52 protein-coding genes and 1 pseudogene (1 of these 53 only partly in view) are annotated in these 56223 nt (G+C 60.6%); 25 read left to right on the top strand and 28 right to left on the bottom strand.

Going from position 1 to position 56223, the window contains the following annotated elements; all coding sequences use genetic code 11:
* On the bottom strand, window positions 1–1153 hold the 5' portion of the coding sequence (gene pap / locus ACNA0J_RS21555) for a polyphosphate:AMP phosphotransferase (protein WP_415820928.1). 317 nt of this gene lie to the left of the window's left edge; 1153 of the gene's 1470 nt are visible here — the first part of the coding sequence; its start codon is at window positions 1151–1153; its stop codon lies off the left edge, out of view.
* A 237-nt stretch (window positions 1154–1390) separates the two neighbouring features.
* On the opposite strand from pap, the gene ACNA0J_RS21550 reads away from it, so the two are divergent.
* Window positions 1391–2146: a hypothetical protein gene (locus ACNA0J_RS21550; protein ID WP_415820927.1), complete on the top strand. Its 756-nt coding sequence runs from the start codon at window positions 1391–1393 to the stop codon at window positions 2144–2146.
* Between the two features lie 164 nt (window positions 2147–2310).
* Here the strand turns inward: ACNA0J_RS21550 and ACNA0J_RS21545 are convergent, their stop codons facing one another.
* From ACNA0J_RS21545 to ACNA0J_RS21515, 7 genes are all read right to left on the bottom strand, one after another.
* Window positions 2311–3576, bottom strand: coding sequence for a phenylacetate--CoA ligase family protein (locus tag ACNA0J_RS21545; protein ID WP_415820926.1), 1266 nt, complete (start codon window positions 3574–3576; stop codon window positions 2311–2313).
* Window positions 3577–3626: 50 nt separating this feature from the next.
* Window positions 3627–4472: an ABC transporter ATP-binding protein gene (locus tag ACNA0J_RS21540; protein ID WP_415820945.1), complete on the bottom strand. Its 846-nt coding sequence runs from the start codon at window positions 4470–4472 to the stop codon at window positions 3627–3629.
* A gap of 102 nt (window positions 4473–4574) precedes the next feature.
* Window positions 4575–5909 carry an ABC transporter substrate-binding protein gene (locus ACNA0J_RS21535; RefSeq protein WP_415820925.1) on the bottom strand — a complete coding sequence of 445 codons (1335 nt, stop codon included), beginning with the start codon at window positions 5907–5909 and terminating at the stop codon, window positions 4575–4577.
* A gap of 112 nt (window positions 5910–6021) precedes the next feature.
* Window positions 6022–7086, bottom strand: coding sequence for a branched-chain amino acid ABC transporter permease (locus ACNA0J_RS21530; RefSeq protein ID WP_415820924.1), 1065 nt, complete (start codon window positions 7084–7086; stop codon window positions 6022–6024).
* Window positions 7087–7096: 10 nt separating this feature from the next.
* Window positions 7097–8026 (bottom strand): branched-chain amino acid ABC transporter permease, encoded by a 930-nt coding sequence (locus tag ACNA0J_RS21525; RefSeq protein WP_094824202.1) that lies wholly within the window; start codon window positions 8024–8026, stop codon window positions 7097–7099.
* Between the two features lie 21 nt (window positions 8027–8047).
* Window positions 8048–8845 carry an ABC transporter ATP-binding protein gene (locus ACNA0J_RS21520; protein ID WP_415820923.1) on the bottom strand — a complete coding sequence of 266 codons (798 nt, stop codon included), beginning with the start codon at window positions 8843–8845 and terminating at the stop codon, window positions 8048–8050.
* A 3-nt stretch (window positions 8846–8848) separates the two neighbouring features.
* Window positions 8849–10825 carry an AMP-dependent synthetase/ligase gene (locus ACNA0J_RS21515; protein ID WP_415820944.1) on the bottom strand — a complete coding sequence of 659 codons (1977 nt, stop codon included), beginning with the start codon at window positions 10823–10825 and terminating at the stop codon, window positions 8849–8851.
* 174 nt (window positions 10826–10999) lie between these two features.
* Here ACNA0J_RS21515 and ACNA0J_RS21510 point away from each other — a divergent pair, with 174 nt between their 5' ends.
* Window positions 11000–11701 carry a Crp/Fnr family transcriptional regulator gene (locus tag ACNA0J_RS21510; protein ID WP_415808153.1) on the top strand — a complete coding sequence of 234 codons (702 nt, stop codon included), beginning with the start codon at window positions 11000–11002 and terminating at the stop codon, window positions 11699–11701.
* A 127-nt stretch (window positions 11702–11828) separates the two neighbouring features.
* Here ACNA0J_RS21510 and ACNA0J_RS21505 read toward each other — a convergent pair whose 3' ends face one another.
* On the bottom strand, window positions 11829–12464 hold the full coding sequence (locus tag ACNA0J_RS21505; protein WP_415820922.1) for a LysE/ArgO family amino acid transporter: 636 nt from the start codon (window positions 12462–12464) through the stop codon (window positions 11829–11831).
* 148 nt (window positions 12465–12612) lie between these two features.
* On the opposite strand from ACNA0J_RS21505, the gene ACNA0J_RS21500 reads away from it, so the two are divergent.
* The gene (locus tag ACNA0J_RS21500; RefSeq protein ID WP_415820921.1) at window positions 12613–13518 is read left to right on the top strand and encodes a LysR family transcriptional regulator ArgP; all 906 of its coding nucleotides are present in this window, start codon (window positions 12613–12615) and stop codon (window positions 13516–13518) included.
* A 40-nt stretch (window positions 13519–13558) separates the two neighbouring features.
* A complete protein-coding gene (locus tag ACNA0J_RS21495) occupies window positions 13559–14056 on the top strand; it encodes a copper chaperone PCu(A)C (RefSeq protein ID WP_415820920.1) in 498 nt (165 codons plus the stop codon).
* A 4-nt stretch (window positions 14057–14060) separates the two neighbouring features.
* Here ACNA0J_RS21495 and ACNA0J_RS21490 read toward each other — a convergent pair whose 3' ends face one another.
* A complete protein-coding gene (locus ACNA0J_RS21490) occupies window positions 14061–14771 on the bottom strand; it encodes a YggS family pyridoxal phosphate-dependent enzyme (RefSeq protein WP_415820919.1) in 711 nt (236 codons plus the stop codon).
* 301 nt (window positions 14772–15072) lie between these two features.
* Here ACNA0J_RS21490 and ACNA0J_RS21485 point away from each other — a divergent pair, with 301 nt between their 5' ends.
* Window positions 15073–16314: an aminotransferase-like domain-containing protein gene (locus ACNA0J_RS21485; protein WP_415820918.1), complete on the top strand. Its 1242-nt coding sequence runs from the start codon at window positions 15073–15075 to the stop codon at window positions 16312–16314.
* Between the two features lie 225 nt (window positions 16315–16539).
* Here ACNA0J_RS21485 and ACNA0J_RS21480 read toward each other — a convergent pair whose 3' ends face one another.
* The 4 genes and pseudogenes from ACNA0J_RS21480 to ACNA0J_RS21465 form a co-directional block, all read right to left on the bottom strand.
* Window positions 16540–17016, bottom strand: a complete 477-nt coding sequence (locus ACNA0J_RS21480; protein ID WP_415820917.1) for a hypothetical protein — start codon at window positions 17014–17016, stop codon at window positions 16540–16542.
* Window positions 17017–17028: 12 nt separating this feature from the next.
* Entirely contained in the window at window positions 17029–17937 is a 909-nt protein-coding gene (locus tag ACNA0J_RS21475; protein ID WP_415820916.1) for a hydroxymethylglutaryl-CoA lyase, read from the bottom strand.
* Window positions 17938–18134: 197 nt separating this feature from the next.
* Window positions 18135–18642, bottom strand: a pseudogene (locus tag ACNA0J_RS21470) (DprA-like winged helix domain-containing protein); the annotation flags it as partial.
* A gap of 4 nt (window positions 18643–18646) precedes the next feature.
* Window positions 18647–19358: DNA-processing protein DprA (locus tag ACNA0J_RS21465; RefSeq protein ID WP_415820915.1), on the bottom strand; the 712-nt coding region annotated here is incomplete at its 3' end.
* Between the two features lie 213 nt (window positions 19359–19571).
* On the opposite strand from ACNA0J_RS21465, the gene def reads away from it, so the two are divergent.
* Window positions 19572–20084, top strand: coding sequence for a peptide deformylase (def, locus tag ACNA0J_RS21460; RefSeq protein ID WP_415820914.1), 513 nt, complete (start codon window positions 19572–19574; stop codon window positions 20082–20084).
* A 162-nt stretch (window positions 20085–20246) separates the two neighbouring features.
* A complete protein-coding gene (gene fmt / locus ACNA0J_RS21455) occupies window positions 20247–21191 on the top strand; it encodes a methionyl-tRNA formyltransferase (RefSeq protein ID WP_415820913.1) in 945 nt (314 codons plus the stop codon).
* A 33-nt stretch (window positions 21192–21224) separates the two neighbouring features.
* Here the strand turns inward: fmt and ACNA0J_RS21450 are convergent, their stop codons facing one another.
* From ACNA0J_RS21450 to ACNA0J_RS21435, 4 genes are read right to left on the bottom strand one after another with little or no spacing between them, the layout of a single operon-like run.
* Window positions 21225–21851 (bottom strand): pyridoxamine 5'-phosphate oxidase family protein, encoded by a 627-nt coding sequence (locus tag ACNA0J_RS21450; RefSeq protein ID WP_415820912.1) that lies wholly within the window; start codon window positions 21849–21851, stop codon window positions 21225–21227.
* 2 nt (window positions 21852–21853) lie between these two features.
* On the bottom strand, window positions 21854–22486 hold the full coding sequence (locus tag ACNA0J_RS21445; protein WP_415820911.1) for an HAD-IA family hydrolase: 633 nt from the start codon (window positions 22484–22486) through the stop codon (window positions 21854–21856).
* Window positions 22483–23070 (bottom strand): hypothetical protein, encoded by a 588-nt coding sequence (locus tag ACNA0J_RS21440; RefSeq protein ID WP_415820910.1) that lies wholly within the window; start codon window positions 23068–23070, stop codon window positions 22483–22485. The genes ACNA0J_RS21445 and ACNA0J_RS21440 overlap by 4 nt, the downstream gene beginning before the upstream one ends.
* 25 nt (window positions 23071–23095) lie before the next feature.
* A complete protein-coding gene (locus tag ACNA0J_RS21435) occupies window positions 23096–23683 on the bottom strand; it encodes an LOG family protein (protein WP_415820909.1) in 588 nt (195 codons plus the stop codon).
* Window positions 23684–24290: 607 nt separating this feature from the next.
* Here ACNA0J_RS21435 and ACNA0J_RS21430 point away from each other — a divergent pair.
* The gene (locus ACNA0J_RS21430; RefSeq protein ID WP_415820908.1) at window positions 24291–25223 is read left to right on the top strand and encodes an aKG-HExxH-type peptide beta-hydroxylase; all 933 of its coding nucleotides are present in this window, start codon (window positions 24291–24293) and stop codon (window positions 25221–25223) included.
* A gap of 9 nt (window positions 25224–25232) precedes the next feature.
* Window positions 25233–26597, top strand: coding sequence for a hypothetical protein (locus ACNA0J_RS21425; protein ID WP_415820907.1), 1365 nt, complete (start codon window positions 25233–25235; stop codon window positions 26595–26597).
* Window positions 26598–26702: 105 nt separating this feature from the next.
* Here ACNA0J_RS21425 and rimO read toward each other — a convergent pair whose 3' ends face one another.
* Both rimO and ACNA0J_RS21415 read right to left on the bottom strand, forming a co-directional pair.
* Window positions 26703–28028: a 30S ribosomal protein S12 methylthiotransferase RimO gene (gene rimO, locus ACNA0J_RS21420; protein WP_415820906.1), complete on the bottom strand. Its 1326-nt coding sequence runs from the start codon at window positions 28026–28028 to the stop codon at window positions 26703–26705.
* Window positions 28029–28073: 45 nt separating this feature from the next.
* A complete protein-coding gene (locus ACNA0J_RS21415; RefSeq protein WP_415820905.1) occupies window positions 28074–29471 on the bottom strand; it encodes an ATP-binding cassette domain-containing protein in 1398 nt (465 codons plus the stop codon).
* 355 nt (window positions 29472–29826) lie between these two features.
* Between ACNA0J_RS21415 and rsmB the strand changes: the two genes are divergently transcribed.
* From rsmB to ACNA0J_RS21385, 6 genes are read left to right on the top strand one after another with little or no spacing between them, the layout of a single operon-like run.
* Window positions 29827–31176, top strand: coding sequence for a 16S rRNA (cytosine(967)-C(5))-methyltransferase RsmB (gene rsmB / locus ACNA0J_RS21410; protein ID WP_415820903.1), 1350 nt, complete (start codon window positions 29827–29829; stop codon window positions 31174–31176).
* 44 nt (window positions 31177–31220) lie between these two features.
* Complete coding sequence (locus ACNA0J_RS21405; protein ID WP_415820902.1) at window positions 31221–31799, top strand: DUF4390 domain-containing protein; 579 nt, start codon at window positions 31221–31223, stop codon at window positions 31797–31799.
* A complete protein-coding gene (locus ACNA0J_RS21400) occupies window positions 31796–34117 on the top strand; it encodes a sensor histidine kinase (RefSeq protein ID WP_415820901.1) in 2322 nt (773 codons plus the stop codon). The genes ACNA0J_RS21405 and ACNA0J_RS21400 overlap by 4 nt, the downstream gene beginning before the upstream one ends.
* Window positions 34118–34128: 11 nt before the next feature.
* A complete protein-coding gene (locus tag ACNA0J_RS21395; RefSeq protein WP_415820900.1) occupies window positions 34129–34836 on the top strand; it encodes a response regulator in 708 nt (235 codons plus the stop codon).
* A complete protein-coding gene (gene trkA / locus ACNA0J_RS21390) occupies window positions 34833–36212 on the top strand; it encodes a Trk system potassium transporter TrkA (RefSeq protein WP_415820899.1) in 1380 nt (459 codons plus the stop codon). The genes ACNA0J_RS21395 and trkA overlap by 4 nt, the downstream gene beginning before the upstream one ends.
* 59 nt (window positions 36213–36271) lie before the next feature.
* The gene (locus ACNA0J_RS21385) at window positions 36272–37741 is read left to right on the top strand and encodes a TrkH family potassium uptake protein (RefSeq protein ID WP_415820898.1); all 1470 of its coding nucleotides are present in this window, start codon (window positions 36272–36274) and stop codon (window positions 37739–37741) included.
* Between the two features lie 23 nt (window positions 37742–37764).
* Here the strand turns inward: ACNA0J_RS21385 and ACNA0J_RS21380 are convergent, their stop codons facing one another.
* Both ACNA0J_RS21380 and ACNA0J_RS21375 read right to left on the bottom strand, forming a co-directional pair.
* Window positions 37765–38892: a mandelate racemase/muconate lactonizing enzyme family protein gene (locus ACNA0J_RS21380; protein ID WP_415820897.1), complete on the bottom strand. Its 1128-nt coding sequence runs from the start codon at window positions 38890–38892 to the stop codon at window positions 37765–37767.
* Window positions 38893–38904: 12 nt separating this feature from the next.
* Window positions 38905–39906, bottom strand: a complete 1002-nt coding sequence (locus ACNA0J_RS21375) for a Bug family tripartite tricarboxylate transporter substrate binding protein (protein ID WP_415820896.1) — start codon at window positions 39904–39906, stop codon at window positions 38905–38907.
* Window positions 39907–40035: 129 nt separating this feature from the next.
* Here ACNA0J_RS21375 and ACNA0J_RS21370 point away from each other — a divergent pair, with 129 nt between their 5' ends.
* Window positions 40036–41022, top strand: a complete 987-nt coding sequence (locus ACNA0J_RS21370; protein ID WP_415820895.1) for a LysR substrate-binding domain-containing protein — start codon at window positions 40036–40038, stop codon at window positions 41020–41022.
* Between the two features lie 404 nt (window positions 41023–41426).
* Window positions 41427–42677: a YbdK family carboxylate-amine ligase gene (locus ACNA0J_RS21365; RefSeq protein ID WP_415820894.1), complete on the top strand. Its 1251-nt coding sequence runs from the start codon at window positions 41427–41429 to the stop codon at window positions 42675–42677.
* A 114-nt stretch (window positions 42678–42791) separates the two neighbouring features.
* Here the strand turns inward: ACNA0J_RS21365 and ACNA0J_RS21360 are convergent, their stop codons facing one another.
* Window positions 42792–43724, bottom strand: coding sequence for a methyltransferase domain-containing protein (locus ACNA0J_RS21360; RefSeq protein WP_415820893.1), 933 nt, complete (start codon window positions 43722–43724; stop codon window positions 42792–42794).
* Between the two features lie 75 nt (window positions 43725–43799).
* On the opposite strand from ACNA0J_RS21360, the gene ACNA0J_RS21355 reads away from it, so the two are divergent.
* Window positions 43800–44630 (top strand): ComF family protein, encoded by an 831-nt coding sequence (locus ACNA0J_RS21355; RefSeq protein ID WP_415820892.1) that lies wholly within the window; start codon window positions 43800–43802, stop codon window positions 44628–44630.
* A 104-nt stretch (window positions 44631–44734) separates the two neighbouring features.
* Entirely contained in the window at window positions 44735–45205 is a 471-nt protein-coding gene (locus ACNA0J_RS21350; protein ID WP_415820891.1) for a tRNA (cytidine(34)-2'-O)-methyltransferase, read from the top strand.
* A gap of 113 nt (window positions 45206–45318) precedes the next feature.
* On the opposite strand, the gene ACNA0J_RS21345 is transcribed toward ACNA0J_RS21350, so the two are convergent.
* The 5 genes from ACNA0J_RS21345 to ACNA0J_RS21325 all read right to left on the bottom strand — a co-directional run bounded on the left by ACNA0J_RS21345 (window position 45319) and on the right by ACNA0J_RS21325 (window position 48842).
* Window positions 45319–46314, bottom strand: coding sequence for a Bug family tripartite tricarboxylate transporter substrate binding protein (locus ACNA0J_RS21345; RefSeq protein ID WP_415820890.1), 996 nt, complete (start codon window positions 46312–46314; stop codon window positions 45319–45321).
* A 192-nt stretch (window positions 46315–46506) separates the two neighbouring features.
* Complete coding sequence (locus ACNA0J_RS21340; protein ID WP_415820889.1) at window positions 46507–47547, bottom strand: NAD(P)H-dependent glycerol-3-phosphate dehydrogenase; 1041 nt, start codon at window positions 47545–47547, stop codon at window positions 46507–46509.
* 18 nt (window positions 47548–47565) lie between these two features.
* Entirely contained in the window at window positions 47566–48093 is a 528-nt protein-coding gene (gene secB, locus ACNA0J_RS21335) for a protein-export chaperone SecB (RefSeq protein ID WP_415820888.1), read from the bottom strand.
* Between the two features lie 55 nt (window positions 48094–48148).
* A complete protein-coding gene (gene grxC, locus ACNA0J_RS21330) occupies window positions 48149–48406 on the bottom strand; it encodes a glutaredoxin 3 (RefSeq protein WP_415820887.1) in 258 nt (85 codons plus the stop codon).
* A 13-nt stretch (window positions 48407–48419) separates the two neighbouring features.
* Window positions 48420–48842 (bottom strand): rhodanese-like domain-containing protein, encoded by a 423-nt coding sequence (locus ACNA0J_RS21325; RefSeq protein WP_415820886.1) that lies wholly within the window; start codon window positions 48840–48842, stop codon window positions 48420–48422.
* 227 nt (window positions 48843–49069) lie between these two features.
* Here ACNA0J_RS21325 and gpmA point away from each other — a divergent pair, with 227 nt between their 5' ends.
* The 6 genes from gpmA to ACNA0J_RS21295 all read left to right on the top strand — a co-directional run bounded on the left by gpmA (window position 49070) and on the right by ACNA0J_RS21295 (window position 56071).
* On the top strand, window positions 49070–49822 hold the full coding sequence (gene gpmA, locus ACNA0J_RS21320; RefSeq protein ID WP_415820943.1) for a 2,3-diphosphoglycerate-dependent phosphoglycerate mutase: 753 nt from the start codon (window positions 49070–49072) through the stop codon (window positions 49820–49822).
* A gap of 76 nt (window positions 49823–49898) precedes the next feature.
* Window positions 49899–51481 (top strand): murein hydrolase activator EnvC family protein (locus tag ACNA0J_RS21315; RefSeq protein ID WP_415820885.1); only part of this gene is annotated, 1583 nt, incomplete at its 5' end.
* A 27-nt stretch (window positions 51482–51508) separates the two neighbouring features.
* Window positions 51509–52954: a S41 family peptidase gene (locus ACNA0J_RS21310; RefSeq protein WP_415820884.1), complete on the top strand. Its 1446-nt coding sequence runs from the start codon at window positions 51509–51511 to the stop codon at window positions 52952–52954.
* Window positions 52951–53724 carry a HesA/MoeB/ThiF family protein gene (locus tag ACNA0J_RS21305; protein WP_415820883.1) on the top strand — a complete coding sequence of 258 codons (774 nt, stop codon included), beginning with the start codon at window positions 52951–52953 and terminating at the stop codon, window positions 53722–53724. Before ACNA0J_RS21310 ends, ACNA0J_RS21305 begins: the two co-directional genes overlap by 4 nt.
* A gap of 109 nt (window positions 53725–53833) precedes the next feature.
* Entirely contained in the window at window positions 53834–54613 is a 780-nt protein-coding gene (locus ACNA0J_RS21300; RefSeq protein WP_415820882.1) for a FadR/GntR family transcriptional regulator, read from the top strand.
* A 45-nt stretch (window positions 54614–54658) separates the two neighbouring features.
* Complete coding sequence (locus tag ACNA0J_RS21295; RefSeq protein WP_415820881.1) at window positions 54659–56071, top strand: FAD-binding oxidoreductase; 1413 nt, start codon at window positions 54659–54661, stop codon at window positions 56069–56071.
* The last annotated feature ends 152 nt before the right edge of the window (window positions 56072–56223 follow it).

Below are 56223 nucleotides of genomic sequence, written 5' to 3'. Positions count from 1 at the left end.
CGTAGGCACGCCGCCAGTCGGCGGTCGAGGCAAACCCCTCGACACGTTCGACCAACACGCGGCCGTACCAGGAGCGGTCGAAAATCGCGATGCGGCCCTGCCGCGGCAGGCGGCGCCAGAACCGCCACAAATAGGGGTGCATCAGTTCATCAGGCGTGGGGGCGCTGATCGGGTGGATATCGACTTGCCGCAGATCGAGTGCGTGTGTGACGCGGCGGATGGCACCGCCTTTGCCGGCGGCATCCTGCCCCTCGAAGGCCAGGATCAAAGAACGTTCTCTGAACGCGTCTGATCGGACTGCGCGGGCGAGTTGGCCCTGCAGCAAGCCGAGTTCGGACTCGTAATCTTCCTTGTCCAATTTGGTGTGGTAATCGAGCTGCGCCAGACGGTCGGGGCTGTGCCGTCTGGCGAGACCGGGTGCGTTGAAAACCTGTGCCCTGGGTGTGGGAGAGCGATGCTGCAGGGCCTGCTGCACAGCCTGTGCTGTGCGTATTGCACGCATATGCTCGTCTGCGCTGGGGATGATGGTCCAAGGAGCGTGAGGGGGATTCAGATGCTCGATGACTTGCTGGCCCGCACGGCAGATCCGGTCATACTTTTTGTGGACTTTACGATCAGCGGGCTTGACCTGCCAGGCGGTTTCCGGGCTGGAGAGCAGCACCTTGGTGCGGTCGGCTTGGGCCTGGGCCGAGAGGTGGTACCAGAGCTTGATGATCTGTACGCCCTCGGCGGCGAGCCCAGCCTCAAAGCGCGTGATCGCTTCTGCGTAGGTTGTCATTCGACGCGGCCGTGGTTTTTTGCGTGAGGCTTCGAGTAATAGCGGCACGTACCACGAGCCGAACACAATGCCGGTCTTGCCCTTGGCTGGCAGCTCATTCCAGTAGCGCCAGAACGGAGGATGCTCCTGTTCGTCGAAGGTTGGCGCGCCAAACGCCAGGGTGTGGATATGGCGGGGATCCATCCACTCGTTGAGCAGATTGATGGCGCCGCCTTTGCCTGCCCCATCTATCCCCGATACGACGATCAACAGGCTGCGGTCAGCCCGTTCCAGCAGCCGATACTGCGCTTTGAGCAAGGCAGCGCGCAGCCGTGGTTCCTGCGCGTCGAATTCTTCTTTGGAAAGCGAGGGATCGGACTGGGCGTCTGCAAACATGGGTGGCATCTCGGGGCGAAAGTGGAGATGTCCGATGGTGCAGGATATCGGAATGAGGCACAAGCAAATCGTGACCGCTACGAGGCGGCCCAAGCAGGTCGGTGCCCTGTCATGCTGACAAACGAAAATCGGCAATTAGGGATTTCATGGAACAAGATCATTGGGAGGGTTACTCAGAGTGGCCATATCGGTGTTGTTTTGTGGCAATTTTTACTTGAGATAACGGGAATAAACCAAATGAACGTGATGAGTTCGATGACGATCGGCGGGGCCCTGCTGCGTAACGTCCATAGTTCGATGACGACCGGCGCGACCCTGCTGCGCAACGCCTACAGACCGGAGGTCGACGCCACGACGGCGCGGACCCAGCCGCGCAGCGATAGCGACGTGCGTGAAAGTTATAACGCGGCGGTCAACAAAGCCTATGAGGCCTTTGTCAAGGAGGCTGCGATCTACCATGACAACCAGGAATGCTTTGGCGAGGAATTGGCGCGTAAAGCGTTCGATACTCGGGACTCGATCAAAAAGGCCCATCAAGCCGAAACCTCTTGGTATGGGCAGATTTACATCTGGGCTCGCAACCTTTGGACGTATGGGTCGGACAATGCCACCTACGAGGGTCTGAGCAAGAAGAAAAACCCCGAAGAAATCGCATACTCGGCGTTTAAAACCGACGGGGGTGACATGGGGCTGACTGGCAATGGCTTCGGCGATATCCTGGATACGTGGAATGCCATCAAGGCCGACTGCGATCTGTACCCCGAGGACATTACTCCCGCGATGGTCGCCGTCTTCAAGGCGCAGCCCCACGGACAGGTCGACGTGGCCGCGATTCTGGCTGGCAACGTGGCCGACGTTCTGGTGTGGGACGAGGCCGAAATCGCTGCGATCGTGGCTGCGCGTCCGGCGAGCTCTGACATCGTGTCGAAAGATGAACTGATGGCCTCGGTGGTGCAGCATACGCCGCGCCGCAACCTCGTTGCCTATATCTGAGCCAATGAGCCATAAGCCAGCTTGGTAAAACGTAGTCCGGGAAAATGACAGGCCTAGCGGTTATCGAATTCGCCAATCTCGACATGCTCAGCGGTTCACCCAAAATGCAATCGGCGCATCCTGATGGACGCGCCGATTGCATGTCAGCTCGCGCTACGGCGGCGTCAGTCGTAAGAACGTATATCGTCGATGACTTTGCCATCATTGGGCAGGCTGCCCGCGTCGACCCATTGCACGTCGGCACGCAGTTTGGTGATGTCGCGGGCCGAGGTCGCGATGCGTTCGGCCAGGGCCTCGGAGTGATCGTCGGTCTCGACCTGAAGCACCATGCGATCGCTGCCCATTTGTCCGCTGACGACTAGCCGCGCTCGGCGGATTTCGGGATGGCGCGCCAGGATTTCAGCCACCTGCGAGGGATGGACAAACAGGCCTCGGACTTTGGTAGTCTGATCGGCGCGGCCCATCCAGCCTTTGATGCGCAGATTCGTGCGGCCGCAGGGCGACGTGCCGGGCAGTACCGCAGACAGGTCGCCGGTACCGAAGCGCACCAAGGGATAGTCGGGGTTCAGGGTAGTGACGACGACTTCTCCGACCTCGCCCTCAGGCACTGGTATGCCGGTGCCGGGGCGCACGATTTCCAGGATGATTTCCTCACCGACGACCAAGCCCTCGCGGGCCGGCGTTTCAAAGGCAATCATGCCGAGGTCGGCGCTGCCATAGGCTTGATAGCCATCTATACCGCGTGCTGTCAGCCAGTCTCGCAGCGAAGGAGGAAAGGCTTCTCCCGATACGAGCGCGCGGCGCAGCGACGGTAATGTCACGCCCAGCTCATCGGCTTTTTCCAGAATGATTTTCAGAAAGCTCGGCGTGCCTAGATAGCCGCTGGGCGCCAGATCGGCTATGGCACGGACTTGCTGTTCAGTCTGACCTGTGCCGCCAGGAAAAACCGTGCAGCCTACGGCATGGGCTGCGGTTTCCATCATCGAGCCCGCGGGGGTGAAGTGATATGAAAAGCAGTTGTGCGCCAACTCGCCAGACCGAAACCCTGCCGCATAGAGTGCGCGGGCAAAACGCCAATAGTCGGCGCGACTGCTTTCCGGTTCGTAGATCGGGCCAGGCGAAGCAAAGACGCGCAGCGCTTGCCCCCAACCGATGGTTGAAAACCCGCCAAAGGCCTTGGCAGGGCTGGCAGGACGGTTGCTGGCACGACTATGTTGCTGCTTTTCCAGCAATTCGTGCTTGCGCAAAACGGGAAGCGCTGCGAGCGCCTGGCGTGAATCCACGCCGCGTGGATCGACTCCGTGCAATTGTTCGGCAATGGCGGGTGCTCGAGCCATGGCATGTGCAACAACGCCCGGCAATGCCGCCATCAGATCGCGTTCGCGCTGTTCGGGGGCGCGGGTTTCCAGTGCATCAAAAAACGCAGGCATGTGATCGCACTCTATGAAAGGCCAAAAGGCGTAAACAAAGGCATTAAGGGTCAAGCCAGCCAGCGTTTGCGGCGCCGGTAGAACTTGTTATCGCGAAAGCTTTTGCGTTCTCCGCTGGAGATGCCCAGGTAGAACTCTTTGACGTCCTCATTGCGGCTGAGCTCGCCGGCATCGCCGTCCATCATGACGCGGCCGTTTTCCAGGATGTAGCCGTAGTCGGCATAGCGCAGCGCGATGTTCGTATTCTGCTCGGCCAATAGAAAGCTCACGCGCTCCCGTTGATTCAGGTCTCGCACAATTTCGAAAATTTCCTCGACGATTTGAGGCGCCAGGCCCATGGAGGGCTCGTCGAGCAGAATCATGTTGGGGTTGGCCATCAACGCGCGACCGATCGCGGTCATTTGCTGTTCGCCGCCCGAGGTATAGCCCGCCTGGCTCGTGCGCCGTTGCTTCAGGCGCGGGAAATATTGGTAGACGCGGTCCAAGGCTACTGCCGTGTCGCCGCGGCTGAGGTCTCGGGTATAGGCGCCCGTCAGCAGGTTGTCCTCAATGGTCAGATGGGCGAAACAATGGCGGCCCTCCATGACCTGTACGACGCCGCGTTTTACCAGCTCGGCAGGCGAGAGCTGGTCGATGCGTTGACCGCGGTATTGAATGGAGCCTTTTGTGACGTCGCCACGCTCGCCCTTCAGGAGATTCGACACAGCGCGCAGTGTCGTGGTTTTGCCCGCGCCATTGGCGCCCAGCAAGGCGACGATGCGGCCTTCGGGGACTTGCAGCGAGACACCTTTCAGCACCAGGATCACGTGGTTGTAGATGACCTCGATACCGTTGACGTCCAGCAACGGTGCAGCGATGTCGGGTGCCGTTGCCTTGGCTGCCCCCGAGTTTGTCATCGGGGTGCTGGCCACGGCGGACGGTTGGGCAGTGTTTGCAGCAGTCATAGCAGTTCCTGCGTGGTAGCCGCCAACGCACGAGGCGCCGGCGGCTGGTTCACATCAACCTTCGCATTTGCGAGGCGTGATGTTCTTTTCTTTGGCGTATTTCTCTGCCGCCTCTTTCACCAGCGGCCCGGTAACCGCCTTGTCGGCCTGGTACCAGTCGGAGACGACTTTGAAGTCTTTGCCATCCCACTGCACGATGCGCGCCCAGTCGTCACCCATGTGGTTGCTGCACGAGGTTTTCACCGGCCGCATGATGTCGCCAAAGCCCAATTCGTTCAGGCGTTCCTGAGTCAGGTTCAGGTTTTCAAAGCCCCAACGGACTTGCTCGGGCGTCAAGTGTTTGCCTTTGCCGAATTTTTCCTGCGCGGCGCGGATGGCCTCGACTTGCAGCATCGAGATCATCATGCCTCGGGTGTGCGCGATCGTACCGAGCGTGGAGCTGCCCGAGGCGTCGCTGCCCTGGCCTTTGTCGTAGACGTACTTTTTCAAGTCTTCGTAGACCTTGCCCTGGGCAGCGCTGTTGTGGATGGTGATCGCGTTATAGCCTTTGGCAACCGTGCCCAGGTCTTTGACGTCGCCCTCAGAGCCTGCCCACCAGATGGCATACATTTTTTCGCGCGGATAGCCTGTGGCCTGGGCCTCGCGTATGGCCGTCGGCGTCATGATGCCGGCGCTCCACAGCAGCACGTAGGCGGGGCGCGATTGGCGGATTTGCAGCCAGGTGGACTTTTGCTCTACCCCTGGCGCAGTGACCGGATAGAGCAGCAGTTCGAAGCCTTCCTTGGCCGCACGTTTTTGCAGCAGCGCGATGGGTTCTTTGCCGTAGGGGGAGTCATGGTAGACCAGGGCGATCTTTTTACCCTTGAGCTTGTCCATGCCGCCTTCTTTTTTGGCGATGTCCTGGATCATGACATCGGCTGCCGTCCAATAGGTGCCGAGCAACGGGAAGTTCCATTCAAAGACACTGCCGTCGACCGATTGCGAGAGGCCGTAGCCCATCGTTTCTACCGGGACTTTGTCGACGATGGCTTTGTCCGTCACGGCAAAGGTGATGCCCGTGGATTGGGTGTCAAAACCCGATGCTCCACCACTCTTGCCCTTCAGACGCTCGTAGCATTCCACGCCACGATCGGTGGCATACGCCGTTTCGCACTCTTCGTAGGTGATCTTGACGCCGTTGATGCCGCCGTCGCGTGCGTTGACCAATTTCAGATAGTCCAGTTTCCCGTCGGCCCAGGGGATGCCCAGCGGCGCGAACGAACCGGTGCGATACACCAAGAGCGGAACGAACTGCTCTTCAGCCGCCAGTGCTGGCGCGGCGGCGCTGAGGGCGCCTGCGGCGGCCAGGCAGGCCGCAGCCCATTTCAAGTTAAGACGCTTCATCTCCATTTACCTCCTGCTTGGTGTGATTGACACCAGGATTGGCCCGGTCTGAAGCCGGGTAGTCAAAGAGACTGCTGCGTCGCGGACGGCGGGCGGCAGCCGGGAACAGTACGCAACATCAATGCGGGAAAGGCCAGATTCGCAGCTTTTCTTTCGCGATACCCCAGAGTCGAGCCAGCCCATGCGGCTCGGCAATCAGGAAAAACACAATCAGCGCACCAAAAACCATGTGTTCGACGTGCGCTGCCGTGTCAACCGACAGCGAGAGCCCCAGCATATGCGGCACATTGGTCAGTGCGACAGGCACCAGCACGATAAAGGCCGCGCCAAAGAAGCTGCCGACGATGGAGCCGAGTCCACCGATGATTACCATGAACAACAGTTGGAACGAGCGCGCCAGATCGAATGCCAAGGGCTCCCAGGAGCCTAAGTGGATGTAGCCCCACAATGCGCCGGCCACCCCAACGATGAACGAGCTGACGGCGAACGCAGTGAGCTTGGCGTACATGGGGCGGATGCCGATCACCGCCGCTGCCACGTCCATATCCCGGATCGCCATCCATTGGCGGCCGATGGCGCCGCGCACCAGGTTTTTCGCCAGCAGTGCAAAGACCACGACAAAACACAGGACGAGCAGGTAGCGTTGCAGCGAGGTTTGCACGGGCATGCCAAAGACATTGAGCGGCGGCACCGACACGCTGCCCGATGAGGAGTAGTTTGTGAAAAACGGAATGCGCAAGAACGCCCAATCCACAAAAAACTGTGCCGCCAAGGTCGCGACCGCCAGATACAGACCACGGATGCGCAGACTGGGAATGCCGAACAACACACCGACGATGGTGGCAAAACACCCCCCCAGCAGGATCTGTATCACCAGTGGCAAGCCGGGAAAGCGCACACCGAAATTCCATGCCGCATAGGCGCCTACCGCCATAAAGGCGCCCGTGCCCAGTGAAATCTGGCCGCAATAGCCCACCAGGATGTTCAGGCCCACCGCTGCCAGCGACAAGATCAGAAACGGGATCAGGATGGCGCGCAGAAAATAATCGCTGGCCAACATGGGTACCGCAACAAAGGCCACTGCCAGCAGCAGCACCATGAAAATGCGGTCCTGGCGGATCGGAAAGATCTGCTGGTCGGCGCGATAGCCCGTCTTGAATTGGCCGTTTTCGCGATAGAACATGATGTCTCCCTCAGACCCGATCGATGATTTTCTCGCCGAACAGCCCCTGAGGGCGGAACAGCAGGAAGACAAGCGCCAACACGTAGGCGAACCAGATTTCGATGCCGCCGCCTACCAGAGAGCCCAGATATACCTCTGACAGTTTTTCCCCTACACCGATGATGAGCCCGCCGAGAATGGCGCCGGGTACTGAGGTCAGTCCGCCCAGGATCACCACAGGCAAGGCCCGCAGTGCCGCCGTGGACAAGGTGAACTGCACGCCGAATTTCGAGCCCCAGATAATGCCGGCGACGAGAGCGACCAATCCCGCTACGCTCCAGACGATGACCCAGATGCGATTGAGTGGGATCCCGATGGATTGAGCGGCCTGGTGATCATCCGCGACGGCGCGCAACGCGCGCCCCGTACTGGTGTATTGAAAGAAAATGGCCAGCGCGGCAACGAGCAGGGCGGCGACGACCGCGGCGGTCAGGTCCTCCAGGTTGATCAGGACACCGCCTTCAAAGACCGACTCCAAAATAAACGCCGGGTCTTTAGGCATGCCCACATCGATGCTGTAGACTGAGCTGCCAAAGGCTATCTGCCCCAGGCCATCCAGGAAATAGCTGATGCCCAGCGTGGCCATGAGCAGCGTGGTGGCCTCTTGGTTGACGAGATGACGGAGAACATAGCGTTCGACGACTACCGCCAGCACAAACATCAGCAAGGCGCTGATGATGAAGGCGAGCACGTTGGCCAGCAGCAGATTCTCGAATCCCAGCCATCGTGGGATCCATTCGGAGAATCGTGCCATCGATAGCGCCGCCACCAAGACCATCGCGCCTTGTGCAAAGTTGAACACGCCCGATGCCTTGAATATCAGCACAAAGCCCAAGCCGATGAGCGCATACAACATGCCGCTCATCAGGCCGCCGAACAAGGTTTCTAGAAAAAATCCCATGGTTCTGTTTCCGCCTTGGTGCTAGTGCGATACGCCCAGATAGGCTTGGATGACGGCTTCGTTGGCGCGGACCTCATCGGGTTTGCCATCGCCGATCTTCTTGCCGTAATCCAGAACCACAACGCGATCGGAAATGTCCATGACGACGCCCATGTCGTGCTCAATCAGTACGATGGTGGTGCCGAACTCGTCATTGACGTCCAAGATAAAGCGGCTCATGTCCTGCTTTTCTTCGATGTTCATGCCCGCCATGGGTTCGTCCAACAACAACAGGCGCGGCTCCATTGCCAATGCGCGCCCCAGGTCCACGCGTTTTTGCAAACCGTAGGGCAGACGCCCCACAGGGGTTTTGCGATAGGCCTGGATTTCCAGAAAATCGATGATGTTCTCGACGAACTCGCGATGGCGGATTTCTTCGCGCTCGGCGGGGCCCCAGCGAAAGGCCTGCGCGAGCAGGCCGCAGGTCATCCGCAGGTTGCGCCCGGTCATGATGTTGTCCAGCACACTCATGCCTTTGAACAAGGCCAGATTCTGGAAGGTACGCGCAATGCCCATTTCGGCGGCGCGGCGCGGGTTCATGCGCGAGTAGCGCGTGCCCTCGAATTCGATGCCGCCTTGTTGGGGCGTATAGACGCCGTTGATGACGTTGAGCATCGAGCTCTTGCCCGCGCCGTTGGGGCCGATGATGGCGCGGATTTCATGCTCGCGCACATTGAATGAAATATCGGTCAGCGCCTTCACCCCACCGAATGACAGAGAAATGTTCTGCAGGTCGAGCATGACCTTGCCGATACGCTGGTCGCGGTCTGTATGACTCATGATCTAGGCGGCCCGAGCGGTAATGGCGGGAAAGGTTTTGACCGGACGGATCTTGATATCCGCCGCAATCTTGCCGATACGGCCGTCTTCGAATTTGACTTCGGTCTCGATGTATTGCGTGTCTGAGCCTGCGAACAAGGCGTCGACCAGCATACCGTATTTCTGCGCAATAAAGGCGCGTCGAACCTTGCGGGTGCGCGTCAACTCGTCATCATCCGGGTCGAGTTCTTTATGCAGAATGAGGAAACGCGCAATCTGCGAGGCAGCGAGCTTGGGATCCAGAGCGAGATCGGCATTGATTTGTTCGATGCATTCTTCTATTAACCGGTACACCTCGTCTTTGCCCGCCAGATCGGTGTAACCCGCATAAGGCAACCCGCGACGCTCGGCCCAGTTGCCTACGGCCTCCAGGTCAATATTCACAAAGGCGCAGACGTGATCCCGATCAGCACCAAAGGCCACGGCTTCTTTAATGTGAGGAAAGAACTTGAGCTTGTTTTCCAGGTATTTGGGCGCAAACAGGCTGCCATCGGCGAGCTTGCCCACGTCCTTGGCGCGATCGATGATTTTCAATTGACCGTCGGTATCCAGATAGCCCGCATCCCCGGTGTGGAACCACCCGTCGGCATCGCGCGCTTCGGCGGTGGCTTGAGGGTTGCGGTAATACTCTTTAAAGAGGCCAGGGCTTTTGACGAGAATCTCGCCATTGTCGGCAACGCGGATCTCCACGCCGCTGACTGGCGGGCCAACCGTATCGTCACGGACCTGGCCATCGGGTTGCACGCAGACAAATACCGAGGTCTCGGTCGAGCCATAAAGCTGTTTGAGATTGATGCCGATGGACCGATAGAACACAAACAGATCGGGACCGATGGCTTCGCCGGCGGTATACGCTACCCGCACGCGGCTCATCCCCAGCGCATTGCGCAACGGACCGTAGATCAAGATGTTGCCCAAGGCATAACGCAACCGATCCCACAGGCCGACCGGTTCGCCATCCAGAATACGTACGCCGACCCGGCGGGCCAATTTCATGCAGGCCTGAAACAGGCTGCGCTTGATGCGGCCTGCGTCTTCCATGCGGATCATCACGTGCGTCAGCAGGCCTTCCAGCACGCGAGGCGGTGCGAAATAATAGGTCGGTCCGATATCGCGCATATCGATCGATATCGTTTCGGGAGACTCGGGGTGGTTCACGGTAAAACCGCTGACGAGCAGCTGCGTGTACGAGAACATGTTCTGCCCGATCCAGGCGGGAGGCAGATAGGCCAGCACGTCTTCTTGATCGGTGAGCTTTTCCAGTTCGGCAACGGCGCGGGCGCGATCGATCAAGGCATGGTGGGTCAACACGACGCCTTTGGGTTTGCCTGTCGTGCCCGAGGTGTAAAACATGGCTGCGGCATCATGCGGCCGCACGGTGGCGACGGACGCTTCGAAAAATCCCGGATGCTGTTCTGCGTGTTGTTGGCCGGTCGCCATCAGTTGATCATATGAACGCAGCATAGGATCGGCGTAATGACGCAGTCCTCGTGGATCGTCATAGATCACATGGGCCAGGTCGGGACACTGATCGCGCACTTCCAGCATCTTGTCGACTTGTTCTTGATCCTCGACTACCGCGACCGTGATGCTGGCGTCTTGCAGGACATAGACCATTTCCTGTGCGACGGCATCCTGGTAGAGCGGCACGGGAATGGCGCCTAGAGCCTGCGTGGCCATCATGGCGATGTACAGGCGTGGCCGGTTTTCGCCAATGACGGCGACGTGCATTCCGGGTGTTATCCCTAACGCTGCCAAACCATGCGCAGTCAGGCGTACGTCGCGCGCGACGTCGCTCCAGGTCAGGGTTTGCCAGATGCCCAGGTCCTTTTCGCGTATGGCGGGCCGCGACCCGCGTACGCTGGCATGCTGCAAGAGCAGGCCGGGAAAGGTGCTGGGTGCGGCCGACGTGTTGCCGTCGACGGCAGGCTGTGCATGCACCACGTTGTCTCCTCCGGTTTGGGGGCCACTGGTCCGATGTTCACACTGGCGGTATGAACATCGGGGTGGCGCTTGACCAGTTCATTTTCGATGTACGGCAACAGTAAGGTATAAGCTTGGTTAGTCGCCAACTGTCATGATCACGACATTCCAAGAATATTTAGGGTATTCCCGATGCAATTAACCGATTCTCTGCATCTCGCCGCAGCCTGGTTCCGAGTCTTGACCGACGAGCAAAAATCGCGCGTCGAGCGGGATATCGTGGTGCAGCCCGTGCAGGCAGGAACGATCATAGAACGCAAAGGGGAGCTTGCCCAGGCGTGGATCGGGGTGTTGGCGGGATTGATCAAAGTGTCGGTGGGCAACGCCGAGGGCAAAGTCGCCTCGTTGACCGGGGTGCCTGCCGGCGGCTGGATTGGCGAGGGCTCGCTGCTCAAGCGCGAAGTGCGCAAATACGACGTGGTGGCTTTACGCGATTCGGTGGTGGCACGCATGCCGGCGGCGACATTCGAATGGTTGCTTGACACCAGCATCCCGTTTAATCGCTATTTACTGCATCAATTGAACGAACGCGTGGCGCAATTTATCGGCAAGGCGGAATATGACCGTTTGCTCGATCCTGATGCCCGGGTCGCACGCTGTCTGGCGGAATTGTTCAATCCGTTGCTTTATCCCGGGATGGGCATGCGGCTGACCATCACCCAGGAAGAAGTCGGCTATCTGGCACGCGTCTCGCGTCAGCGCGCCAACCAAGCTTTGGGCAAACTCGAGGAGGCCGGCCTGCTGCGGGTGGAATATGGCGCGGTGCGCGTGCTGGATCTGAACGGATTAAAACGCTATGGCGCTGACGCGGTGAGCGGACAGCGCGATGAGTAAGCACCAAGGGCTGCGCTGCAAGCAGATGATGAGGAGGCGCGCAGCGTAAGCGCCACGTCAGCAACGACGATCGCGTAATCGTTGACGGTGAAACATCACGCTGTCGACCAGTGGGCAGAATGATTGCTCAGGCCAGGCCATTCCACGCCAATCGCATTGCCAGCGCAGCCATGATGACGGCGATCACGCCATCCAATATGCGCCACGCTTTGGGGTTGGCGAAATAGGGCGCAAACAGGCGCGATCCGACGCCCAGCACGATCAACCACAGGACGCTGGCGGTAACGGCGCCAGCAGCAAAGGCCAGCCGCGCATCATCGAATCCGTGTGCCAATGAGCCGATCACCATGATGTCCAGCCAGAAATGCGGATTCAACAAGGTGAAGCCCGCGGCCGCCAGCAGGGCTGCGGAACGTGAGGGAACGGCATGCTGCGCGGCAGTCAGACTGCCTTGCGCCCGAATGGCGCGTTGGGCGGATTGAAAGGCATACCAAGCCAGAAAGGCGACGCCGAACCACAGAATGGCATGCGTCAACCAGGGAAACCAATTCACCGCGGCCTGCAATCCCCACACACTGGCAAATATGCAGATGCCGTCCAGCAGGGCACAAATCGCCAGGATGCTGAGCAAATGCGCGCGCATCAATCCCTGCCGCAGAATAAAGGCGCTTTGCGCGCCGACCACGGCAAATAGTCCCAGTCCGGTGGCGGTGCCACTGGCCCAGGCGGTAAACAGGGCGGGGGAGGAGGCGAACGTGAACATTTTTGCAATCTACAAAACAGCGCCGCAGCAATTGCCGCGGCCAGGAGCGTATTTTGGCTTGCGCAAGATGTGAAATAAAGCTAATTTTGTTTAAGTTGATTAAGTTTTTCTAAATTGAGAACGGCGCTGTTTGCCGGAATAACGACAGATGAAAATCGATCACGGCAATCTGCGCGCCCTGGCCGCTGTGGTGCGCGAAGGGAGCTTCGAGCGCGCAGCCGCCGCGCTGAATGTGACGCCCTCGGCGGTGTCACAGCGCATCAAGTCGCTGGAGGCACGCATGGGGCGTTTGCTGGTGCAGCGTACGGTGCCGGTCGTGGCTACGCCCGACGGACAGGTGCTGGTGCAATTGGCCGATCAGACGGCCTTGCTGGAGCATGATGCACTGGATCGTCTGGGCCTGGAGGACGACGCCGTGACACAGGCCAGTCTGACGGTGGCCGTGAATCATGACAGCCTGGAGACCTGGTTTATGGATGCTGCGCGGCGCTTTGCAGCCCGCAGCCGCGCGACCCTGGATCTGCAATCCGAAGACCAGGACCATACTGCGGCGTTATTGCGCAATGGCTCGGTGCTGGGGGCGGTGACCGCTTTGGCAGATCCGGTGCAAGGCTGCCGTATCCATGCCCTGGGCAGCATGCGCTATGTCGCGACTTGTACGCCTGCATTTCATGCGCAGTACTTTTCCGCAGGCGTGAATGCGCGCACCCTGGCTCTCGCGCCGGTACTGGTGTTTAACCGCAAAGATGCATTGCAGGCGCGCTTTGCCCGCAAGGTCATGGGTGAGGAGCCGTGGCAGCCGCCTGTGTGGTGGCTGCCTTCGTCGCGCGCTTTTGTGCAGGCGACGCGGGACGGTCTGGGATGGACCATGAATCCGTTGCCCTTGATTCAGGATGAGCTCGGCACGGGTGCTTTAGTCCCATTACGTGCCCGTGCGGCAGAGGACGTCCCCTTGTATTGGCAACACTGGCGGGTAAACTCACAGGCTATGGAGGCCCTGACCGATGCGGTCCTGGCTGCCGCCGCGGACGGAGGTCTGATTCGGCGGCGTTAACTCGTCAGCGCTTAGGCTGACCGTCACGGAGAGGTTTTGCATGAAATTCCGTCAATGGGCGCTGGTCGCCGCCTTGGGGTTGTCTTCCGCCACATCGGCCTGGGCTCAAGATTACAAGGTCGGACAGATTGAGATCGATGATCTCTGGGTGCGTGCGTCGGCGCCTGGTCAAACCAATGGGGCAGGCTATCTGGACATTGATAACGACGCCAAGACGGCTGACCGTCTTGTGTCGGTGAGCTCCGATGCCGCCGAGCGGGTTGAATTGCATACCGTACAAGCCGAAAAGGGCGTGGCTCGCATGCGCCATCTCCCGGAGGGTATCGAGGTGCCTGCCGAGGGCGAGGTCAAGCTCGCCCCTGGCGGCTATCACGTGATGTTCATGAATTTAAAACAGCCGTTCGTTGCGGGGGCCGAGGTGCCGGCTACGCTGAAGTTCGAGAAAGCGGGCGAGGTGGCCGTGAAGTTCGAGGTCAAGCATATCGGGCATCAGCCGGATGCGGGTCATGGGGCACACATGGAGCATATGAAGCACTGATCTGTCAGGAGTAGTGCCGGGCGCCAAAAATCGCGCTGCCGATCCGGACTTCGGTGGCGCCTTCTTCGATGGCGATTTCGAAATCGCCGCTCATTCCCATGGACAGCCTGTCCAGTTCAACGCCCTCGATGGCCGCGTCTTTCAGGCGGTCACGCAGTTCGCGCAGCGCACGAAAACAATTACGTACGGCTTGCGAGTCTTCAGACTGTACTGCCAGGGTCATCAGTCCTTTCACATGCAAGGCGGGGCATTCCCGCACGACGGTCCGCAAGAAATCGGCTGCCTCTTCGGGCGGCAGGCCATGTTTGCTGGGTTCGGACGAGGTTTTGATTTGCACCAGCACGTCGATGTCGCGGCCCTCGGTGTGTAGCCGGCGCTGTAGCGCGTGAGCCAGTTCCAGGCGATCCAGTGATTGGACTTCAGAGGCATCGCGCGCTGCGTCTTTGGCTTTGTTGGTCTGTAGGTGGCCGATCATGACCCATTGCACGGGCAGATCTGCCAGCGCGTCGATTTTCTGGCGAATTTCCTGCGTTTTGTTTTCGCCGAAACGCGTAAAACCCAGGGCTGCCGCCTCGCGTACGGCGTCGGGGCCGAAAGTCTTGCTGACGGGTAATAGTGTGACACTGCCGGCTGGCCGGCCCGCGCGCGCGCAGGCCGCGTCGATGCGGGCGCGTAGTTGGGCCACGCGGGTCGACATCGAGTCATCGATACTCATAATGGATGAATACTGGGTAAAAGCATCATGATAATCGCGCCCGTGTTTTTATTGGCCATGTCCCATTGGCGAGGGCAGGCGCGTGTGCCTGGGCCGATTGCGGTCTGCTCGTGAAGAGACGCGTGCGCTTCGGTACCTGAGCTCCTTTGGGGCTGTCTGCAGCAGTCGTTGACCGTCCTCGGGGGCAGGCATAGAATTCTTTGTCATTTACTTATTCCGTTGGGCGCTAAGCTGTCTGTTGCGGCCCGGCGCTACGCTGACGCTGGATTCAGCGCTTACTTTTACCGGCTTTGCCCTTCTCATGTCGCTCGCAGCACCCCGCTACGCGTTCGCCGCGCCGTTCGAAACGCCTCCCGCTTCGCCCATTCGTTCCTTGATGCCGTATGCCATGAAACCGGGCAATATTTCCGTTGCGGGGGGATATCCCGCGCAGGAGTTGTTCGACGTGGAGGGCCTGACGGCGGCTTCGAACCAAGTCGTGGCGCGCTTGGGGGCATGCCTGCAGTATTCCAATATCGACGGGCAAGCCAGCTTGCGTACGGAACTCGCGCGCCTGACAGCCGAACGGGGCTTGGTTTGCGATCCAGACACCGAGCTGGCCGTCACCGGCGGGTCACAGCAGGCTTTGGCGCTGGTCAGCCGTGTCATGTTGCAACCCGGCGATCACGCGATTATCGAGAGTCCCGCGTTTCCGAACTCTGTCCAGGCTTTGCGTTACACCGGCGCCACTGTCCATACGGTGCCCTCGGGGCCAGATGGCGTCGACGTTGATGCGCTGGACGAGATGGCCGCCCGTATCAAGCCCAAAATAGTCTGTGTCGTTGCATCGTTCTCGAATCCCTGCGGCGCGACAATCAGCCGGCAGCGGCGTCTGCGTCTGCTCGAGCTGGCCGTCAAGCATCAGTTTCTGATCGTCGAGGACGATCCATATGGCGAACTGCGTTTTGCCGGAGACATGGTTCCGCCGATTGCTGCGTTGGCCGAGGGCGAGGCCCGCCATTGGGCCGTTTATATCTCGACCATGTCCAAGACCATGGCGCCCGCTTTGCGCATAGGCTGGATCGTCGCCCCGGCTGAGGTCCGCCGTCGCTGCGTCGGCGCCAAAGCCGCCGACGACATGGCGTCATCGGCCTGGATTCAGGAAGTCGTTGCTCAATACCTGGCCGACGGCCGCTACGCACAGCACGTCCCCCGCATCCAGGCCGCCTACGGCGCCCGGTGCGATGCCATGGCGCAATCCCTGAACCAGTCGCTCGCCGGCCGTATCGTGTTCAACAAACCCGAGGGCGGCATGTTTTTCTGGGCTCGGCTCAACGGCGACATCGATGCGACGCGCCTGTTGCCCTACGCCATTGAGCAAGGCGTCGTGTACGTCCCAGGCAAAGTCTTCTACGCCGATCCGGCGCAGGCCGACCTTTACGCCATGCGCATGTCGTTCGCCACCATGAACGAAAGCCAGATTGCCGAAGGCATGACCCGTCTGGGCCGTGCGCTGGATGCCTGCGAGGCAAATGCGCCAGTCTCTATCTCATTGGCAGCGTAAGCAACGGCCCGCCCACATTAATCGCAGCCCTCAAGCTCAAAATGCGACAAGCATAGCGCCCGGCCTACTAACCAAGGCAACCGTAATTAAAGCCGTAATTAAGAGACATTGCGAGCAGCGTTGCGGCGGCTAAAGNNCCCAATCTACCGCAAGTCGAACCCAACCTACCGCAAGTCCCGACCCCTCCTCATCCCGCACGTGCTCCGCCGAATCCCCCGCCCCAGCTCACCGCTGACGCCGATATAACAACGATATCTTCGCAAACGCGATCTGCAGTTCCTTCGTCCCGCCTTGAAACACAACCGGCCGCCCGCGCTGTGTAAAAACGACCAAGCGTTTCGAGAACAGCAGCGGCACGAATTTGGCAAAGTGAATATCCTGCCAGGCTACCTCACGCCGCGTAATCCACGTTTGATGCAGGCCTGCCTCGTCGATGGTGGTAATGGATTTTTGCATGTGCCATGACACCAACACCAATCCGAGAAAACACAGGATGACGATTGCGGCAACGACTGAATTGACTTGCTCGGGCGGCATCCGTATGGCCGACAGGGTGATCTGTACGCCGATGATGGCCAAGATAATCCAGGCCAGAATACGCACCCAATCCGGCCAGGCCTGGCCAGACAGCGGCAAGGGACCGATCTCGCGTAGCAGCGTTGCTTGTTCGTCCGTGGATGGGGAGGTATCAAAGGGGTTCATGGCCACAGACGATCATGCAGCTCGTTTGGCGGCGATGGCATTGCCGGCACGGCTGCCGCCCTTGCGGTTCAGATTGGCCGACATCCATTGGCCGATATCGACGACTGCATCGAAATCCACGCCGGTCTCGATATCCAGGCCGCGCAACATGTACAACACGTCCTCAGTGGCGACGTTGCCCGTCGCGCCTTTGGCGTAAGGGCAGCCACCTAGTCCGGCGACCGACGTGTGGTAAATGCTGATGCCGGTTTCCAATGCGGCCAGAATGTTGGCCAATGCTTGCCCATACGTATCGTGGAAATGTCCCGAAATCCGGCCGGGATCGACCACCCGGGTGACGGCGGCCATCACCTCGCGCACGCGCTGCGGCGTGCCTACGCCTATCGTGTCGGCCACATCGATTTCATCGCACCCTAGCGCCAGATAGCGCTGGGCGACATCGACGACGGCCTCGATCGGGACTTCGCCCTGGTAGGGACAGCCCAGCGCGCAACTGATGCTGCCGCGCAATCGCAGGCCCGCGGCGCGAGCGGCTTCGGCAACGGGCTCAAAGCGGGCGATGGATTCGGCGATGGAGCAGTTGATGTTCTTTTGCGAGAACGCTTCGCTGGCTGCGCCGAAAATGACGACTTCGTCGGCCTTGGCGGCCAGTGCGCCCTCCAGGCCTTTCATGTTCGGTGTCAGGACGGAGTAGATGACGCCAGGCTTGCGCTGGATGCGCGACATGACCTCGGCAGCGTCGGCCATTTGCGGCACCCATTTGGGCGAAACGAACGACGTGGCCTCGACATTGGGAAACCCCGCAGCGGTCAAGCGATCAACCAGCTCTACCTTGATGTCCGTGCTGATCAGTTCTTTTTCGTTTTGCAGACCATCGCGAGGAGAAACCTCGACGATTTTGACGCGTGAAGGCAAACTCATTTTTTTTCCTGGAAGGGCGGCGTACCGTGGGACGCATACCTACGATTGATGCTGATGACTAACATATAGTAATCCTATGCTGCCGAACCGGATGCACAAAGAGCTGGGCTGAACATCCGTGCTCGTTGGCTGAGACGTTGCAACGTCTATTTAACTATCGTCCGGCGACAGAGCGTGCTTGCCAGGCACCGTGCCAGTCATCTGAGGCGCTGAAATTGTCCTCCGTCCAGCCGGGCGATATGGCCGGCCAATTCCAGCTCGAGCAATTGCGTGGTCAGGGTGGGGATGTCGAGTCCGGTGCGGGCTTGCAAGGCGTCCAGATGCAGGGGATCGTAGCCAAGCGCTTGTAACAGTGGGGATTCGGGTATATCGACGTCGGCCACAGCCTTCTGATCGTCGACAGAGGTTACCGGCGAGCTTGCCGTGCGGGATGGCGGTGGCGATGTATCGGACGATTGCCCGCTGGCTCTGGTGCGCTTGGGAGTCCGCGTGCGGGACGTGGCGCGTGATGCGGCAGGCTGTGCGCCACCGAGTTCATCGGTGATGTCCTGAGCCGTCTCCACGAGCTTCGCTCCTTGCCGGATCAGGGCATGGCAGCCGCGTGATAATGGGGAATGGATCGAGCCGGGAATGGCGAACACTTCGCGGCCGCTTTCCCCCGCAAGGCGCGCCGTGATGAGCGAGCCGCTCTGGCGCGCGGCCTCGNCGNCCAGCACGCCGCGCGCCAAGCCGGCAACGAGACGATTGCGCTGCGGGAAATGGTGAGGCAGGGCGCCCATGCCCAGCGGCAATTCGGATATCAGGGCGCCATGCTCCGCGATGCGATGCGCGAGTTCGCGGTGTCCGGCGGGATAGACGCGATCGATGCCGGTTCCCATGACGGCGACGGTGCCCGCACCCTCGGGGCCTGCCAGCAGCGCGCCGTCGTGCGCCGCAGCGTCGATTCCTTGGGCCAGGCCGCTGATGACACACCATCCGTGGCTCGCCAGATGCCGGGCAAAGGCCCGGGCGTTTTCGCATCCGCCAGGAGTGGCACTGCGTGCTCCCACTACTGCCAGCGCCGGCTGAGTCAGGCGTGCCGGATCGCCATTGATATACAGCACGACAGGCGGGTCGGCGATGGTGAGCAGGCTTTGCGGATAGGCGGGGTCCGCCAGCGTCAGGATGTGGTGGCCCGGTTGCGCTACCCATTCCAGGCTCCGGTCAATCTGGGCCTGAATATCGGCCGGTGTGCCGGCCGCCAGCTGGATAGCCAGTTGTTGTGGCACGTAACGGGCCAGTGCCGGCGCGCTCAGCGCATAGATTTGTTCGGGTAGCCCCAACGCCGACAGCAGCGGATATCGCATCGACGGCGTCAGGTTCGGCTCCAGTGACAGGCGCAGCCAGGCAGAGAGTTCGGTAGCGGAATGGGTGAGCGGCATGATTCGCGAAAAGGCCGTCAGTTTGATGGCGGGGCCTTAGTGTCGCATGGGTCGGGCGAGTGCCTGGCGCCAGGAGGGACGAAAAAGACCTGGCAAAACTCGGCGGTCGAGTTTTTTCATAGGGCTATTAGTCGAAAACTATTAGAAATCATATGTCTAATGAATTATTATTAACGAGTCGCTGACTAATCAGCCCCATTCCTTCTGTTTGCCATGGCTTTACTTCCTATTCTTCATTACCCCGACCCGCGCCTGCACAAAAAGGCCAAGCCGGTTGCGGTGGTGGACGACCGCATCCGGAAGTTAGTGCGCGATATGGCCGACACCATGTACGACGCGCCCGGTGTGGGCCTGGCGGCTACGCAGGTCGATGTACACGAACGAGTCGTCGTGATCGATGTCTCCGAAGAAAGCAACCATCTGCGCGTGTTGATCAACCCTGAGATCACCTGGAAAAGCGACGATCGCCAGACCTACGAAGAAGGCTGCCTGTCTGTGCCCGGCATTTATGACGAGGTCGAACGCGCCGCGCGTATTCGTTACCGGGCGCTGGATATCGATGGCAATGCCTACGAGGCCGAGGCCGATGGGCTGTTGGCGGTGTGTGTACAGCACGAGCTGGACCATCTGGACGGCAAGGTGTTTGTGGAATACCTGTCCAACCTGAAACAGACCCGCATCAAGACCAAGCTGAAAAAAGCCGAGCGCGAAGCGCTGCGCGCCTGAGTTCGCCCAAGAGAGTTTTCGCGCCGGTGTGATGGTCAGCGTTCCGGCGGCCTGCTGGGAGTGTCATCGGGCTGCGTGGAGAATATGCGATCATCGCAGCGTTGCTGACTTTTGCCCGACGCGCGGTGACGCGTTTTACTGATCTCGGGTTTTATTGATCTTATGCGCCTGGTTTTTGCTGGAACTCCTGAATTCGCCCGCGTCGCGCTCGACGCTTTGTTGGCCGCCGGGCACGAGATCCCGCTGGTGCTGACGCAGCCGGATCGGCCTGCCGGCCGTGGGCTGAAGCTCACGCCCAGTCCGGTCAAGCAGGCCGTGTTGGCGGCGGGAATCCCCGTCGCGCAGCCGCGCAGTTTGCGTCTGGATGGACGCTATCCGGATGAGGCGGCGCAAGCCCGTGCCCAGCTGGAGCAAGCCGCGCCCGAGGTCATGGTGGTGGCGGCTTATGGCCTGATTCTGCCCGCTTGGACGTTGCAGCTGCCCGCACGCGGATGCCTGAACATCCATGCCAGCCTGCTGCCGCGTTGGCGCGGTGCCGCGCCGATTCAGCGGGCCATCGAGGCCGGTGACGCGGAAACGGGCGTCACCATCATGCAGATGGACGAGGGCCTGGATACGGGCGACATGTTGCTCGAACGCCGCGTGCCGATCAGCGATACCGACAGCGCTGCACAATTGCATGATGCCTTGGCCGCCGCCGGTGGCGAGGCCATTGTGCAAGCGCTGCAATTGCTGCAAGCCGGAGGCTTGCAGGCACAAGCGCAGCCTGCCGATGGCGTGACCTACGCTGCCAAGCTCGATAAGGCCGAGGCTGCGCTGGATTGCACGCAACCTGCAGCGTTGTTGGCGCGGCGGGTTCGCGCGTTCAATCCTGTACCCGGTGCGACGGTACGGTTGCCGGGCCTGGAGGCGCCGGTCAAGGTATGGCGGGCAGAGGCATTGGATACGGTCGTCACGCATGCGCCGGGCACGCTATTGCAGGCAACGGAGACAGGAATAGACATTGCGACGGGCGATGGTGTGCTGCGGTTGCTGGAGTTGCAGAAAGCCGGGGGCAAACGTCAGCCTGTGGATGTGTTTGTGCGGGGCTGGCAGCCCGCAGCTTGAGCCGCCGCGGGCCTCGCGAGGTTTCCCCGCAGCCTAATACAGCGTGTTGCGCACCCGCTCCGGTAATTCCCGGTCATACGTCACGCCGTCAAACGTGCCTGCACTGATATCGGCCAGCATTCGCCCCACGCTGGGCAGGCTGCTGCGGTCCACCTGCTTGGCCGCGTCCCAGAGTCCGGACCGCAAAATCGCGCGCGAACACTGAAAAAACACAGTCTCGACGTGTATGACCAAGACCGATCGAGGGGGCTTGTCATTCATCGCGAAGCGCGCCAATAGCTCGGGGTCCGTGCTGATGCTGGCGCGGCCGTTGACTCTCAAGGTTTCGCCAACGCCTGGGACCAGAAACAGCAATGCTACGCGCGGATCTGCCAGGATATTGCGCAGACTGTCGATGCGATTGTTGCCGCGTCGATCTGGAATCAACAGGGTCTTGTCGTCGGCTACCGTCACAAAACCGGCGGGATCGCCGCGTGGCGAAGCGTCCAGCCCCTCGGGACCGGATGTTGCCAGGATCGCGAATGGCGCCGCCTCGATAAAAGTGCGGTAGTGCGGGTGCACGTGATCCACTTCCTTGATGAGCGAGGCGCCGGCCGGCTGGCCATACAGCGTTTGCAGGGCGTCCAGATCGGTGATGCGGTAGTCGTCGTTGAGTTCCATGATCACGCTAGGGTCAGTTTGGCTGGTAGGTCGGAGACGGTCAGGATGATGTCGTCGGGATGATGTTCGCGCAGTGCGTCGACATGGTTATAACCCCAGGCTACGCTTGCGACGTGTACGCCCGCTTTGCGGGCAGCGTCGATGTCACGCATTTCGTCGCCCACCAGGATGCAGCGTTGCGGCGCGACGTTGTGGCGTGCCAATAACCTTTTGAGTTTGGCTGCTTTGCCAAACATGTCGGTGCCGCATTCAAAATCGTCGAACCACTGTTCGGCTTGCGGGCCCAGCACACGCTGGACATTGGCTTTGGAGTTGGAGCTCAGCACCATCATGCGCAAGCCGCTGGCGCGCAGGCGTGTCAGGGCTTCGGCCATGCCGTCGAATAGCTGTACCGTGGGTGCCACGTCGCGCATCATCTGGCGTACGTGCGCCATGATGGCGGGCAGTTTCCAGAGCGGCACACCGAGGAATTTCAGAATTTCGTGGGCGTTGCGATATCGCAGTTCGGCGCGCTCGGCGGCATTGGTTTTCCGAAAGCCGTATTTGTCTGCGACGTCGTCAAGGATGGATTCGAACCAGGGCCAGGTGTTGGCGAGCGTGCCGTCGAAATCAAAGGCGGCGAGATCGTATTTCAAGCGGTGCCACCGGTGGGATCTACGATATGGTCGCGGCGGATCCAATGCATGACCGGCGCCAGAGCCTCGATGGGTGGTGCAGCTTGTACCACGCGTTGCGGATCCGTCCAGGGATAGGGCAGCGCGGTGAGCCAGTTGAAAATCGCCGGGGCCGTGTCCGACGGCAAGTTCAACATGGTCTCAATCGTGATGGTCAGGCGGCGGGCCAAGTGAGGCTCGGTCTGGAATTCCCAGTCATAGCGGCCGCAACCGACACGAACCTGGCCGGTCGCTTTTTCGGCCATGCCGACAAACCAATCGCATGCGTAGGTATCCAGGATGGCTTCCTCGCCAGGATGCGCGAGGTAAAAGGTGAATACGTTCTCGTAGGTCTGGCCAAACGCGCGTACGAGTGTCTCGGTGATGGCGTCCAGGCCATGAGACTCAGGCGGAAAGGCGATCGCCTGAGTACGCAGCGTCATTTTCAGTACGGCATCGTTGGTAAATGCCCGAGCCATGTAGACGGGACGGTTTTCGTCTTTGGCATGCAGGTAATTCCGCATCACCGATGCGGTATTGAGTGCAGGTGCGTGGGCAGTAGACATGGCGAGTACGTGGTGAGCGGTCCGATCAATGCTCGCCCGGATCTATCCATTTGGAGACCGTAGGCGGCGTGTAGGCGGCATAGCGATCCAGCAGGTCAGCAGGCTGGTTTTCGACGATCAGCATGGCGCGGTGTTCGGCTCGAATGAAGGATTCTTGCGCCGCGTGGTTCAGAAAGCCGGCCAGTTGATCGTAGTAGCCGGCAATGTTCAGCAGGCCGCAGGGCTTTTGATGCATGCCCAGTTGAGCCCACGTCCAGGTCTCGAAGATTTCTTCCAGGGTGCCCGCGCCGCCGGGCAAGGCGATAAAACCGTCCGAGCGCTCGGCCATCATGGTCTTGCGTTCGTGCATCGACGCGACGACATGGAGCTCGGTCAAGTTGTTATGGCCGATTTCTTTACGCAGCAGGCCCTCGGGGATGATGCCGATGACGCGGCCGCCTTCGGCGAGGACGGCGTCGGCCACGGCGCCCATGATGCCCACGCTTGCGCCGCCATAGACCAGCCCGATATCGCGGCTGACCAGCTCATGCGCCAGCGCGCGTGCGCCCTCGACATAATCAGGCCGGCTGCCGGCATTGGAACCACAGTAAACGCAGAGATTCTTGATGGTCATAGTCAAAAAACGGGTCGAATGAGGGCAGGACGAAACTACCCGGAAAAGCTGATACTGGGTCTCTAGTTTACGCAAGTTGGCGGCAAGGCCCGGTCAGGGGCGGTCGGCCAGGGTAGGGACGGGCCCATTCGCCAGGAGAAATTCGGACCGAAAGCCGGGACCGGGACCGTTGGATTGAACCGTAACTCGCTGTCGCGGACGGCATTGGTATGTCTATGGGAGGACATGTCGTTGCGAGTGGAGAGGATCTTCTTCTCGTCTGAAATGCGCCTGCATGCCGTGCTTTGAGATGGCATATGAGGGTTTCAGGTGTCTACTCTGCAGCCTTGCTGCACAAGGGTGCAGCAAATTTCCTTACCTGGAGGGTAGTGATGCTAGCTGCAAGTCTGAATGAAATGATCAGAGAGAAGACATTCCAGATCGCCCAAAAGGCCGGTGGCCGAGCCAACAGGTGCCAGAGCGATTTCCTCCTGGCGCAACAATGTTCTGTCGAGGCTATGAAACCCATGCCCATGGGCCCAGGGCCTCATCCGCGTTATCGCATGATCTCTTACGACGACATGATGCTGACGGACTGATTGTCAACGCATTATCGGCGCGCGCATTCGTGCGCGCTATTCTGGTTTTTCAGAGAAAAAGTATAGAGATGATTGCCCAGGCGCCGCTCGATGTTCATATAGAAAATCTGCTCGTTTTCATTGAAAAAGCCGGATTGGATACAAGCCAAGTGCAGGATGAACAAACACTTTCGACGTGTTACATCGGAGCATTAGAGGCGCTGCAGGGCAGAAAAAGCAAGGGTAAATACCGGGAAACACACATCGTGTTCGACCATGACCAGGCGAGCGAATTCAGCCGCCTGCTGTCCGATGACGATTTGACGGTCTTGGACGACAAGAATCAGGCCGAGGTCATTGCCAGGGAACCAGATCCGCTCGTGGAAAAGAAAGCGGTTCTGCTGGGCTCTGCTATCGAATGTCTAGGTGTTCTGTCCTCTGAGCACAAGTGCCTATTCGATTTCTTGATCACCGATATATTTTTGATGCCGTCCAAAGAGGCTAGTGGTGGAAGCACGTCCTCTGCCATCGGCGTGATATGGGCAAATCCCAAGATTACCCATCGGATACCTGACGTGGTGGAGTTTATCGTGCACGAACTGACGCATCATGCGATGTTCATCGACGAGTATCGGTATGGACACTACGATCACCGCGCGCTCATGAGCCCCGATAGCTGGGCGCAGTCAGCCATCTTGAAAATCGCTCGTCCCCTGGACAAAGTGATTCATAGCATTGTGGTCGCCGCCGAGATCGTGATGTTTCGCGAAAAATTCATCGGACATCCATCGGCGCCGCTTGTTCATCCTCCGACGCCGAGAATCCTGGCGCAACTGGTTGCCTCACTGGATTCTGTGGAGCAGGTGATCGACCGACAAGAGCGTGCAGGGATTACGTCAGTGTCCTCTCGCACGAAAGCGCTGCTGTCCGGTGCTCGAGACATTGTGGAGTCCGACCGCCTTTGCAAGTATCGAACAACATAAAGATTAACAATGAGCCTTTCGTCTACTCGAGCTTCCACACGGATTTTTTTTGATCGTGCAGCCTTTCTCACGTTTATGCTGGTGGTGGTGCATCAGTCTCTCATCGCGTCGTCTGCGTATTTCCTGACGCAAACGATCACTGGTTACCAGCAGGGCACAGAGGTTGGTGTATATCTGGTCTTGTATTTTCTTTCGATGATTCTTCCATTTATCCCCGGTGCGCTTTCCTTTGTCATGGCGGAGCGCTGGACAAATGCTGTGCATCGGAAATTCACATTGGCCATGGCGTCGGCCGCCTATGGCAACCTCAATGAGTACCGGTCGACGGAAAGCAAGTCGGCATTCGAGTCAGCCATCTCGAGAAACTCATTCGACGTGATCTCATCGTATATCTTGTTGTCGCATGATTTTCTCAGTCTCGCACTCAACAGTATCCTGAGTCTTGCTGTCATAGGGTTGATTCTGCCGTCTGAGATCGTACTGGGATACTTCGTTAGTTTGACGCTCAGCGTTGGAATGGTCTATGCGCTGACCAAGGCCGTGCAAAAACTGTCTGTCGACGTAGAGCGGCGGCATGCAGATTACGGCAATACCTTGGGCAAAGCCTGGGACAATGCCGTGGTCGGAAATGCCTACAACTATCGTCTGTGGCTGGACGAGTTCAAGGCCGACGGGGCCAGCTACTATTCAAGCTCTCTGCGGCTCACCGCCTGCAAACAAGCTGGCAACGTCGGGATTGCCTTCGCGTCTCTGATTCCGACGGCCTATCTGGTGTATCACCTGCTGGTGCTTGAAAAAATAGAGGCCGCCGTCGTGGCGGCGATCATTGTGAATTTGACGCGGATCTTTCACATTCTCAATGCACTGAGTGCGCTGATTTACGAGATTGTCGAGTGGGCGTCCGCGTCTGCCCGTCTGCGCTATCTTTTTGCTTTCCTGACGCCGGCTGCCGTTGCCGATATCCCTCAATCGCCCTCGGGGAATGTGAGCGTGAACGGCGAACTGATTACTGACTATCTGGCGGTGCGGGAGGCGTTACGTCATCGCACATGCGGCAGAGTGACAATACGGGGTGAAAATGGCTCGGGCAAGTCCACGCTCTTGTTGTCGATCAAGCAGGCTTTCCCACATAAAGCCCATTTGTTGCCCGCGGGAAACAATCAGCTCTGTTGGCGTCTTGGGCGGCGCGACGCGATGTCGACGGGGCAGCGGGCCCGCGCGATCATCGACGAACTGCTGAAGCAAGGTGCGGACATTCAGTACCTCTTGCTCGATGAATGGGACGCGAACCTGGATCAGGACAACCGAAGTTGTATCGACGAATTGTTAGAGCGCCTCAGCCACGACAAGGTCGTGATCGAGGTGAGGCATTAGGTCCAGGCGAGGCTGGGCCCGCATTGGCGTAGGCGTGGGCAGGCCTTGCGCCTGCCCACCAACTAACGTGTTAGCCCGTAAAAGCCGGTCCCGTGTCGCCTCGGCTCAGATAAGATCGCCGTGCAGATCGTATTCGTCTGCGTCGGTCACGCGCACGCGCACCAGGTCGCCCGGACGCAGTTTGCGATCGGTGTTGACGTAGACGTTGCCGTCGATCTCCGGGGCATCGGCGCTGGAACGGCCGATGGCGCCGTCGGCTGCGATCTCGTCGATCAACACGTCGATCTCGCGTCCGACGCGGGTTTGCAGGCGGGCGGCCGAAATCGCCTGTTGGTGCGCCATGAAACGATCCCAGCGCTCTTGTTTGACCTCGTCGGGAACGGGGTTGGCCAGATCATTGGCAGGGGCGCCGTTGACCGGGGAATATTGGAAACAGCCGACGCGATCCAATTGGGCTTCGCTCATCCAGTCCAACAGGTATTGGAAGTCTTCTTCGGTTTCGCCCGGGAATCCCACGATGAAGGTCGAGCGCAACGTCAGATCGGGGCATTCTTCACGCCAGCGTTTGATACGCGCCAGGGTCTTGTCCTCGAACGCCGGGCGTTTCATGGCCTTTAGCACACGCGGGCTGGCGTGTTGGAACGGGATATCCAGGTAGGGCAGGATTTTGCCCTGTGCCATCAGCGGGATGACCTCGTCCACGTGCGGATAGGGGTACACATAATGCAGGCGCGTCCAGACGCCGAGTTCGGACAAGGCCGTACAGAGCTCGGTCATGCGCGTTTTCACGGGCCGGCCGTTCCAGAAACCGCTGCGATATTTGATATCCACGCCGTAGGCACTGGTGTCTTGCGAGATGACCAGCAACTCTTTGACGCCGGCCTTGACCAGGCGCTCGGCCTCGCTCAACACGTCGCCCACGGGCCGGCTGACCAGATCGCCACGCATGGACGGAATGATGCAGAAGCTGCAGCGGTGATTACAGCCCTCGGAGATCTTCAGATAGGCGTAATGGCGCGGTGTGAGCTTGATGCCCTGCGGTGGCACCAGGTCGATGTAGGGATCGTGATCGGTCTTGGGCGGTGCGGCCTGATGCACGGCGCGTACGACTTCTTCGTATTGCTGAGGTCCGGTCACGGCCAGCACGCTGGGGTGCACGTCGCGAATGACGGATTCCTCGACGCCCATACAGCCGGTGACAATGACTTTGCCGTTTTCGGCGATGGCTTCGCCGATGGCCTCCAGGGACTCGGCTTTGGCGCTGTCGATGAAACCACAGGTGTTGACCACGACGACGTCGGCGTTGTTGTACTCGGGTGAGACCTGATAACCCTCTGTGCGCAGTTGGGTCAGGATGCGCTCAGAGTCGACCAGGGCTTTTGGACACCCTAAAGAGACCATCGCTATGCTGGGTGCCCGCTTGGTTTCCATGTTGGAATTCCGATTTGTGAATATAACCCTATAGTTTACAACGGCTTAAGGCTCTTTGGCTGGGCGCAGGCCGGCGGATTCCTGACGCCTGACTTCGACAACGACGCGTTCTTTGCTGAGGGTGTCCAATCGTTGATCGATGAGCTTCCGATTGGCTTCATCCAGGTTCGCGTCCCATTCATCGAGCAAGAGATACTGGATGTCCGAGCCCTGTTGCAGGATCTCGTCGATGATGGCGCGGGTCCGTTGTCCTGCCGATATGTTGCTGTGCTTGAAACGCCAACAGAGAGGATTGTCACCGGCGGGCAGCAAATGGGCCTGTTGCGCAAACGCATGTTTGATCGACAGCAGAAGCGTGGATTTGCCGGCGCCATTTGCGCCGCGCAGGGTCATTCTGCCGAAGCGATGGCGACGCAGCATCTCTCGCACTGTCTGATAGTCGCTGATTGGCTCGCCGTTGAGGGTGATTGTCCCCGCAGGGGTCTGAGGCAATGGCGCGGTGGCAGCCGGTAATAGAAAAGCCCAGAGATAGCGCAGCCGGGCAGATGCACTGGCCCACTCGAACAGTTCATATATCAACCTGCCCAAGGAATTGAGAATATGGAATATCCGCGTCAGGTTGACGATGATCGCCGCAATGATGGCGGCCTCTATCTGTTCGATCACGAGCAGGTGATATACGAGATAGGCGGTCGGGATGAGAGCCGCTGACGCGATGGCGATGTTCCCGAGCTGTTTGTACGTGGTGAGCCGCTGGGACGAGGAATAGTACGAGGCACCAGTGGCGCGGAACTCGGCCATCCACAAGTGATAGTTGTAAGCGTTACCGAGCACCGCGTTGTCCCAGGCCTTGTGCAAAGTATTGCCGTAACCCGCGTATCGCCGTCCGGTGTCGACGGATAGCTTTCGCGTTCCTTTGGCAAGGAAGCAAACCATTGCCGTGCTGAGCGCCAGGCTGATGCCGTAGCCCAGTGCAATCTCGGGCGGCAGGATCATGCTAATCACCGCGACGCTCAGCACACTATTCAGTGTCAGGCTCAGAAGATCGTGCGACAACATGGCATACGACGAGATCACGTCGAAGGCGTTTCTACAGATCGTGGATTCGAATGCCGACTTGCGTTCAATCGATCGGTATTCGTCCAGGTTGCCATAGATCGTTGATGTCATGGCCAGTGTGAATTTCCGGTGTATGGCGTTGATCCAGCGCTGCATCGTCATAAATGACAGGTACCCGGGAATGAACGGAAGGATGATCGAGAGCAAGTACAGCGCGAGATATTCTTTTAGCGCCTGTTCTTCCTGATAGCTGATGATGGTTTGCGTCAGAAAATAAGCGGACGAGGCGATGAGAGACTGATGTAACGCCACTAGTACGACAGTGAGCATGGCCGCCGGGTCGGCAAATATCCACGTCAAGGGCCGTGCTGACAGGCGTGTCATTGGTCGGCCCTCATGCCACGGTTCGGTACATATCGTCGCCGCCGAATGCCGCGATCTCGCCGTCGACCACGCCATCCGGACTCAAGTATTGCATCGCGGTTCTCCCGTATGACAAGTTCGCCGTATCGTCTTGCAGTGATCCGTATTGAAAGTGAGAAAGGACGGCGAGCTTTTAACCGGCTCGATATTGAGCGGCCTTTCGGACTAAAGGACGTTGCAGGCCCTGATGGCTGGCATTTCTCCTGTTTCGTCCGATGATTTGCGTGGTTTAATCTGTCCCTAAATAGTTCTATCCCTGATGCGCTTGCCTGTCAGCGGCTACCATAGCGGGATTGCATAGTCATTGATGATCCACATGGTTTCCCCTGCTTCTCTTGATGTTCCTGAATCGCAACCCGCCCGGCCGGCGTTGTCGGTGGTGTTGTTAGCCGCGGCGGGCGCGGTGCGTGCCGTGATGGAGGGACGCTCGCTGACGGAGGCGCTCGCTGCTGTGCCAGCGCCGTTGCGGCCCGCCACGCAGGCGGTGTCTTTTCATGCCATGCGCCAGCTGGGCTGGGCCAGCGCGATCGGCAGCGGTTTGGTGCAGCGTTCGCCCGCCACGCAGTTTGATGCGCTGTTGAACGTGTCGTTGTCTTTGTTGAAGGTGGCCGGAGAGGTCGAGGCGTTACCGGGTATGCCGGTGTATGCCCCGCATACGGTGGTGAATCAGGCCGTGACCGCGGCGGCCAGCCAGCGCAGTCTGACTGCCTATAAGGGGCTGCTCAATGCCTGCCTGCGCCGTTTTTTGCGTGAACGCGACGCCATCGAGGCGGCGGTGGCTGACTTGCCCGAGGCGCGCTGGAATCACCCGCGCTGGTGGGTGGAGCGGCTGCGGCAGGCATATCCAGACCAATGGCAGGACATCCTGACGGCGGCGAGTGTTCCCGCACCGTTGACGGTGCGAGTCAACACGCGGCGCGCTAGCCGCGACCAGGTACGAGACGCGTTCCAGGCCGCGGGCGTTGAGGCCCAACCCGTGGGGCAGGCTGGTCTGGTGCTGGCCGAAGCCCGGCCTGTGACCCAATTACCCGGGTTTGCCGAAGGCTGGTGGTCGGTGCAGGACGCTGCCGCGCAACAAGCTGCTGTGCTGCTAGCTGTGCGCGCCGGCGAGCGCGTACTGGATGCCTGCGCGGCACCTGGCGGCAAGACGGCGCATTTGTTGGAAAACGCCGATGTGGAGTTGCTGGCGCTGGATTCCGATGCAGGGCGCCTGACGCGTGTGGGACAGAATCTGGACCGATTGGGCTTGCGTTCGGATCGGGTGGCCCTGGCCGCGGCCGATGCGGCAGACCTGGATGCCTGGTGGGACGGCCGGCCGTTTGACGCCGTGTTGGCCGATGTGCCTTGCACGGCCTCAGGTATCGTGCGGCGCCACCCCGACATCCGCTGGCTGCGCCGTGCACCCGACGTGGCGCGCACGGCGGCGTTACAGGCACGTATCGTGGATGCACTGTGGCGCACGGTGGCCCCCGGAGGACGGCTGCTATATGTCACCTGTTCGGTTTTTCCTGAGGAAGGCGAGCGCCAGGCCCAGGCTTTTGCCCGGCGCCACGCGGATGCGCAGCGCCAGGACGCTCCGGGGCAACTGCTGCCTGTTGCGGTCGGCGCAACACCTCAGGCCCAACACGACGGTTTTTTCTATGCGCTGTTTGCCAAGCAGTCTTGAATCGCCAAGAATAGCCGTAGGATGCGATCAGGTTACGAATATCGATGATTTCTCGCTTATTTTGTGCGTTCTTGCTGTTATTTTTGATGACACCATTGGGTGCCGGGCCGGCGTACGCCAGTGAGCCTACGGTAGCTCGTATTGAACCCGCCATTCGTGACGGGAAACTGGAAATCGATGCCGAAATCGATGTCCGGCTGAACGAGCAGTTGCGCGACGCTGCCGAACGCGGGCTGCCTCTGTATTTCACGGCCGATATTGTGATCAGCCGGGATCGGTGGTGGTGGTTTGACGAGACGGTGGTCGACACCAGCCGGACCTGGCGGGTGATCTATAACGCGCTGACCCGTCAATGGCGTGTCGGAACGGATTCGCTGAGTTGGCCCGTGTCTTCGCTGGATGAGGCCATGGACATGGTGCGCCATATTCGCCATTGGGTCTTGATCGATGTCTCGGAGCTCGATTATGAGGTGTCGTATCAAGGGCAGTTGCGGCTGCGGCTGGATACATCGCAGTTGACGCGTCCCTTCCAGGTCAATGCGCTCAATAGCAGTTCCTGGAGCCTGGGAACGCCTTGGACGGGTTTTTCGTTCGAATTGGCCAAGCCTCGGGATCCGTCATGAGAATGCTGCTGCGCATCGCGCTGATCATCGGGGCCATCAGCGGGCTGGCATTGTTGGGCCTGCTGGCCTGGTCGACCGGCAACGCGTCGCGGTTTGCCCGCTACTACGATATTTTGCTGGTGTTGAACGGTGTCTTCGCCCTGGCCTTGTTTGTCTGGGTGGTGGCGTTGACGACGCGGCTGGTGCGGCAGATCCGCCGCCGCCAGTTCGGCGCGCGGCTGACGGCTCGCTTTGCCTTGGCCTTTGCGCTGATCGGGGTGGTTCCAGGGGCGTTGATCTACATCGTATCGGTGCAGTTCATGTCCAGGTCCATTGAGTCCTGGTTCAATGTCCGTGTCGATAGCGCGCTGGAGTCCGGCCTGAACCTGGGGCGCGCTGCGCTGGATTCATCTCTGGCCGATCTGGATGCCAAGGCGCGGTCCATGGCGTCGGAATTGAACAATACCCCTGATCGCGACATCCCGTTGGCGCTGACTCGCTTGCGCGAGTCCAGCGGGGTGCAGGATGTGATGGTGTTTACCGGTGGCGGCCGCCTGGTGGCTTTTTCCACCGATCAGTACGGCCAATTGTTGCCGGAAATCCCGCCTGCATCGGTGTTGAACCAGCTACGGCTGGGGCGAGGGTATTCCGCTGCCGAGGCCGATGACGCCAGTCTGGCAGGCGGCAAAGACAGCCTGACATTGCGCGTGGTCATCCCGCTGACGACGCCTCAGCGTTTCGATACCTTGATGTCGCCGCCTTCCGAGCCGCGCTGGTTGCAGCTGCTGCAGCCAGTGCCCGAGCAGATTGCGGATAACGCCAACCGGGTGCAGCAGGGATTTCGCGATTATCAGGAACTCGCGCTGTCGCGGCTGGGGTTGCGCAAGCTCTATGGCATTACCTTGACCTTGGCGTTGTTGCTGGCCGTGTTCGCCGCGATTGCCGTGGCCTTGTCGCTGTCCAAGCGGCTGGTGCGGCCGCTGCTGCGTTTGGCAGCGGGGACTCAGGCGGTGGGGGTGGGCGATTATCGTCCGCTGCCGGAGCCTCCCGAGCGCGACGAGGTAGGGCAATTGACGCGTTCTTTCAATGCGATGACCCGTCAGCTGGACGAGGCGCGCCATATGGTCGAGAGCAATCGCCGCCAACTGGAGCGTTCAAACGTCTATCTGGAAAGCGTGCTGTCGAACCTGTCGTCGGGCGTGCTGGTATTTGACGAAAGCTTTCGCGTGACGACCGTGAATCAGGGCGCACAATCCATTTTGCAGGCCGATTTGCGTTCGGTCATCGGGCGGCCGCTGGAAACGGTCGATGGCATGCTGGAGTTCATCCAGATCGTACGCCAGGCCTTTGCCCAGCACGCGGCGGTGGGGTCCGAGCGTCTGCATTGGCAACAACAGTTCGAGATTTCCCTGGCGCCGTCGGCAGACTCGAACGAGTCTGCGCAAATATTGACCCTGTTGGCGCGAGGCACACATTTGCGGGTGGATGGGCGTGGCAATGGCTATCTGGTGGTGTTTGACGACATTACCGAGGTGATCTCGGCCAACCGCACGGTAGCGTGGGGGGAGGTAGCCCGCCGTTTGGCACACGAAATCAAAAATCCGTTGACCCCGATCCAGCTGTCAGCCGAACGCCTGGCCATGAAACTCGCCGACCGCCTGCAACCGGCGGATCGGCAGATGCTCGAGCGATCGACGAATACCATTGTGAATCAGGTGGGCTCGCTCAAGCAGATGGTGGACGATTTCCGCGAATATGCCCGCACGCCTCCTGCTGTGATGCAAACTATCGACTTCAATGCCTTGGTGGCAGATGTGCTGGCGTTGTATGGTTGGGATCCGGGAGAGAAACATTCGGCCCCGGGACGCGCCCTGGCGCCGGCCCTGAACCTGGATGTCTCGCTGGAGCCTGGCTTGCCGCATATCGAGGGGGATCCCACTCAGCTGCGCCAAGTCATTCATAATTTGCTGTCGAATGCGCGGGATGCCATTGCAGAGCAGGGAGCTGACGGACGTGTACAGGTGACGACGCAACTGATGGGAGAGTCCAATGGCGCCACGCAATCTGCGGTACGTTTTACGGTCGCTGATACCGGTCAGGGGTTTTCGCATAAAGTCATGCAGCGGGCTTTTGAACCGTATGTCACCACCAAGGCTCACGGGACTGGGTTAGGATTGGCAATTGTGCGCAAGATCGTGGAAGAGCATGGTGGGAAGATCGATCTGGGCAACCGCAAGGAAGGAGGGGCGCGGGTTTCGATATTATTGACCCGAGTGGCCCCCAAGGCCGCGGCTATGGACGCGGCTGCGCAAGAACAGGATAATGCGGCTACGCAATAGGTGGAAGGTTTATGGCCAGAATTCTGGTGGTTGACGACGAAGTTGGCATTCGTGAACTTTTGTCCGAGATTCTTTACGACGAAGGGCACACGGTCGAATTAGCCGAAAACGCGGCGCAAGCACGTGCCGCACGGCTGCGCATGCGTCCGGATCTGGTGCTGTTGGACATCTGGATGCCGGATACCGACGGCGTGAGCCTGCTCAAGGAGTGGGGCTCACAAGGGCTGTTGGACATGCCTGTCATCATGATGAGCGGCCATGCCACGATCGATACCGCCGTCGAGGCAACGCGTATCGGTGCCATGGATTTTCTCGAAAAGCCCATCACCTTGCAGCGTTTGCTCAAAACGATCGCAGCAGGCTTGGCGCGTGGCCGCACCTCGCATCCTTCCGCCGTGACGACGCCCCTGAGCGCGGTGACGCCGGTGGTGCCGCTGGAGGACGAGCTGGACCCGCCGTCGGCACTGACGTCTGTGACCAGCCTGCCACCCTTGGCCGAGGCGCCCCCCGCCTCCAGTGGCAAACTGGGCAGCATTGCACTGGATCAGCCGCTGCGCGAGGCGCGCGACGAGTTCGAGCGCATTTATTTTGAATATCATCTGGTTCGTGAAAATCACAGCATGACGCGCGTGTCCGAACGTACCGGTCTCGAGCGCACTCACTTGTATCGCAAGCTCAAGCAATTGGGCATCGAGTCGGCACGTAAACGCGGCACATGAAGATCCTCATCATGGGGGCAGGCCGCGTCGGGACCAGCGTGGCCGAAAATCTGGTGTCCGAGCAGAACGACATCACGGTGATCGACACGAATGTCGATCAACTGCGCTATCTGCAGGATCGCTTCGACCTGCGCGTGGTGCACGGCGATGGGACCCAGGTGGCCGTGCTGGAGGCCGCAGGGGCTGAGGATGCCGATCTGTTTGTGGCCTGTTCCGCTTCCGATGCGGCCAATATGGTCGGCTGCAAGATCACTCGACAGTTGTTCAATGTGCCGCGTCGCATTGCCCGTATCCGCATGCCGGATTTCGAGGACCAGCCCGAGCTCATGGGGGAGGAGGGCTTCTGTATCGACGCGCTGATCAGCCCCGAACGCAGTGTCACTGCGTATTTGCATAGCTTGATCGAGTTTCCCGAGGCCTTGCAGGTCGTCGAATTTGCGGATGGGCGCATCAGCGTAGTCACGGTGCGTGTCGGGCATGGCAGCCCGATGGCACATCATCCGATTGCACAGTTGCGCGAGGTATGGCCCGATGTAGCGGCCCGCGTGGTGGACGTAGTGCGCGATGGCCGGCCCCTGCAGGCTGACCGAGGGACCGTTATCGCGCCGGGCGATGAGGTCGTGCTGGTAGTCGATTCCCGGCATGCCCGCCGTGCTGTTCGGCAGCTGCGCGAGGCGGAAAAGTCTGTGCGCCGCGTCATGATTGCGGGCGGCGGCAACATCGGTCTGCGGCTGGCGCGTCAACTGGCCGAGGAAAATTACAGCGTGCGCATTATCGAGCACAACGAAAAACGCTGTGAATACCTGGTGGCCGAGTTGCCCAGCAGCGTGCTGGTGCTGCATGGCAGCGGCACCGACGAGGAGCTCCTCGAGCAAGAAAACATCGGCGATATGGACACCTGGCTGGCGCTGACCAGTGATGACGAAGACAACATCATGTCGTCGTTGCTCGCCAAGCGTCTGGGTGCGCGCAAGGTGATCGCGCTGATCAACCGCCCAGCCTATGGCGAGTTGATGCAGGGCAGCCATATCGATATTGCGGTATCGCCGGCGCAAGCCACCATGAGCGAGTTGCTGCGGCACGTCCGCCGTGGCGACATTGTGGTCGCGCACCGGTTGCGCCAGGGTGTGGCTGAGGCGATTGAGGTCATTGCCCATGGCGACCGCAGCAGTTCCAAGGTCGTGGGGCGCGCCGTTGGAAATATCCGTTTGCCCAAAGGGGCCAGCATTGGTGCGTTGGCGCGCGGTGACGAGATTTTGATGCCGGACGACGATACGGTCATCGAGACGGACGACCATGTCATTGTCTTTGTACCCTCGCGCCAGATGATGCCGCGCGTTGAAAAACTGTTCCAGGTTTCGGCGTCTTTCTTCTGATCTCGGATATCGTCACCCATGCGCCATACGGCCATTCACATTAGCGTTTGCGACTGCCTATGAAGCGCTTGTTGGCTACCCTCTACGTCGCGGGCCTGACCATGGGCGTCTTTGCGCTGACCATGCTGCTGCCGCTGGTGGTGGCATATTTGGGCGACGACGCGGGATTCACGGCGTTTCTGGATGGGTTTTTGCTGGCGTTTGGGGGTGGAGCCGCGGTCTGGCTCGTCACGCGGCGCGGGCGTAGCGAGTTGAATGCTCGAGATGGGTTTTTGCTGGTGGCGGTGGTATGGGTCAGTCTGCCGCTGCTGGCGTCGATCCCGTTCTTGATCTATTTCGACCGGGCCGGGATACCACTGTCGTTTACTGACGCGTATTTCGAGGCTATGTCGGGCTTGACGACTACGGGGGCGACTGTGTTGACGGGGCTGGATGATCTGCCGGCTTCGATCAATCTCTGGCGTGCCACCTTGGTCTGGATTGGCGGTTTGGGCATCCTGGTGCTGGCGGTGGCGATTTTGCCGCTGCTCGGGGTCGGAGGGCATCAGGTGGTGCGGGCCGAAACGCCAGGGCCAATGAAAGACGAGCGTTTGACGCCCCGTATTGCCAGTACGGCAAAAGCGCTCTACGCGGTCTATTTCGGGCTGTCCATATTGTGCCTGGTGGCCTATCGCGGCGTCGGGTTGTCGTGGTTCGAGGCCTGGTGCCACACGGCCACCACGATGGGGCTGGGAGGGTTCTCGACCAAAGACTCCGGCTTTGCCTATTTCGACTCGGTGCCGCTGGAGATCGTGTCGATGATTTTCATGACCTTGGCCGGGATCAATTTCGCGACCCATTTCAACGCCTTGCGACAGGGCAGTTTGCGCGCCTATCGTGTCTGTCCGCAAACGGTGCCATATCTGGTCATCATGTTGGGCGCGGGGCTGGTGATTTCCGCTTATTTGTACTTCCGCGGTGTCTACCATGATCCGCTGCTGGCGTTGCGCTACGGCATGTTCCACACGATTTCAGTGGCCACCACGACAGGTTATGCCACAGTTGACTACGCCACGTGGCCCTTGATCGCGCCTTTGACCATGCTGCTGTTGTCAGGGTTTGTCACCTCTGCCGGCTCGACGGGCGGGGGAATCAAGATGATTCGCGCCGTGTTGCTGGCCAAGCAGGCGCGTAACGAATTGGTCGTCATGCTGCATCCCAATGCCGTCAGTCCGATTCGTATGGGCGGACGTCTGGTGAATCAGCGCGTGATGGCGTCGGTGTTGGCTTTTATGATGGTCTATGGTTTGTCGATCGGTGTGTTTACCAGTCTGTTGCTGGTATCGGGCCTGGAGCCGATCACGGCCTTTTCTGCGGTGCTTGCTACGATCAACAATACTGGGCCGGGTCTGGGGCCGGTGGGGCCCATGGGTAATTTCGCAGTCCTGACCGATTTTCAGACTTGGGTCTGTACGTTTGCGATGTTGATCGGTCGGCTGGAATTACTGACCGTCGTGGTGTTGTTTACCCCAATGTTTTGGCGCAAGTAATCGGTAGTCCCCGCAGGCCCCCGCTACGCGACGGCGACGAGATACCGCGCCAGGGCGGCCAGATCCGGTTCCACTCCTATGCCTGGCGTGTCCGGCAGATGTAGCCAGCCGTCGTTCAAGTTTGTCAGCGGACATACCTGCTCGCGTAGCGGATTCGGATTCGCATCCACCTCGACCAATCCGGCTGGCCCCAGGGCGGCGCGCAGATGCATCGATGCTGCCAGCCCGATACCGCCGCCCAGCCAGTGCGGGCAGAATACCAGGCCCGCCTGTTCAGCCCGCCGCGCTACGGCCACGCAGCCCGAAATGCCGCCCCATTTGGCCACGTCGGGCTGCACAAAGCGCAGATGTCCATTCTGGATGGCGGCGTCGAAGTTGGCATGGTCACGGATGTTCTCGCCAGCCGCCAATGGAATCGGGGTGCTCTCGGCCAGTTGGCGCCACGTGTCCAAGGGTTCGTCGGCCGCCAGGGGTTCCTCGATCCAGTACGGCTCGTAACGTTCTAGCGCGGCGATCCGTCGCATTGCGTTCTCAGGTTCCCAAGCTTGATTGGCGTCTATCATGATCTGGGCCCGTGGGCCCAGCGCGGCGCGTATGGCCTCGAAATCGGCGATGTCCTTGTCGGGCTGGAAACCCACTTTGAATTTGAATGCGGTGTAGCCTTCCGCCTGTTTGGCCAGTGCTGTCTCGGCAACTTGCTCGGGCCCCAGTCCGCTGGCGTACAGGCGCACGCGGTTGTCGGCCTGTGGTGTATCGGCCAGCAAGCGCCATAGAGGCAGGCCAGCGCGCCGGGCCTGCATGTCCCACAGTGCCTGGTCGAGGGCGGCGATGACCTGTGCCAGAGGACCCGGTTCGCCAGCCTGCAGCGCCATGCGGCGCACACGCTGTGTCAACTGCCGCCACGTGTCGGCCGGTCTGTCGCTGGGCGTGCCTTCGGCCAGCGGGGCGACGATCTCGCGCATGATGCGCGCGCGGTGCTCGGCGCCCACGGTCGGGAAATTGCAAAACACCTCACCCCAACCCCAGGCGCCGTCGGTGGCGCTGACACGTACGAACACGGCGGGTCGGTTGGTCATGGTGCCGACGGCTGCGGCTACGGGGCGTTCAATCGGGGCGCGAAACACCCAGCATTCGATTTTGGCAATGGTCATCCGGTGCGTCGCTTATTCCACTGAGATACCGATGTCGGTGGCGACTTTGCGCCACTTAGTCAGTTCGTCGCCGATGTATTGGCGAAACGCCTGAGGCGTGCCCGCATCGGTGCTCAGTCCCGCTTCGGCCAGTCGCGCTTTGATGGCGGGGTCGGCCTGGATCTGGTTAATGGCCTGGTTCAGCTTGTCGACGATGGGGGCCGGCAGACCCGCGGGGCCAGCCAGCCCCTGCCACGCCACAGCCTCGAAACCGGGCAGACCGGCGGCCTCGGCGATTGTCGGGATGTCTGGGTACTCGGGCCGCCGCGTTGGGCCGCAAACACCCAGCACGATCAGTTTGCCAGCGTTGACTTGCTGCATCATCGAACCCTCGTCGGCGAAGATCATGTCCACGTGCCCTGCGACCAGATCGCCCACCAATGCGCCGGTACCCTTGTACGGCACGTGCAGCAGCTTGGTGCCGGTGCGCGACTGGAACAGCTCGGCGGCCATTTGCTGCATGCTGCCGGTGCCGGACGATCCATAGGTAAGTTTGCCTGGATTCGCCTTGGCATAGGCAATCAGCTCAGCCGCAGTGCGAGCCGGTACCTGGGGATTGAGCACCAACACGTAGTTGACATTCACCGTCTTGGTGATGGGCGTCAGATCGGCCAGCGGGTCAATGGGGGTGTTCTTGTACACGACCGGATTGATGCCCAGGATAGCAATGTTACCCACCAACAACGTGTGGCCGTCGGCCGGTGCACGTTTGACTAGTTCGGCGCCGATGTTGCCGCTGGCGCCGGGGCGATTTTCCACAATCACGGTCTGACCCAGGATGCGGGATAGCTCAGGCGAGACGATACGCGAATAGATATCTACCGCGCCGCCAGGTGAGAAAGGCACGATCAATCTGATGGGCTGGGTGGGGGAGGTGGACTGAGCGAAGGCGTGGTTGCTGGTTGAATAAGCCACGGCGGCCAGCATGGCACCACACAGGAACTGCCGCCGTGTGTAATGGAAAAGGGGGCGCATCTCGTCTCCTTGTGATGTGCGCCGCCTGTGTGGGATCGTGTAATCGGGGTGGCGGCTCTTGCAGGGATTATCGACAGTGTGGTGTTAAGCATCAATTATTAATATTTCATTAACCCATATAATTTTCATATGAGTAAATTGCATCCATTTCAGCCTGATGGGCAGCCGCTGTCGCCTGCTGCCGCGTATCGGCTGGACCGACTGCGGCTGCGTCACCTGCGACTGCTGGAAGTCATCGGCCGTGAAGGCTCGCTGGGCGCAGCCGCGCGTGAACTGGGCATCAGTCAGCCAGCGGTCACGCTGTTGCTGCGCGAGGTCGAAGACGTCTTTGGCATGCGGCTGGTCGAGCGCGATGCGCGTGGGGGCCGATTGACGGTCGCAGGCCGTCACGCGCGCGACCGGCTGGTTATCGCGATGGCGTCGGTGAATTTCGCCATCGGCGCGGCGCGGCAAAGCGGGCGCGATCCCACGCTCAGGGTAGGGTGCGTGCAACTGATCGGTTTCAGCGCCTTGCCTGAGGCCTTGGAGCGTCTGTCAGTACAAGGCCCGTTGCCATATATGCATATCGAGGAGGCCGAGGCCGTGACGCTGCTCGCCGCGTTGGCCGCCGGTGAGCTCGACTGCGTCATCGGCTGGCTGGACGAGACGATCGCCTCGTCCGTAAACCTGGATCTGCTTCATGTCGAACCGCTATGGTCGGGCCGCATGCAGGTGTTTGCCGCGAGCGGGCATCCTCTGGCTCGGCACAAGCAGGTGCGCGTGGCTGAATTAGCCGAATGTTCCTGGGTAGTGCCACACAGGGGATCGCGCACTTACGCGGCGTTCCAACGTCTGTTCCTGAACAATGGCCTGGCCGCACCACGGCCGCGAATCGTGTGCACGTCCATCCATTCCGGCATACATATGGTGGCAGGAGGGCAATTCGTCAGTGTCGGCCCGGATCGCCTCATCGCCCAGTACCGCGACAGCCTGGGTATCCAGCCGCTACGGGGCCGTGAGCTAGATACCGGGCCCACCTACTTGTCGTTTTTCACCCTGAAAGAAGCGGCCGATTTCGAGCCGACGCAGCAGCTCAGGGATGCCTTACTGGCCACCCAGTTCACTGACCTCAGTTGACGCCATGGGGAGAGCGCCGGCGTGCGCCGCATTCGTGTTCAAGCGGTGTTGAGCGTGCGAGCTTCTGTCACAATCTGGTCAGGTATCGACGTCAAAATACTAGGACAAACCCGAATTAGGGTTATCCCGCGCCTGTTCGGCAGCCCCATTTTTCGCGACCTTACAGGCTGAACCGCGCTGACAGCCGCGCCATTCCTAGTCTGTGAGCGTTTACTCACTTTTCTGTCACAGACAAAAACGCATTGATTCTTGAAGTTGCGCGTAAATGTCACGATTTTGATTCTTCTTGGCACAAAGTTGCGGCTATCATGAAGGCATAAGACACCGTCTAGTGCCCCCCGGGAGGTCGCCGGGCTTCAAGGCCGAATGGTGCGTCCCTACCAACGTACATAAAGGAGTCGGAGATGGAACAGATCCCGTTCGTCTCGTCCGCCCCAAACACGCTCGGCATTGAGTTGGAGTTGCAACTGATCAATCCACGCAGTTTTGATTTGGCTGCAGCAGCTGACGAGTTGTTGGTTCAGATGGCCAATCATCCTATCGCGGACCGGGTCAAACCCGAAATTACGCGCTCGATGATTGAGCTGAATTCTTCGGTACATGAACACCCCATGGGCCTGTTGGCCGAGATGCGCGAAATGCGCGACGCCCTCTGCGAGGCAGCTGATGCCGTGGGTGTTTCCGTGGCAGGCGGGGGTGCCCATCCCTTCATGCGCTGGCAAGAGCGCGCTATTTCCGATTCCCCCCGTTTTCAGTATCTGGCGGAAATGTATGGGTATCTGGCTCGCCAATTTACGGTCTTTGGCCAGCATATTCACCTGGGCGTGCCTTCGGGCGATGCGGCGGTGCGGATGGTGCACAGTCTGTCGCCCTATATTCCGCATTTTATTGCGCTGTCGGCCTCCTCGCCCTATTACGAAGGGGTGGACACGCTGTTTTCGTGCTGCCGCCTCAATGCGGTGAATAGCTTCCCACTGGCCGGTCATTTACCGGCGGAAGTCATGGACTGGTATCAATTCGAGGCGCATATGGCGCAACTGCGCCAGAGTGGCCTGGCCGAGAGCATCAAGGACCTGTACTGGGATATCCGGCCCAAGCCGGAGTTCGGTACGGTCGAAATCCGCGTGTGCGATACCCCGCTGACGGTCGAGCGAGCATGCCAGTTGGCGGCTTTTGCCCAAGCGCTGGCGGTATTGGTCTCGCGCGAACCGCAGCCGGCCTCCAAGGCCTGGCTGGCCTACCGCAGTAATCATTTCCAAGCCTGCCGCTTTGGCCTGCAGGGCAGTTATGTGACGCCGGACGGGCAGCGGCTGCGTTTGATTGACCACTTGCGGGCGTTGTTCCAGCGTCTGATGCCTATTGCAGACGAGCTGGGGACGCGCGACATGCTGGCCATGTTGCAAGAGGAAGCTGTCCGCAACGGCAATGACGCACGCTGGCTGCGCGGGCAATTCCACCGCGTGCGCGATTTGCCGGCCGTGGTCGAGTCGATGACTCGGGTGTGGCGCGGCGAGCGTGATGCGGCCGTGGTCGCCGAGGCTACCCCTCGACGCCGCATCCGTGCCACGTCTGAGCCTATGCACGGCGGCGTTCAGGCGCTGGCGACTCCTGAGGCCGGGCGGACTTCCGGCTGGGGTTCGGATCGCCTGCACTGAGTGGTGCGTAGCAGGGCCATTGCGGCACTGAACCATTCTGGAGCAGGGCGGTACGAGCCCTGCTGCTGCGAAAATCTGACTATGCAGCGGTGATCCGGCATTCGTCGTGGCGCGTCAGCTGCCCGCGCGGCGACCGCCGATGGCGCTGATCGACAGGTGGGTTTCGCCCGGCGCGCTGCGGCGTGCGGCCGCGCGCCAGGCGTGGCCATAGGACACTTCAATGGTCAACGGAATGACGCCTTCTGCGTTGCGTTGGGCTTCCAGCGCCGCGTGCAAGCGAGCCAGCCAATCGCGTCCTACCAGTCCCCTGCGGCGGCCGTTCGCAGGGTTGCCTCCCAGTGCTCGCACGTCTTGCAGCAGGCTCGCGGGGGTGCGATAGGTCAGCGTCAGGGTTTCCTGATCCATCACGGGATCGGAAAAGCCGTTTTCCACCAATAGGTCCCCGAAATCATGCATGTCCACAAATGACGGCGTTGCGGTGTGCAGGCCGGCATCGTCCAGCGCCTGGCGCAGTTCGCGCAGGGTCGCAGGCCCCAGACAGGAAAACATGGCCAGTCCGCCGACCTTGAGTATGCGGCGCCATTCGGCGAGTACCGCGTGCGGCGCCGGGTGCCAGTGCATGGCCAGATTGGACCAGACTAAATCCAGAGACTCCGGGGGCAGGCCCGTGTCGGCGAGATCGGCGCGCAGGAAACGCGGGCCGTTCTGACCACGGCCGATCAGTTTCCCGAGCCAATGGCCCACGCCTGCCGCGGCATAGCGCTCACGTGCATGGGTGAGCAGTGTTTCGCTGATGTCCAGGCCCTGGTAGGTGGCATCGGGATAACGTTCCCGCAGCAGAGGCAAATTGTCCCCGGCACCACAGCCGGCATCGAGCAGGGCCTCGGGTTGCAGGCGGATGTATTGCAGGCGGCCCAGCATGCGGCGGGCGACTTCGCCATAGAGGAATTGTGCGTCGGCCAGGTCGCCGCGGCGCGAAAACTGCCGTACGACGTGCGCGGGGTCCAGCGGCAAGGTCGGAGGCGTGACGGGTGTGGGGTGTGACATGAATGTCGCGCTGCTGCGTGGCAGCGCAGGAAAAGCATGGTGTGATAGCGGCCCTTGCGACTTGCACGAGCCCGAATGCTATCCATTATGGCCGATTCGCGTTTTCTCTACCGCCTGGGGGGTGTTACCCGGCGAATGTTCTCGCTGGTGGCGACGGATTGTCCTCTATGCGAGGGGCGGGCGGCCGGGGGCGGGCTATGCGCCGGCTGCCGCGATGACATTACGCAAACGATGCAAAACGCAGGATACCGCTGCACGCGCTGTGCGCAGCGCATGCTGTTCGGCGGGCAGGCATGCCAGGGCTGCGCCGATATGTGCCCGGTTTTTACGCAGGCCATCGCGGCGTTCGACTATGAGCCGCCGTTCGACAGCTTGATCGGCCGTTACAAGGCGGAGCATCGTTTTGGGCTGAGTACGACCCTGGCGCAACTGCTGGCCGGCGCTATCGCACGCGCAGGCGGCATAGCGCGAACCGGGTCGAGATCGGCGCCTTGCCAGCCAGAGCAGGTTGAGGGACGTGGGACGTACGCATTAAAGGCGAGTACGGTCCTGATCCCGATCCCCTCCAGCAGCGCCTCCTTGCGTCGGCGAGGCTTCAATCCCGCCGCTGAGTTGGCCGCCAGCTTGGGGGCTTGTCTGCAGTTACCCGTGCGGCGGGGGGCCTTGCGCCGCCTGCGCGAGGGCCCGCGTCAGGCATACAGCGGCCGTCAGGCGCGTCAGCGAGGGGCTCAGGGGCTGTTCGCCTGCGTCGCGCCTGTTCAGGGCCTGTCTATAGGTCTGGTCGATGACGTGATGACGACGGGCAGCACGGTCAATGCGGCGGCACATGCGTTGCTCCGCGCAGGGGCTGCGGACGTCACGGTGCTGGTGGCGGCGCGTACGCCGGTACGGGACCGCCATGCCTAGCGCTTTCGGCCGGCTGGGTCCCGCATTTTTCGCAGCGTAGACGAGCTCCCTGGCAAAATAGCGTCTTCGCGTGCCGCGTGTGCTGGTGCGCCAGGATGATATTCATGTTTCACGTCGTACTCGTTTGCCCTGAGATTCCTCCCAATACCGGTAACGTCATTCGGTTGTGCGCCAATACCGGAGCGCAACTGCACCTGGTGCGGCCGCTGGGATTTGATCTGGACGATACGCGCCTGCGGCGCGCGGGGCTGGATTATCACGAGTGGCAGCCTGTGCAGGTCCATGACACGTTGGCACAGGCGCTGGCCGCCACCGGCGCGCAGCCCGATCATTGCTATGCCATGACCACGCGTGCAACGCATAACGTGTCAGAGGTGGCATTCGTGCCGGGCGATGTGTTTGTGTTTGGCCGTGAGACGGCTGGGCTGTCTGCCGAACACATGGCCATGTTTGCTTCATCGCAGCAGATCCGTTTACCCATGTGCGAGGGGCAGCGCAGCTTGAATCTGTCCAATGCGGTGGCGATTACGGTGTTCGAAGCATGGCGGCAGAACGGCTACGCCGGCGGATCATAGTGTCCGCGCGATGCCGTATGGTGTTCCGGCATCGAGCGATACTTGCAGGGATGGCGGCATGGCGGGTGCCGCCATGTGCCGTCGCTGTCGTGTTCGCCTTCGCGGCGTATCGCTCAATCCAGCGATAATCCCAACCGCTTGATCACTGCATTCCAGCGCGCCTGATCTTTCTGGATGCGATCGGTCAATTCGGCCGGACTGGATGGGGCAGGCGTGAAGTACTGCTGCGCCAGTTGTTTACGCACAGCGTCGCTGTTGATGATCTGTGCCAACTCCTTGTTCAGGCGCTCCACAATCGGAGCCGGCGTGCCCGCGGGGGCGAAGATGGCGTTCCAGGAGATGGCTTCAAAGCCCGGATAGCCTTGTTTGTCCATGGTGGGAATACCCGCCAGGGACTCGCTGGGCTGCAGGCTGGTGATGGCCAGGGCTTTGACTTTGCCGCTTTGGACTTGCGGCATCGCGATGGCAGGCACCATGAATCCAGCCTGTACATCACCGGCGATGATGGCGCTGATGACCTGCGGAAAGCCCGAATACGGAATTTGCACGAGGTCGATGTCTGCCTCGCTTTTGAACATTTCCATGGCCAGATGCGCCGAGCTGCCGGGGCCGACGGAACCGTAGTTCAGGGCGCCCTTGCGCTCGCGCGCCAGTTTGACGAAATCCGCGACGTTTTCGACGGGTAATGTCCCCGGGACCGTCAGCACATTGGGGCTCGTGGCGACCAGTGTGATGGGCTGCAGGTCTTTGAGCGGGTCGTAGCCCAGGGTTTTCTTGTACAGCTCGGGGGCGGTGACCATCGGGCCGTTGATGGTGTAGACCAAGGTGTAGCCATCGGGCGCGGCCTTGGCGACCATGCGGGTACCGATGTTGCCGCCTGCGCCGGGTTTGTTATCGATGACGATGGGCTGGCCCAGTGCTTGTGACAGCGGCTCGGAAATGGTCCGCGCCAGCAAGTCCGGCGATGAGCCCGGCGGAAAGGGCACCACCATATGGATGGGGCGTTCGGGCCACGCGGCCATGGCACTGGTCGGCAGTACGGCGGCAATCAATAGCAGGGGCAGGCAGCGCAGCAGAGCGCCAGCGCGAAATGGGCGGGCAAGGGGCATGGTGAGCTCGTTGATTTGTCTCGATGTTGATATGGTTTTGTGGAGCGTATTGTGAGGGATATGTTGGTGCGGCGGTAGGGGATCTCGGTGCTTGGCGTGCGCGAGGATCGGCGCTGACGTCAAAATTTCTGCTCGTGTCGGACGGTCGATGCGTGTTGGCGCGGTGCTGCCGTGCATCGAATCATGCGTGAGCTAAATTTCCAGTCGCGCCTCGCGTGCCAGGAGTGCAGATACCGCGGTCACCGGGGCGACGCCCTCGAACAGCACGGCGCATACCGCCTCGGTAATGGGCAATTCCACACCCAGTGTGCGAGCGCGCTGCAGCGCTGCACGCGCGCAGCGCACGCCCTCTGCGGTGATGCCGCTGGCCAGAATATCGGCCAATTTACGCCCCGCGCCGATTTCCAGGCCGACACGGCGGTTGCGCGATAGTTCGCCGGTAGCGGTCAGGACCAGGTCTCCCAAGCCGGTCAGGCCAGCAAAGGTTTCGCCCTGGGCTCCCAATGCGACACCAAAACGGCTCATTTCCGCCAGGCCGCGCGTGATAAGCGCCGCGCGGGCGTTGGTGCCCAGGGCCAGGCCATCGGAAATACCGCAGGCGACCGCGATCACATTTTTCAAGGCGCCGCCGACTTCCACGCCTGCAACGTCGGTGCTGGCGTAGACGCGTACTGCGCCGCCATGCAGGGCGGTGGTCGTGGCGCTGCGCACGGTCTCGTGTTCGCTGGCGATGGTGAGGGCGACAGGCAAGCCCTGCGCGACTTCGCGGGCGAAAGACGGCCCGGACAGGACGCCGCCGGGGATATTCGTACCGCTCAAGGCTTCGGCCACGATCTCATGCGGCAAGCGGGCTGTGTCGGCCTCGAAGCCTTTACAAGTCCACACCACGGGGGTGTGTGCCAAGCCCAATGCGGGCAGGCGGGCGGCCAATTCGCGGCAAATCGCATCCAGGCCCGCGACAGGCACGCCCAGGATGATCAAGGTCTGCGACGGCGCAGCGGCCAAAGGCGCCAGAGCCTCTGCCAGATCACTGGTGATGCCCAGGGTATCGGGCAGCGCAACATCTGGCAGATAGCGTGTGTTCTCGTGGGATTTTGCCATCGCCTCGGCCTGCGCGGCATCGCGTGCCCACAGCGTCGTGCGATGGCGGCGGCTGGCAGCGGCGGCCAGCGCCGTGCCCCAGCTACCCGCGCCGAGAACGGCAATGTTCAAAGGAGCGGGTGCTTGGGTCATACGTGCGAACGCAGTCGATTACTGGCGAGTCGCGCCGGGCGGCAGGATGATGCCCGAGTCTGCGCCGTTGGTGCTGCCTTCTTGCTGTTGGGCCAACTCGGCCAGGCGTTGCTCGTACAGCGCCTGGAAATTGACCTCGGCCAAATGCAGTGCCGGCAGCGAAGTGCGGGTGATGGCATCGGCGATGTTGGCGCGCAGGTACGGATACAGCATGGTGGGGCAGACGATGCCCAACAGCGGGTCCATTTGTTCGGCGGGAATATTGGCCAACTCGAAAATGCCGGCTTGCGTGCCTTCGACCAGATACAGGACCTTGTCGTTGACGCGGGTCGTCACAGTAGCCGTCACGGTGGATTCGAAAATCGATTCGGCCAGGCGCTGGCCGCCGACGTTGATGCTGACTTCGACTTGCGGCTGCTCTTGTTCCAGGAACACGTGAGGCGCATTGGGCATTTCCAGCGACAGGTCTTTCAGGTAGACGCGTTGCAGATTGAACGCAGGCGATTCGCCGCCTGCCTGCTGGTTGTTTTGATCCTGTTCAGCCATGAGAATTTCCGGGTTGTAGGTGGACAAAAAATAAAGGCGGGCGGCGCGCGGACCGTCAGCCGTTGAGCAGCGGCAACAAGCCGCCTGAGCGATCCAGCGCGATCAGGTCGTCGCAGCCGCCAACGTGTTTGTCGCCGACAAAGATCTGCGGCACGGTACGGCGGCCGGTGCGTTCAATCATGACGTCGCGCTGGGCTGGATCTTGATCGATGCGGATGATTTCCAGGTCGGTGACGCCACGCTCGGTCAAGAGCGCCTTGGCGCGCGCGCAATAAGGACAATAATCCTTTGAATACATGACAACTTTATTCATGCCGGGCTCCAGGTCAGGGTTTCTGAGTGACGGGCAGGCCAGCCGAGGACCAGGCGCGCATGCCGCCTTCGAGCACGGAAACTTCGGCAAAGCCCTGCGTGCGCAGGCGGGCGGCGATGCGATTGGAGTCGCGGCCGGTCTCGCAAACCAGCAACAGCGGCTTGTTTTTGGGCAGCGAGCTGGCTTTTTGCTCGACCTCGGCAGCCGGCAAGCTGCGTGCCTGGGCGATGTGGCCCGCCCGGAATTGCTCGGTCGGCCGAACGTCCACCCAGACGCCTTGGCGCTGGTTGATCAATTGAATGGCTTCGGCAGTGCTGAGGCCTTTGCCGCCTCGACCCTTGCGCAGCGCCGGGACGGCGAGCATGATGCCCGACACCAGCACCACGGCGACGATGAAGATGTTTTCTTTAGCTACCAAGAATTGCAGAAGATCCACAGAGGTTCCTGAAAGGGGGACAAGCTTGCACAATACGCATCGCTCGTCTGGACACGGCGGCCTGATTCGGACCCGCATCATACTGGGTTAGCGTGCGGTCAGGTCGAAATGCCTGCCGCTTACGGTAAGAAACCCAGAGTTGCCGGGAAAAACCAGGAGCAAAATCGCTCAATTATAAAATGAGCGCATTCGTCAACTTCAAGCCAGCCCTCGGGCGGCCCAAAACCATGTACAAACTCGTTCTGATGCGTCACGGCGAAAGCCAATGGAATCTGGAAAACCGCTTCACCGGATGGACCGATGTCGACCTGACCGACACCGGCCGCGAACAGGCCCGCAAGGCAGGTGAGCTGCTTAAAAAAGAGGGCTACGAATTTGACCTGGCGTACACCTCGGTGCTCAAGCGCGCTATCCGCACGCTCTGGATCGCGCTGGACGCCATGGACGCGATGTACACCCCGGTGGGAATCAACTGGCGCCTGAACGAACGCCACTACGGCAACCTGCAAGGCTTGAACAAGGCCGAAACCGCCGCAAAATACGGCGATGAGCAGGTGCTGATCTGGCGCCGTGCCTACGCGATCGCCCCTGAACCCCTGGCGCTGGATGACAAGCGTCATCCTCGTTTTGACGATCGTTATGCCAAAATCCCGGCTGATCAATTGCCGGCGACCGAATGCCTGCAAGACACCGTCGCCCGCGTGTTGCCGTTCTGGAATGACTCCATCGCACCGGCCATCCGCGCCGGCCGCCGGGTGCTGGTAGCGGCCCACGGCAACAGCTTGCGTGCTCTGATCAAGCACTTGGACAATATTTCTGATGACGACATCGTGAGCCTGAATATTCCTACGGGTCAGCCCCTCGTTTACGAGTTGGATGCAGACCTGCGCCCGATCCGCCATTATTATCTGGGCGATGCAGCGGAAATCGAGGCCGCAATGGCCGCGGTTGCCGCCCAAGGCAAGGCGAAAAAGGACTGATTCATGCGGTTTGTGGCAGGTTTGCTGTTGACGGTGGCTGTGGCGGTGACGCCATGGCCCGGCGTTGCGGCGTCGNCGGATCTGGCAGACCGCCAGTCCGACGCCGAGCGGCAGCAAGCCGAGCTGCGTGAGCGCATCGATACCCTGCAGAAATCGCTCGAGGATCGAGAGGCTGCACGCAGCGAAGCCGCCGACGCGTTAAAGGCCTCAGAATCGGCGATCTCGCGCATCAACCGCCGGCTGCGCGATCTGGCTGCCGACAATGATCGGGCCGAGGCCGACTTGGCGGGTCTGGAAAAGCAGATCGTTGCGCAACAGCAAGCGTTGCAGCGCAAGCGTACCGAACTGGGCGATCAATTGCGCACCCAGTACACCAGCGGCCTGTCTCCGTGGACCGCGTTGCTGTCGGGCGATGACCCCCAGCAACTGGGCCGTAATCTCGGTTATTTGGGCTATGTCTCGCGCGACCGAGCCGAAACGGTACAGGCATTGCGGCGTGATCTGGATCGTTTGGCCGAACTGCAGGGGCAAGCGGATGCGCGTCGCGCAGAGATCCAGCGCACGGTCGCCGAAACCACTGAGCAAAAGGCCGAGTTGGTCAAACAGCAGTCCGAGCGCGCGACGTTGTTGGCCCAACTGGAAGGGCAGATCGCCGCGCAACGCGCTGAGGCGCGCAAATTAGGGCGTGATGACAGCCGCCTATCGACCCTGATCGTCGATTTGGAAAAAGCCATCGCCGAGCAGGTGGAGGCCGCGCGTCGCGCCGAAGAGGCCCGGCAACGCGCCGAGGCCGTCCGCCGTGCGCAAGAGGCGCGTCTGGCCGAGGAAGCACGGGTCAAGGCCGAAGCCGCCCGCGCCAAGGCCGAGGCCGAACGTCAGGCCGCCATGGCTCGCGCCGCTGAGGCGGCAAAGGCCGAGCAAGCGGCCAAAACAGAACAAGCCCGGGCTGCCGCTCAGGCTAAACGCGATGAAGCCGCGCGTGACGCGGCGCGAGCGCGTGAGCAAGTCGAGGCCGCTCGCGAACGCGAGCGTGCTGCCAGCGAGCGTCAACGCGGCGCTGTGGCATTGGGCGATTGGGATGCGCTGAGCCCGGCAAACCAGGGCGATGTGCGAGTGAGTCAGCCACCACCGGCCCGGCCAGCAGAGCCGCCGGCACGCGCGGCTGCTCCGGCGTCACCGCCCTCGAGTCGTCAGGCGGACGACGCCGCTGACAGTGATGAGGCGTCTACGCAACAAACTGCGCGCCGTGCAGCACCGCCGCCCAGCACAGGAAATGGCCTGCGCCACGGATTGACTGCGCCTGTCCGTGGTACGGTACAGGGTCGTTTCGGGGTGGATCGTCCCGATGGTGGCGTCTGGCGGGGCATCGTGCTGCGTACGGCCGCAGGTACCCCAGTCAAGGTCGTTGCCCCCGGCACAGTGGTTTACGCCAGTTGGCTACGGGGTTTCGGTAACTTGATCATTGTCGATCATGGCAAGCAATATATGACGGTATATGCCTACAACCAGAGTCTGCTCAAGCAGGTTGGAGACACCGTAGCCGCTGGCGAGGCCATCGCAACGGTAGGCTCCACCGGCGGGCAGGTGGAATCGGGCCTATACTTTGAGATTCGATATCGAGGCACCCCGGTGGACCCGGCCCAGTGGTTGGCCTTATAACCTCCGGCTCAAAATCAGGAAGTGTGCATGGGCACTCGCAAGTTTCGCGGTTTAGGTTTGATGGCTACCGGTGTGGTGGCGGGCGTTTTGCTCAGCGTAGGTGTGACAGCACTGGCGCAGCGAGGCAGTCCCCTGCCGCTGGACGAGCTCCGGCAGCTCAGCAATGTGTTTGCCGCCATCAAAAACAACTACGTCGAGGCGGTCGACGACAAGACGCTGATCGATAACGCCATATCGGGCATGGTGTCCAATCTGGACCCCCATTCCGCCTATCTGGATGCGGATGCATTTAAAGAAATGCAGAGCACCACACAGGGCGAGTTCGGCGGTCTCGGCATCGAGGTCGGGGCCGAAGACGGTTTCGTCAAAGTCATCTCTCCCATCGAAGACACTCCCGCCGCGCGGGCCGGTGTGATGGCTGGCGACCTGATCATCAAGATCGACGATACGCCCACCAAAGGCATGACCTTGAACGACGCCGTCAAGCTCATGCGCGGTGCGCCGAAAACGCCCATCACGCTGACTTTGGTGCGGGCCGACAATCCACAACCCATTGTGGTGAAGATTGTTCGCGACATCATCAAGGTGCGCAGCGTACGCAGCAAGATGCTCGACGGCGGCGTGGGTTACGTCCGCATCGCGCAGTTCCAGGAAAAAACCGGCACCGATCTCGCGCGTCACCTCAAAGACCTGGGTGCAAAAGGCGCGCCCAAGGGCCTCGTGCTGGATCTGCGTAACGATCCGGGCGGGCTGCTGACCAGCGCGATTGGTGTAGCGGCCGCGTTCCTGCCGCCCGATGTGCTCGTGGTGTCCACGGATGGCCGCACGCCGGATTCCAAGCACAAATACCTGGCGACGCCCGCGGAATACGCGCGTGGCGAGGGCAACTATCTGTCGGATCTGCCCGGCTGGGTCAAGACCGTGCCTATGGTCGTGCTGGTAAACGTCGGTTCGGCTTCAGCGTCGGAAATCGTGGCGGGCGCGCTGCAAGACTACAAGCGCGCCAAGGTGCTGGGCAACCGTACCTTTGGCAAGGGTTCGGTGCAGATCATTCTGCCGCTCAGCCAGGATACGGGCGTCAAGCTCACGACCTCGCGTTATTTCACGCCCAAGGGACGCTCCATCCAGGCAACCGGTATCGAGCCTGACTATGTGGTGGCCGATACGGCCGACGGTGATCTGTTCCGTCTGCCGCGCGAAGCCGATCTGCAGCGCCATTTGTCGAACAACCAGAGCGACGAAGTCAAATCGCTGCCTGGCGGGGACGAATCGTCGCCGGTGGGCAAGGTGTTCGAGTTCGGCGGCAAAGACGACTTCCAACTGCAGCAGGCGCAAAATGTGCTGGCAGGCAAACCCGTACAAAAGGGCTCTGCCCGCGCGCAGGCACAGGCCAATGCCAAACCTGCCGTCAATGGCGACACAGAGCGCCTGACGATCACGCCGTCTGGAGTGCAACCCGCCAAGAACAAATGAACGACCAGCAGTTATTGCGTTACGCCCGGCATATCTTGCTAGATGAGCTGGGCATCGAGGGCCAGGAAAAATTCCTGGCGGCTCGAGTGCTGGTAGTGGGCGCGGGCGGGCTCGGTTCTCCCGCGGCCTTGTATTTGACGACGGCGGGGGTGGGCGATATCACCCTGGCGGATGACGATATCGTCGAGTTGAGCAATCTGCAACGCCAGATTCTGCACGGCGAGGCGAGCGTCGGCCGACCCAAAGCCGAATCGGGTCGCGATACGCTGGCGGCCTTCAATCCCGAGACGCACGTGACCGCGCGTGTCGAGCGCCTGGACGGCCTGGCTCTGGATGAGGCCGTCGCGGCTGTGGATCTGGTGCTGGACTGCACCGATAACTTCAGCACACGGCACGCCATCAATCGCGCCTGTGTGCTTCATCGCAAACCGCTGGTCTCTGGGGCGGCGATCCGTTTCGACGGTCAGGTCAGCGTGTACGATCTGCGTCGCGACGATGCGCCCTGCTATCACTGCCTGTTTCCCGAGGCCGATGACGTCGAGGCCGTGAACTGTGCGACCACAGGGGTTTTCGCCCCGCTTGTGGGCATCATTGGCGCCATGCAGGCGGCCGAGGCCCTGAAGCTCCTGGCTGGCATTGGCGAGAGTCTGTCGGGCCGATTGCTGTGGTTGGACGTACGCAGTATGCAATGGCGCAGCGTCAACGTGCACCGCGATCCCGAATGCGCGGTCTGCGGGCACCGCGGGCATCAGGCCCAGCACGCAGCCTGAGCAACCACCCAGTACGGATTCCTGGCGGAGCCTGGTAGCCTGCCTTTGCGCCTGGTATGGCTGCCTAAAAAGTTTTCATATAACCTGATAAATAATCTACAATCATCGCATGCTGACCAAATCCACCACCCTCACCGAGCAGGTCGCCAGTCAACTGTCGGCCGACATTGGCGCGGGCGTTTACCCCGTGGGCGCCAAATTGCCGACGGGCAAGGCGCTTGCGCAGTTGTACGGCGTCAGTGCCGCGGTGATTCGCGAGGCGACCGAGCGGCTGCGCGCACAGGGCCTGGTCGAAAGCCGCCAGGGTGCGGGCTGTACGGTGATATCGCGTACCGTCAGCCGGGGGTTTCAGGTACCCGGCCATTCCTCGCTCAGCCGCGACGAATTGGCCAGCGTCTACGAACTGCGTATGGAGCTCGAGGGCGGTGCTGCGGCCTTTGCCGCGATGCGGCGCACGGACACCGATCTGGCCGAGATGTCACGCTGTCTGGAGCACCTGCAAAACCATCTGCATCATCCCGAACTCGCTGTCGAACAAGACATCGCTTTTCACGCGGCGATTGCCGTGGCCACGCATAACGCCTATTACCAGCAACTGCTGCAGTATCTGAATCTGCAGGTGCGCGAGGCGGTACGCATGGCACGCGACAACACACTGCAGCATCAATCCGAGCGCATTGTCGATGTGCATCAAGAGCACGTCGATGTATACGAGGCTATTACGGCCCGCGATGCTGTCGCTGCCCGACAGGCTGCCGTGCGGCATTTGCAGCGCGCCGCCGCGCGTTTGCAGCTGGATTTTTCGACCATTGATGCCGCGTCGGCGCCGATGGCCACTACGCCTGCCGATCTGGTCGCGCGCACTACGAAATCTGCACGGGCGACCTAGCCCATTCTCCGATTCCTCGATCTTTGCATCTTCTGTCTGAACACTATGACTACTTCCGATTTTGCGCAGCGCCTGGTCCGAGCTCTGGGCCCCGATACGGTATTGACCGCAGCCGATGACATCGCTCCGTGGTTGTCAGATTGGCGTGGTTTGTATAACGGGCAGGCCCAAGCTGTCGTACGTCCACGTACCACTGAAGGGGTAGCGCAGTGTCTCGCGTTATGCCAACAAGCCGGCGTACCTGTTGTGCCTCGCGGTGGCAATACCGGCCTGTGTGGCGGTGCGACGCCGGATCAGGCGCCAGCCAACGTGGTGCTGTCGCTGGACCGCATGAATGCTGTGCGTTCCATCGATACCATCGCCAATACCATGGTGGCCGAGGCTGGATGCATTCTGGGCAACCTGCGCCGCGCTGCCGAGGATGTGAATCGCTTGCTGCCCCTCAGCCTGGCTGCGGAAGATTCTTGCCAGATTGGCGGAAACGTCTCGACCAACGCGGGTGGTGTCAACGTCGTGCGCTATGGCATGACGCGCGAGCTGGTACTAGGTATCGAAGCGGTGTTGCCGACGGGCGAGATTTTTCATGGCCTGCGTACGCTGCGCAAAGACAACACGGGGTATGACCTCAAACAATTGTTGATCGGCGCTGAGGGCACACTGGGTGTGATCACCGCTGTGGCATTACGCTTGTTTCCTCGCAATAGTGTGCGTTCCGTGGTGCTGGCGGCGGTGCAGTCCCCTGAGCAGGCCTTGCAATTGGCCGAGTTGGTCAACGAGCAATGTGGTCCGCGTCTGCAGGCCTACGAGTTTTTCACGGGTGATTGCGTGGACTTGGTGCTGACGCATGCGCAAGGCGTACAAGAGCCCTTTGCACAGCGTTATCCCGGCTATGTGCTGATGGAGTTGGCCGACACGGCCGATGAGGATGCGCTGAATGCGTTGTTGGAAAACGTGATGGGCGCCGCGTTGGAGCGCGAGTTGTGTCTGGATGCTGCTGTCTCGACGTCGTTGGCTCAATTGCAAGCGCTCTGGAAATTACGCGAAGAAATCTCCGAGGCCCAGCGTGCTGATGGTCCGCATCTCAAGCACGACATTTCATTGCCGATCGAACAGATTCCGGCATTCATGCAATCTGCCGAGCAGCGTGTCCGTGCGGCTTATCCAGATATCCGGCCGTTTATCTTCGGGCATTTCGGTGACGGCAATCTGCACTACAACCTCTCGCGTCCGGCAGGGGCGCCACGCGAATGGGCAGCCGAGCAGGGTGATGCCGTGACGGATATCGTGCTGGACGAAGTGAATCGCTACGGTGGCAGCATCAGTGCAGAGCATGGTATCGGTCAGCTCAAGCGGGATCATTTCCTGCATAGCAAGGATCCGCTGGAACTGCGATTGATGCGGGACATCAAGCGGATTTTTGATCCGGCGGGGATTTTGAATCCTGGGAAGTTGCTGTAGACCCGAATTTGGTTGTGGGTCACGCGGAATTGACGGTGTTTTGTAGGTTGTCTTTGTTGAGCGCTGGATGTGGCTGTCGAGAGGTTGGAGTTCTTTCGGCGTCGTGGCGGGGCGGTAAGCGTGTGGGGGCTTCGCGTGGTCGGTCGGACGCC

This window comes from Bordetella tumbae (genome assembly GCF_965139195.1).
GTDB lineage: Bacteria > Pseudomonadota > Gammaproteobacteria > Burkholderiales > Burkholderiaceae_B > Bordetella_A > Bordetella_A tumbae.
This window is presented reverse-complemented; position numbering and strand designations above follow the sequence as displayed.

What these genes read in the sequence shown, in the direction of transcription:
- ACNA0J_RS21550 (WP_415820927.1), top strand. Translation starts at nt 1,391, where the DNA reads ATGAACGTGATGAGTTCGATGACGATCGGCGGGGCCCTGCTGCGTAAC.
- ACNA0J_RS21545 (WP_415820926.1), bottom strand. Translation starts at nt 3,576, where the DNA reads ATGCCTGCGTTTTTTGATGCACTGGAAACCCGCGCCCCCGAACAGCGC.
- ACNA0J_RS21540 (WP_415820945.1), bottom strand. Translation starts at nt 4,472, where the DNA reads ATGACAAACTCGGGGGCAGCCAAGGCAACGGCACCCGACATCGCTGCA.
- ACNA0J_RS21535 (WP_415820925.1), bottom strand. Translation starts at nt 5,909, where the DNA reads ATGGAGATGAAGCGTCTTAACTTGAAATGGGCTGCGGCCTGCCTGGCC.
- ACNA0J_RS21530 (WP_415820924.1), bottom strand. Translation starts at nt 7,086, where the DNA reads ATGTTCTATCGCGAAAACGGCCAATTCAAGACGGGCTATCGCGCCGAC.
- ACNA0J_RS21525 (WP_094824202.1), bottom strand. Translation starts at nt 8,026, where the DNA reads ATGGGATTTTTTCTAGAAACCTTGTTCGGCGGCCTGATGAGCGGCATG.
- ACNA0J_RS21520 (WP_415820923.1), bottom strand. Translation starts at nt 8,845, where the DNA reads ATGAGTCATACAGACCGCGACCAGCGTATCGGCAAGGTCATGCTCGAC.
- ACNA0J_RS21510 (WP_415808153.1), top strand. Translation starts at nt 11,000, where the DNA reads ATGCAATTAACCGATTCTCTGCATCTCGCCGCAGCCTGGTTCCGAGTC.
- ACNA0J_RS21505 (WP_415820922.1), bottom strand. Translation starts at nt 12,464, where the DNA reads ATGTTCACGTTCGCCTCCTCCCCCGCCCTGTTTACCGCCTGGGCCAGT.
- ACNA0J_RS21500 (WP_415820921.1), top strand. Translation starts at nt 12,613, where the DNA reads ATGAAAATCGATCACGGCAATCTGCGCGCCCTGGCCGCTGTGGTGCGC.
- ACNA0J_RS21495 (WP_415820920.1), top strand. Translation starts at nt 13,559, where the DNA reads ATGAAATTCCGTCAATGGGCGCTGGTCGCCGCCTTGGGGTTGTCTTCC.
- ACNA0J_RS21490 (WP_415820919.1), bottom strand. Translation starts at nt 14,771, where the DNA reads ATGAGTATCGATGACTCGATGTCGACCCGCGTGGCCCAACTACGCGCC.
- ACNA0J_RS21485 (WP_415820918.1), top strand. Translation starts at nt 15,073, where the DNA reads ATGTCGCTCGCAGCACCCCGCTACGCGTTCGCCGCGCCGTTCGAAACG.
- ACNA0J_RS21480 (WP_415820917.1), bottom strand. Translation starts at nt 17,016, where the DNA reads ATGAACCCCTTTGATACCTCCCCATCCACGGACGAACAAGCAACGCTG.
- ACNA0J_RS21475 (WP_415820916.1), bottom strand. Translation starts at nt 17,937, where the DNA reads ATGAGTTTGCCTTCACGCGTCAAAATCGTCGAGGTTTCTCCTCGCGAT.
- def (WP_415820914.1), top strand. Translation starts at nt 19,572, where the DNA reads ATGGCTTTACTTCCTATTCTTCATTACCCCGACCCGCGCCTGCACAAA.
- fmt (WP_415820913.1), top strand. Translation starts at nt 20,247, where the DNA reads ATGCGCCTGGTTTTTGCTGGAACTCCTGAATTCGCCCGCGTCGCGCTC.
- ACNA0J_RS21450 (WP_415820912.1), bottom strand. Translation starts at nt 21,851, where the DNA reads ATGGAACTCAACGACGACTACCGCATCACCGATCTGGACGCCCTGCAA.
- ACNA0J_RS21440 (WP_415820910.1), bottom strand. Translation starts at nt 23,070, where the DNA reads ATGTCTACTGCCCACGCACCTGCACTCAATACCGCATCGGTGATGCGG.
- ACNA0J_RS21435 (WP_415820909.1), bottom strand. Translation starts at nt 23,683, where the DNA reads ATGACCATCAAGAATCTCTGCGTTTACTGTGGTTCCAATGCCGGCAGC.
- ACNA0J_RS21425 (WP_415820907.1), top strand. Translation starts at nt 25,233, where the DNA reads ATGAGCCTTTCGTCTACTCGAGCTTCCACACGGATTTTTTTTGATCGT.
- rimO (WP_415820906.1), bottom strand. Translation starts at nt 28,028, where the DNA reads ATGGAAACCAAGCGGGCACCCAGCATAGCGATGGTCTCTTTAGGGTGT.
- ACNA0J_RS21415 (WP_415820905.1), bottom strand. Translation starts at nt 29,471, where the DNA reads ATGACACGCCTGTCAGCACGGCCCTTGACGTGGATATTTGCCGACCCG.
- rsmB (WP_415820903.1), top strand. Translation starts at nt 29,827, where the DNA reads ATGGTTTCCCCTGCTTCTCTTGATGTTCCTGAATCGCAACCCGCCCGG.
- ACNA0J_RS21405 (WP_415820902.1), top strand. Translation starts at nt 31,221, where the DNA reads ATGATTTCTCGCTTATTTTGTGCGTTCTTGCTGTTATTTTTGATGACA.
- ACNA0J_RS21400 (WP_415820901.1), top strand. Translation starts at nt 31,796, where the DNA reads ATGAGAATGCTGCTGCGCATCGCGCTGATCATCGGGGCCATCAGCGGG.
- ACNA0J_RS21395 (WP_415820900.1), top strand. Translation starts at nt 34,129, where the DNA reads ATGGCCAGAATTCTGGTGGTTGACGACGAAGTTGGCATTCGTGAACTT.
- trkA (WP_415820899.1), top strand. Translation starts at nt 34,833, where the DNA reads ATGAAGATCCTCATCATGGGGGCAGGCCGCGTCGGGACCAGCGTGGCC.
- ACNA0J_RS21385 (WP_415820898.1), top strand. Translation starts at nt 36,272, where the DNA reads ATGAAGCGCTTGTTGGCTACCCTCTACGTCGCGGGCCTGACCATGGGC.
- ACNA0J_RS21380 (WP_415820897.1), bottom strand. Translation starts at nt 38,892, where the DNA reads ATGACCATTGCCAAAATCGAATGCTGGGTGTTTCGCGCCCCGATTGAA.
- ACNA0J_RS21375 (WP_415820896.1), bottom strand. Translation starts at nt 39,906, where the DNA reads ATGCGCCCCCTTTTCCATTACACACGGCGGCAGTTCCTGTGTGGTGCC.
- ACNA0J_RS21370 (WP_415820895.1), top strand. Translation starts at nt 40,036, where the DNA reads ATGAGTAAATTGCATCCATTTCAGCCTGATGGGCAGCCGCTGTCGCCT.
- ACNA0J_RS21365 (WP_415820894.1), top strand. Translation starts at nt 41,427, where the DNA reads ATGGAACAGATCCCGTTCGTCTCGTCCGCCCCAAACACGCTCGGCATT.
- ACNA0J_RS21360 (WP_415820893.1), bottom strand. Translation starts at nt 43,724, where the DNA reads ATGTCACACCCCACACCCGTCACGCCTCCGACCTTGCCGCTGGACCCC.
- ACNA0J_RS21355 (WP_415820892.1), top strand. Translation starts at nt 43,800, where the DNA reads ATGCTATCCATTATGGCCGATTCGCGTTTTCTCTACCGCCTGGGGGGT.
- ACNA0J_RS21350 (WP_415820891.1), top strand. Translation starts at nt 44,735, where the DNA reads ATGTTTCACGTCGTACTCGTTTGCCCTGAGATTCCTCCCAATACCGGT.
- ACNA0J_RS21345 (WP_415820890.1), bottom strand. Translation starts at nt 46,314, where the DNA reads ATGCCCCTTGCCCGCCCATTTCGCGCTGGCGCTCTGCTGCGCTGCCTG.
- ACNA0J_RS21340 (WP_415820889.1), bottom strand. Translation starts at nt 47,547, where the DNA reads ATGACCCAAGCACCCGCTCCTTTGAACATTGCCGTTCTCGGCGCGGGT.
- secB (WP_415820888.1), bottom strand. Translation starts at nt 48,093, where the DNA reads ATGGCTGAACAGGATCAAAACAACCAGCAGGCAGGCGGCGAATCGCCT.
- grxC (WP_415820887.1), bottom strand. Translation starts at nt 48,406, where the DNA reads ATGAATAAAGTTGTCATGTATTCAAAGGATTATTGTCCTTATTGCGCG.
- gpmA (WP_415820943.1), top strand. Translation starts at nt 49,070, where the DNA reads ATGTACAAACTCGTTCTGATGCGTCACGGCGAAAGCCAATGGAATCTG.
- ACNA0J_RS21310 (WP_415820884.1), top strand. Translation starts at nt 51,509, where the DNA reads ATGGGCACTCGCAAGTTTCGCGGTTTAGGTTTGATGGCTACCGGTGTG.
- ACNA0J_RS21305 (WP_415820883.1), top strand. Translation starts at nt 52,951, where the DNA reads ATGAACGACCAGCAGTTATTGCGTTACGCCCGGCATATCTTGCTAGAT.
- ACNA0J_RS21300 (WP_415820882.1), top strand. Translation starts at nt 53,834, where the DNA reads ATGCTGACCAAATCCACCACCCTCACCGAGCAGGTCGCCAGTCAACTG.
- ACNA0J_RS21295 (WP_415820881.1), top strand. Translation starts at nt 54,659, where the DNA reads ATGACTACTTCCGATTTTGCGCAGCGCCTGGTCCGAGCTCTGGGCCCC.